The organism is Naasia sp. SYSU D00948 (genome assembly GCF_017916515.1).
Lineage (GTDB): Bacteria > Actinomycetota > Actinomycetes > Actinomycetales > Microbacteriaceae > Naasia.
Map to the genome: position 1 here is coordinate 3,001,625 of NZ_JAFMTA010000001.1, position 55,864 is coordinate 3,057,488.

General features: G+C 71.2%; 58 protein-coding genes (2 of these 58 cut by a window edge). 19 read left to right on the top strand and 39 right to left on the bottom strand.

The features are described 5' to 3' along the window. Together J3P30_RS14000 and lnt are read left to right on the top strand one after the other, a co-directional pair. Positions 1-2,193, top strand: the 3' portion of a protein-coding gene (locus J3P30_RS14000) for an RNA helicase (protein ID WP_210481617.1). Its footprint begins 249 nt before the window's first position; 2,193 of the gene's 2,442 nt are visible here — the last part of the coding sequence; its start codon lies off the left edge, out of view; the stop codon is at positions 2,191-2,193. Further along, positions 2,183-3,784, top strand: coding sequence for an apolipoprotein N-acyltransferase (gene lnt / locus J3P30_RS14005; RefSeq protein WP_210481618.1), 1,602 nt, complete (start codon positions 2,183-2,185; stop codon positions 3,782-3,784). Before J3P30_RS14000 ends, lnt begins: the two co-directional genes overlap by 11 nt. Positions 3,785-3,992: 208 nt before the next feature. Here lnt and J3P30_RS14010 read toward each other — a convergent pair whose 3' ends face one another. The 4 genes from J3P30_RS14010 to J3P30_RS14025 all read right to left on the bottom strand — a co-directional run bounded on the left by J3P30_RS14010 (position 3,993) and on the right by J3P30_RS14025 (position 6,798). After that, positions 3,993-4,361: an RNA polymerase-binding protein RbpA gene (locus J3P30_RS14010; RefSeq protein WP_210481619.1), complete on the bottom strand. Its 369-nt coding sequence runs from the start codon at positions 4,359-4,361 to the stop codon at positions 3,993-3,995. A gap of 108 nt (positions 4,362-4,469) precedes the next feature. Beyond that, positions 4,470-5,231, bottom strand: coding sequence for a glycerophosphodiester phosphodiesterase family protein (locus J3P30_RS14015; RefSeq protein WP_210481620.1), 762 nt, complete (start codon positions 5,229-5,231; stop codon positions 4,470-4,472). Beyond that, positions 5,228-6,331 carry an SPFH domain-containing protein gene (locus tag J3P30_RS14020; RefSeq protein WP_210481621.1) on the bottom strand — a complete coding sequence of 368 codons (1,104 nt, stop codon included), beginning with the start codon at positions 6,329-6,331 and terminating at the stop codon, positions 5,228-5,230. Before J3P30_RS14020 ends, J3P30_RS14015 begins: the two co-directional genes overlap by 4 nt. Beyond that, positions 6,328-6,798: an NfeD family protein gene (locus J3P30_RS14025; RefSeq protein WP_210481622.1), complete on the bottom strand. Its 471-nt coding sequence runs from the start codon at positions 6,796-6,798 to the stop codon at positions 6,328-6,330. Before J3P30_RS14025 ends, J3P30_RS14020 begins: the two co-directional genes overlap by 4 nt. 139 nt (positions 6,799-6,937) lie before the next feature. On the opposite strand from J3P30_RS14025, the gene J3P30_RS14030 reads away from it, so the two are divergent. The 3 genes from J3P30_RS14030 (at position 6,938) to J3P30_RS14040 (ending at position 8,955) form a co-directional block, all read left to right on the top strand. Next, complete coding sequence (locus J3P30_RS14030; RefSeq protein ID WP_307807515.1) at positions 6,938-7,717, top strand: SDR family oxidoreductase; 780 nt, start codon at positions 6,938-6,940, stop codon at positions 7,715-7,717. Further along, positions 7,714-8,166 carry an NUDIX hydrolase gene (locus J3P30_RS14035; protein WP_210481624.1) on the top strand — a complete coding sequence of 151 codons (453 nt, stop codon included), beginning with the start codon at positions 7,714-7,716 and terminating at the stop codon, positions 8,164-8,166. The genes J3P30_RS14030 and J3P30_RS14035 overlap by 4 nt, the downstream gene beginning before the upstream one ends. A gap of 84 nt (positions 8,167-8,250) precedes the next feature. Then, on the top strand, positions 8,251-8,955 hold the full coding sequence (locus J3P30_RS14040) for a phosphatase PAP2 family protein (RefSeq protein WP_210481625.1): 705 nt from the start codon (positions 8,251-8,253) through the stop codon (positions 8,953-8,955). On the opposite strand, the gene J3P30_RS14045 is transcribed toward J3P30_RS14040, so the two are convergent. Then, a complete protein-coding gene (locus J3P30_RS14045) occupies positions 8,952-10,619 on the bottom strand; it encodes a sodium:proton antiporter (RefSeq protein WP_210481626.1) in 1,668 nt (555 codons plus the stop codon). The genes J3P30_RS14040 and J3P30_RS14045 overlap by 4 nt on opposite strands. Before the next feature lie 87 nt (positions 10,620-10,706). On the opposite strand from J3P30_RS14045, the gene J3P30_RS14050 reads away from it, so the two are divergent. Together J3P30_RS14050 and J3P30_RS14055 are read left to right on the top strand one after the other, a co-directional pair. Then, positions 10,707-11,081 carry a winged helix-turn-helix domain-containing protein gene (locus tag J3P30_RS14050; RefSeq protein ID WP_210481627.1) on the top strand — a complete coding sequence of 125 codons (375 nt, stop codon included), beginning with the start codon at positions 10,707-10,709 and terminating at the stop codon, positions 11,079-11,081. A 12-nt stretch (positions 11,082-11,093) separates the two neighbouring features. Next, entirely contained in the window at positions 11,094-11,588 is a 495-nt protein-coding gene (locus J3P30_RS14055; protein ID WP_210481628.1) for an SRPBCC domain-containing protein, read from the top strand. 90 nt (positions 11,589-11,678) lie between these two features. Here the strand turns inward: J3P30_RS14055 and J3P30_RS14060 are convergent, their stop codons facing one another. The 8 genes from J3P30_RS14060 to J3P30_RS14095 all read right to left on the bottom strand — a co-directional run bounded on the left by J3P30_RS14060 (position 11,679) and on the right by J3P30_RS14095 (position 18,208). Beyond that, positions 11,679-11,987 carry a DUF3471 domain-containing protein gene (locus tag J3P30_RS14060; protein ID WP_307807516.1) on the bottom strand — a complete coding sequence of 103 codons (309 nt, stop codon included), beginning with the start codon at positions 11,985-11,987 and terminating at the stop codon, positions 11,679-11,681. Continuing rightward, positions 11,879-13,297 carry a serine hydrolase gene (locus J3P30_RS14065; protein ID WP_210481630.1) on the bottom strand — a complete coding sequence of 473 codons (1,419 nt, stop codon included), beginning with the start codon at positions 13,295-13,297 and terminating at the stop codon, positions 11,879-11,881. The genes J3P30_RS14060 and J3P30_RS14065 overlap by 109 nt, the downstream gene beginning before the upstream one ends. A gap of 46 nt (positions 13,298-13,343) precedes the next feature. Continuing rightward, a complete protein-coding gene (locus J3P30_RS14070; RefSeq protein ID WP_210481631.1) occupies positions 13,344-14,021 on the bottom strand; it encodes a dihydrofolate reductase family protein in 678 nt (225 codons plus the stop codon). Positions 14,022-14,081: 60 nt separating this feature from the next. Continuing rightward, positions 14,082-14,531: a pyridoxamine 5'-phosphate oxidase family protein gene (locus J3P30_RS14075; protein WP_210481632.1), complete on the bottom strand. Its 450-nt coding sequence runs from the start codon at positions 14,529-14,531 to the stop codon at positions 14,082-14,084. A gap of 120 nt (positions 14,532-14,651) precedes the next feature. After that, entirely contained in the window at positions 14,652-16,046 is a 1,395-nt protein-coding gene (locus J3P30_RS14080; RefSeq protein WP_246852782.1) for an FAD-binding oxidoreductase, read from the bottom strand. Positions 16,047-16,090: 44 nt separating this feature from the next. Then, positions 16,091-16,744 (bottom strand): RNase H family protein, encoded by a 654-nt coding sequence (locus J3P30_RS14085; RefSeq protein ID WP_210481633.1) that lies wholly within the window; start codon positions 16,742-16,744, stop codon positions 16,091-16,093. Positions 16,745-16,791: 47 nt separating this feature from the next. Further along, positions 16,792-17,322 carry a hypothetical protein gene (locus J3P30_RS14090; protein WP_210481634.1) on the bottom strand — a complete coding sequence of 177 codons (531 nt, stop codon included), beginning with the start codon at positions 17,320-17,322 and terminating at the stop codon, positions 16,792-16,794. Positions 17,323-17,422: 100 nt separating this feature from the next. Next, the gene (locus J3P30_RS14095; RefSeq protein WP_210481635.1) at positions 17,423-18,208 is read right to left on the bottom strand and encodes an alpha/beta fold hydrolase; all 786 of its coding nucleotides are present in this window, start codon (positions 18,206-18,208) and stop codon (positions 17,423-17,425) included. Between the two features lie 142 nt (positions 18,209-18,350). Here J3P30_RS14095 and J3P30_RS14100 point away from each other — a divergent pair, with 142 nt between their 5' ends. Further along, the gene (locus tag J3P30_RS14100; protein WP_210481636.1) at positions 18,351-18,767 is read left to right on the top strand and encodes a Fur family transcriptional regulator; all 417 of its coding nucleotides are present in this window, start codon (positions 18,351-18,353) and stop codon (positions 18,765-18,767) included. 72 nt (positions 18,768-18,839) lie between these two features. Then, a complete protein-coding gene (locus tag J3P30_RS14105; protein ID WP_210481637.1) occupies positions 18,840-20,489 on the top strand; it encodes a catalase in 1,650 nt (549 codons plus the stop codon). 133 nt (positions 20,490-20,622) lie between these two features. Here the strand turns inward: J3P30_RS14105 and J3P30_RS14110 are convergent, their stop codons facing one another. Continuing rightward, the gene (locus J3P30_RS14110) at positions 20,623-20,892 is read right to left on the bottom strand and encodes a 2TM domain-containing protein (protein ID WP_210481638.1); all 270 of its coding nucleotides are present in this window, start codon (positions 20,890-20,892) and stop codon (positions 20,623-20,625) included. Positions 20,893-21,072: 180 nt separating this feature from the next. On the opposite strand from J3P30_RS14110, the gene J3P30_RS14115 reads away from it, so the two are divergent. Further along, complete coding sequence (locus tag J3P30_RS14115) at positions 21,073-21,642, top strand: DUF4232 domain-containing protein (protein WP_210481639.1); 570 nt, start codon at positions 21,073-21,075, stop codon at positions 21,640-21,642. Between the two features lie 4 nt (positions 21,643-21,646). Here J3P30_RS14115 and J3P30_RS14120 read toward each other — a convergent pair whose 3' ends face one another. Genes J3P30_RS14120 through dhaK form a run of 4 tightly spaced genes read right to left on the bottom strand, consistent with a single transcriptional unit; the run spans position 21,647 to position 24,440 of the window. Then, the gene (locus tag J3P30_RS14120) at positions 21,647-22,114 is read right to left on the bottom strand and encodes a YdeI/OmpD-associated family protein (RefSeq protein WP_210481640.1); all 468 of its coding nucleotides are present in this window, start codon (positions 22,112-22,114) and stop codon (positions 21,647-21,649) included. After that, on the bottom strand, positions 22,111-22,797 hold the full coding sequence (dhaM, locus tag J3P30_RS14125) for a dihydroxyacetone kinase phosphoryl donor subunit DhaM (protein WP_210481641.1): 687 nt from the start codon (positions 22,795-22,797) through the stop codon (positions 22,111-22,113). The genes J3P30_RS14120 and dhaM overlap by 4 nt, the downstream gene beginning before the upstream one ends. Positions 22,798-22,800: 3 nt before the next feature. Next, on the bottom strand, positions 22,801-23,433 hold the full coding sequence (dhaL, locus tag J3P30_RS14130) for a dihydroxyacetone kinase subunit DhaL (RefSeq protein ID WP_307807517.1): 633 nt from the start codon (positions 23,431-23,433) through the stop codon (positions 22,801-22,803). Positions 23,434-23,438: 5 nt separating this feature from the next. Continuing rightward, the gene (gene dhaK / locus J3P30_RS14135; protein ID WP_210481642.1) at positions 23,439-24,440 is read right to left on the bottom strand and encodes a dihydroxyacetone kinase subunit DhaK; all 1,002 of its coding nucleotides are present in this window, start codon (positions 24,438-24,440) and stop codon (positions 23,439-23,441) included. A gap of 202 nt (positions 24,441-24,642) precedes the next feature. On the opposite strand from dhaK, the gene J3P30_RS14140 reads away from it, so the two are divergent. Both J3P30_RS14140 and glpK read left to right on the top strand, forming a co-directional pair. Next, entirely contained in the window at positions 24,643-25,404 is a 762-nt protein-coding gene (locus tag J3P30_RS14140; protein WP_210482019.1) for an MIP/aquaporin family protein, read from the top strand. Between the two features lie 47 nt (positions 25,405-25,451). Then, entirely contained in the window at positions 25,452-26,963 is a 1,512-nt protein-coding gene (gene glpK, locus J3P30_RS14145; protein WP_210481643.1) for a glycerol kinase GlpK, read from the top strand. A gap of 115 nt (positions 26,964-27,078) precedes the next feature. Here glpK and trpD read toward each other — a convergent pair whose 3' ends face one another. Beyond that, entirely contained in the window at positions 27,079-28,134 is a 1,056-nt protein-coding gene (gene trpD / locus J3P30_RS14150) for an anthranilate phosphoribosyltransferase (RefSeq protein WP_210481644.1), read from the bottom strand. Positions 28,135-28,277: 143 nt separating this feature from the next. Between trpD and J3P30_RS14155 the strand changes: the two genes are divergently transcribed. From J3P30_RS14155 to J3P30_RS14175, 5 genes are all read left to right on the top strand, one after another. Continuing rightward, the gene (locus tag J3P30_RS14155) at positions 28,278-28,916 is read left to right on the top strand and encodes a heme-copper oxidase subunit III (RefSeq protein ID WP_210481645.1); all 639 of its coding nucleotides are present in this window, start codon (positions 28,278-28,280) and stop codon (positions 28,914-28,916) included. 29 nt (positions 28,917-28,945) lie between these two features. After that, entirely contained in the window at positions 28,946-29,746 is an 801-nt protein-coding gene (locus J3P30_RS14160) for a c-type cytochrome (RefSeq protein ID WP_210482020.1), read from the top strand. Positions 29,747-29,781: 35 nt separating this feature from the next. Further along, positions 29,782-30,858, top strand: a complete 1,077-nt coding sequence (locus tag J3P30_RS14165) for a ubiquinol-cytochrome c reductase iron-sulfur subunit (RefSeq protein ID WP_210481646.1) — start codon at positions 29,782-29,784, stop codon at positions 30,856-30,858. Further along, positions 30,842-32,563: a cytochrome bc complex cytochrome b subunit gene (locus J3P30_RS14170; protein WP_374058557.1), complete on the top strand. Its 1,722-nt coding sequence runs from the start codon at positions 30,842-30,844 to the stop codon at positions 32,561-32,563. Before J3P30_RS14165 ends, J3P30_RS14170 begins: the two co-directional genes overlap by 17 nt. A 203-nt stretch (positions 32,564-32,766) precedes the next feature. Continuing rightward, positions 32,767-33,240, top strand: coding sequence for an NUDIX domain-containing protein (locus J3P30_RS14175; protein ID WP_307807518.1), 474 nt, complete (start codon positions 32,767-32,769; stop codon positions 33,238-33,240). Between the two features lie 193 nt (positions 33,241-33,433). Here the strand turns inward: J3P30_RS14175 and J3P30_RS14180 are convergent, their stop codons facing one another. The 5 genes from J3P30_RS14180 to J3P30_RS14200 form a co-directional block, all read right to left on the bottom strand. Further along, entirely contained in the window at positions 33,434-33,850 is a 417-nt protein-coding gene (locus J3P30_RS14180; RefSeq protein ID WP_210481648.1) for a cytochrome c oxidase subunit 4, read from the bottom strand. Beyond that, positions 33,851-35,608: a cytochrome c oxidase subunit I gene (gene ctaD / locus J3P30_RS14185; RefSeq protein WP_210481649.1), complete on the bottom strand. Its 1,758-nt coding sequence runs from the start codon at positions 35,606-35,608 to the stop codon at positions 33,851-33,853. 4 nt (positions 35,609-35,612) lie between these two features. Beyond that, positions 35,613-36,506 carry a cytochrome c oxidase subunit II gene (gene coxB / locus J3P30_RS14190; protein WP_210481650.1) on the bottom strand — a complete coding sequence of 298 codons (894 nt, stop codon included), beginning with the start codon at positions 36,504-36,506 and terminating at the stop codon, positions 35,613-35,615. A 190-nt stretch (positions 36,507-36,696) separates the two neighbouring features. Then, positions 36,697-37,062 (bottom strand): iron-sulfur cluster insertion protein ErpA, encoded by a 366-nt coding sequence (gene erpA / locus J3P30_RS14195; protein ID WP_210481651.1) that lies wholly within the window; start codon positions 37,060-37,062, stop codon positions 36,697-36,699. A gap of 67 nt (positions 37,063-37,129) precedes the next feature. Beyond that, positions 37,130-38,542 carry a dipeptidase gene (locus J3P30_RS14200; protein WP_210481652.1) on the bottom strand — a complete coding sequence of 471 codons (1,413 nt, stop codon included), beginning with the start codon at positions 38,540-38,542 and terminating at the stop codon, positions 37,130-37,132. Between the two features lie 39 nt (positions 38,543-38,581). Here J3P30_RS14200 and J3P30_RS14205 point away from each other — a divergent pair, with 39 nt between their 5' ends. Further along, a complete protein-coding gene (locus J3P30_RS14205; RefSeq protein ID WP_210481653.1) occupies positions 38,582-39,154 on the top strand; it encodes a DUF3043 domain-containing protein in 573 nt (190 codons plus the stop codon). Positions 39,155-39,319: 165 nt separating this feature from the next. On the opposite strand, the gene J3P30_RS14210 is transcribed toward J3P30_RS14205, so the two are convergent. The 4 genes from J3P30_RS14210 to hisD all read right to left on the bottom strand — a co-directional run bounded on the left by J3P30_RS14210 (position 39,320) and on the right by hisD (position 43,163). Continuing rightward, positions 39,320-40,348: a quinone-dependent dihydroorotate dehydrogenase gene (locus J3P30_RS14210; protein ID WP_210481654.1), complete on the bottom strand. Its 1,029-nt coding sequence runs from the start codon at positions 40,346-40,348 to the stop codon at positions 39,320-39,322. A 42-nt stretch (positions 40,349-40,390) separates the two neighbouring features. Next, on the bottom strand, positions 40,391-41,224 hold the full coding sequence (locus J3P30_RS14215) for an SDR family oxidoreductase (protein WP_210481655.1): 834 nt from the start codon (positions 41,222-41,224) through the stop codon (positions 40,391-40,393). A gap of 91 nt (positions 41,225-41,315) precedes the next feature. Continuing rightward, complete coding sequence (gene nrdR, locus J3P30_RS14220) at positions 41,316-41,795, bottom strand: transcriptional regulator NrdR (protein WP_210481656.1); 480 nt, start codon at positions 41,793-41,795, stop codon at positions 41,316-41,318. A 42-nt stretch (positions 41,796-41,837) separates the two neighbouring features. Continuing rightward, positions 41,838-43,163: a histidinol dehydrogenase gene (hisD, locus tag J3P30_RS14225; RefSeq protein WP_210481657.1), complete on the bottom strand. Its 1,326-nt coding sequence runs from the start codon at positions 43,161-43,163 to the stop codon at positions 41,838-41,840. Positions 43,164-43,252: 89 nt separating this feature from the next. On the opposite strand from hisD, the gene J3P30_RS14230 reads away from it, so the two are divergent. Next, complete coding sequence (locus J3P30_RS14230) at positions 43,253-43,753, top strand: flavin reductase family protein (protein WP_210481658.1); 501 nt, start codon at positions 43,253-43,255, stop codon at positions 43,751-43,753. An 84-nt stretch (positions 43,754-43,837) separates the two neighbouring features. Here the strand turns inward: J3P30_RS14230 and dnaE are convergent, their stop codons facing one another. From dnaE to J3P30_RS14285, 11 genes are all read right to left on the bottom strand, one after another. Next, positions 43,838-47,296: a DNA polymerase III subunit alpha gene (gene dnaE, locus J3P30_RS14235; protein ID WP_246853440.1), complete on the bottom strand. Its 3,459-nt coding sequence runs from the start codon at positions 47,294-47,296 to the stop codon at positions 43,838-43,840. Positions 47,297-47,656: 360 nt separating this feature from the next. Further along, positions 47,657-48,577 (bottom strand): RluA family pseudouridine synthase, encoded by a 921-nt coding sequence (locus J3P30_RS14240; protein WP_210481660.1) that lies wholly within the window; start codon positions 48,575-48,577, stop codon positions 47,657-47,659. Next, a complete protein-coding gene (lspA, locus tag J3P30_RS14245) occupies positions 48,570-49,079 on the bottom strand; it encodes a signal peptidase II (RefSeq protein WP_307807519.1) in 510 nt (169 codons plus the stop codon). The genes J3P30_RS14240 and lspA overlap by 8 nt, the downstream gene beginning before the upstream one ends. 97 nt (positions 49,080-49,176) lie before the next feature. Beyond that, positions 49,177-49,860 (bottom strand): DivIVA domain-containing protein, encoded by a 684-nt coding sequence (locus tag J3P30_RS14250; protein ID WP_210481661.1) that lies wholly within the window; start codon positions 49,858-49,860, stop codon positions 49,177-49,179. A 123-nt stretch (positions 49,861-49,983) separates the two neighbouring features. Continuing rightward, positions 49,984-50,295: a YggT family protein gene (locus J3P30_RS14255; protein WP_210481662.1), complete on the bottom strand. Its 312-nt coding sequence runs from the start codon at positions 50,293-50,295 to the stop codon at positions 49,984-49,986. A 128-nt stretch (positions 50,296-50,423) separates the two neighbouring features. After that, complete coding sequence (locus J3P30_RS14260) at positions 50,424-50,891, bottom strand: cell division protein SepF (RefSeq protein WP_210481663.1); 468 nt, start codon at positions 50,889-50,891, stop codon at positions 50,424-50,426. Between the two features lie 32 nt (positions 50,892-50,923). Next, the gene (locus J3P30_RS14265) at positions 50,924-51,592 is read right to left on the bottom strand and encodes a YggS family pyridoxal phosphate-dependent enzyme (RefSeq protein ID WP_210481664.1); all 669 of its coding nucleotides are present in this window, start codon (positions 51,590-51,592) and stop codon (positions 50,924-50,926) included. Then, the gene (gene ftsZ / locus J3P30_RS14270) at positions 51,589-52,761 is read right to left on the bottom strand and encodes a cell division protein FtsZ (protein WP_210481665.1); all 1,173 of its coding nucleotides are present in this window, start codon (positions 52,759-52,761) and stop codon (positions 51,589-51,591) included. The genes J3P30_RS14265 and ftsZ overlap by 4 nt, the downstream gene beginning before the upstream one ends. 135 nt (positions 52,762-52,896) lie before the next feature. Continuing rightward, the gene (locus J3P30_RS14275) at positions 52,897-53,760 is read right to left on the bottom strand and encodes an FtsQ-type POTRA domain-containing protein (protein ID WP_210481666.1); all 864 of its coding nucleotides are present in this window, start codon (positions 53,758-53,760) and stop codon (positions 52,897-52,899) included. Next, on the bottom strand, positions 53,757-55,163 hold the full coding sequence (gene murC, locus J3P30_RS14280; RefSeq protein ID WP_210481667.1) for a UDP-N-acetylmuramate--L-alanine ligase: 1,407 nt from the start codon (positions 55,161-55,163) through the stop codon (positions 53,757-53,759). Before murC ends, J3P30_RS14275 begins: the two co-directional genes overlap by 4 nt. Before the next feature lie 43 nt (positions 55,164-55,206). Then, a protein-coding gene (locus tag J3P30_RS14285; RefSeq protein WP_210481668.1) for a glycosyltransferase crosses the window boundary here: on the bottom strand, positions 55,207-55,864 show its 3' portion. Its footprint extends 410 nt past the window's final position; only the last 658 of its 1,068 coding nucleotides appear in the window; its start codon lies off the right edge, out of view; it ends in the stop codon at positions 55,207-55,209.

Below are 55,864 nucleotides of genomic sequence, written 5' to 3' on the forward strand. Positions count from 1 at the left end.
GCGCCGATCAAGGCCCTGTCCAACCAGAAGTTCAACGAGCTCGTCGAGGACTACGGCGCCGAGAACGTCGGACTCCTCACCGGCGACACCAACGTGAATCCTCGCGCCCGGGTCGTCGTCATGACGACCGAGGTGCTCCGCAACATGCTCTACGCGGACTCCGACCTCCTCGTGGACCTGGCCTTCGTGGTCATGGACGAGGTGCACTACCTGGCCGACCGGTTCCGCGGAGCGGTGTGGGAGGAGGTCATCATCCACCTTCCGCAGTCCGCGCGGCTCGTGTCGCTCAGCGCCACCGTCTCCAACGCCGAGGAGTTCGGCGACTGGCTCCAGGCCGTGCGCGGCGACACCGACGTGATCGTCTCCGAGGAGCGGCCGGTGCCGCTCGAGCAGCACGTCCTCGTCCGGAACCGGCTCGTCGACCTGTTCGACTCGTCGGGACTCGCGGCGACCAACCGGGTGAATCCCGAGCTCGTGCAGCTCGCGCGCTACGGCGGGCGGATGCAGGGTGTGCGCGAGGTGCGGGACCGGGGCCGGGGACACGTTCGGGGCGGCCGCTTCGAGATGGGCCGGATGGAGCGCTCCGACCTCATCCGGATGCTCGACGAGCGCAACCTCCTGCCGGCGATCTTCTTCATCTTCTCCCGGGCGGGATGCGACGCCGCCGTCCGCTCGGTGCTGCGCGACGGGGTCCGCCTCACCGAGAGCTGGGAGCGCGAGGAGATCCGGCAGATCACCGAGGAGCGCTGCCGGACGCTGCGCGACGAGGATCTCGCGGTCCTCGGCTACTGGGAGTGGCTCGAGGGTCTCGAGCGGGGAGTCGCCGCCCACCACGCGGGCCTGCTGCCCGCGTTCAAGGAGGTCATCGAGGAGCTGTTCCAGAAGAAGCTCCTGAAGGTCGTGTTCGCGACCGAGACGCTGGCCCTGGGTATCAACATGCCGGCACGCACGGTCGTGCTGGAGAAGCTCGAGAAGTTCAACGGCGAGGCGCGCGTGCCGATCACGCCGGGGGAGTACACCCAGCTGACGGGTCGCGCCGGGCGGCGCGGCATCGACGTGGAGGGCCACTCCGTCATCCAGTGGACCGAAGGGATGGAGCCCCAGGCGGTCGCCGCCCTCGCCTCCCGCCGCAGCTACCCGCTGAACTCGAGCTTCCGGCCCACCTACAACATGGCCGTCAACCTCATCGAGCAGTTCGGCCGGGAGCGCACGCGCGAGATCCTCGAGTCCAGCTTCGCCCAGTTCCAGGCCGACCGGGCGGTCGTCGACCTCGCCCGCAAGGTGCGCCAGCAGGAGGAGTCGCTGGCGGGCTACGAGCGGGCCATGCAGGACGAGTCGGGGCAGAGCGGCGACTTCACCGAGTACGCCTCCATCCGCCGGGAGATCAGCGACCTCGAGCGCGCCGGATCGCAGAACCGGGACCGGACGCGGGCCCAGCAGGAGAAGCACCAGCGGCGGCTCGCGGAGCTGCGCAAGCGCCTCCGCACCCACCCCGGGCACTCGTCGCCCCGCCGGGAGGAGCTGTCCCGCTGGGCCGAGCGGTGGTGGCGCCTCAAGCGGCAGACGGACGGGCTGCGGCAGCAGATCGCGAATCGCACCGGTGCCGTCGCCAAGGTGTTCGACCGGGTCACGGACGTCCTGCTCGAGGAGGGCTACCTCAAGCTCGACCCCGACGGGCGCATCGTCCTCACCGGGAACGGCGTGATGCTCAAGCGGATCTACGGCGAGCGGGACCTCCTCGTCGCCGAGACCCTGCGCCGCGGCGTGTGGAGCGAGCTCGACGCCGCCGCCTTCGCCGCGCTGGCGACGACTCTCGTGTTCGAGCCGCGGCGCGAGGAGGCGGAGATCTCCGAGCGCTGGCTCCCGCGCGGTCCGTTCCGCTCGGCGCTCACGCGCCTCCAGGACATCTGGGCCCGGCTCGACGACGTCGAGCGGGACCACCAGCTGCCGGGGTCGAACCCTCCCTCGATCGGGCTCGTCATCGCCATGCACAAGTGGGCCCGTGGCGGCCCCCTGGACCAGGTGCTGCGCGACGCCGAGCTGCAGGCCGGCGACTTCGTGCGCTGGGCGAAGCAGACGATCGACCTGCTCGACCAGATCTCGGAGGTCGCGGACGGGCGCCAGGGCCGCACCGCGCGGCAGGCGATCGACGCGATCCGGCGCGGCATCGTCGCGTACTCCAGTGTCAGCTGAGACCCGCACCGCTCCTCCCGTCGCCGGTCCCCGGGTCCGGCGGCCGGTCCCGGCGCGCCCGGTGGTCCGTCCGCCGCTGCCGCTGTGGGGCGCCCTCCTCGTCGCGCTGCTCGCCGGGCTCCTGCTGGACGGCGCGTTCCCGGACGCCGGCGTCTGGCCGCTCGCCTTCCCCGCGGTCGCTCTCGTGCTGGTCGCGCTGCGCGGCCGTCGGCCGGGCGCCGCGCTCCTCGTGGGTCTCGTGTTCGGGCTCGCGTTCTACCTCGTGCACATCGAGTGGGCGACGCTGTTCCTCGGCGAGGTGCCCTGGCTGGCGCTGTCGACGCTGCAGGCCCTGTTCGTCGCCCTGGGCAGCGCGCTCATCGCCCTCGCCTACGCGCGGCTGCCGCGGCTGTGGCCGTCGCTCCTCGGCCGGGTCGGGCTGCTCCCCGTGGTGATCGCGGGTCTCTGGACCGCACGCGAGGCGATCAGCGCCGTCTGGCCCTACGGCGGCTTCTCGTGGGGCCGGGTGGCGATGTCGCAGTCGGAGAGCCCGCTCGCGCCGCTGTTCTCCTGGCTCGGCATCTCGGGCGTGAGCTTCGTGATGGTGTGGCTGACCGCGCTCGCCCTGGAGCTGTGGTTCTCCCGCCCGCGCCGCTCGGCGCCCGGAGGGGACCGATCCTGGCCGCGACGGGCCCTCCTGCTCATGGCGACCGCCGTCGCCGCCGTCCTCGCGGTCCCGGCCTGGTCGACGGCCGACGCCGGCACCCTGCGGGTGGGCGCAGTGCAGGGGAACACGCCCTCCGGCTATTTCGACACCCGCGACTACCAGGGGCAGATCCTGGACGGGCATGTCGCCGCGACCCTGCCGATCGCCGGGGAGGACGTCGACGTCCTGCTGTGGCCGGAGGCGGCCAGCGACCTCAATCCTCTCGAGTCAGGCCCGGCGGCCCGGATCCTCGACGACGTCACGGATGCCGCCGACGCTCCGCTCATCACGGGCACCATCACCGAGCGCGACGGACGGATCTTCAACACCTCGCTCCTGTGGGAGAACGGCGAGGGAGCCGTCGATCTGTACGACAAGCGGCACCCCGTCCCCTTCGGCGAGTACGTGCCAGACCGCGCCTTTTGGGAGCCGTTCGCGCCCTCCCTGATCGGCCTCATTCAGCGCGAGTACACGCCGGGCACGACGGATCCCATCGTGGAGGTGGGCGGCGTGCGGGTGGGGCTCGACATCTGCTTCGACATCGTGGACGACGCCCTGATCGCCGAGAGCGTGCGGGATGGGGCGCAGGTGCTCTTCGCGCAGACGAACAACGCCGACTTCGGGCAGACGGACGAGAACCTGCAGCAGCTGGCCATCGCCCGGATCCGCGCACTGGAGACGGGACGCGCCCTGGTCAACGTGTCGACCGTCGGCACGAGCGCGGTGCTCGCTCCGGACGGATCCACGCTCGACACGATCCCGGCGTTCGAGGCCGGCGCCATGGTGACGGACGTCCCGCTGCGCGACGGGCTCACCCCGGCGGTCCTGCTCGGGAAGGGGGTCGAGCTCCTGGTCTCGGGCCTCGGCCTGGGCGCCCTGCTCCTCACCCTCCGCCGCCGCAGCTGACCCCGCCGGCACTCAACACGCGCGACTGGCGCTCAACAGGCATTCTCGGCTCCAACAGCACGACACGCCGCCGCAGAGTGTGTCCGCGGAAGAAGTGCCTGTTGAGCGCAAGTGCGGGCGCGGCGGCGCGGGCCGAGGCGACGTAGCCGTGACAAGAGAAAGGGCCGCCGGTGGGGAACCGGCGGCCCTTGGGGAGTCCTGAGGGGGATCAGGAAGCTATCGTCTGCTGCTTGCCGCGGCGGGCACGCAGGTACTGAAGCCGCTCCTCGAGCAGCTGCTCGAGCTCGGCGCGGGTGCGACGCTCCAGGAGCATGTCCCAGTGGGTGCGCGGCGCCTTGCTCTCGTGGGCGGCGGACTGGACGGGCGTTCCGTCGTCGGAGAGCAGCACGCCCTCCTTGCCGCTCTTGGGTGAGGTCCACGTCTCCGGGATCTCGGCGTCCTCGGCGAACGTCACCTCGAAGATGTCGCCGTCATCGCTCCGGTAGCGAGCGTTGATCCGGGGGGAGAAGACCACTCCCTCCTCGCTCTGAAGGCTCTGGGCTCCGAGGCGCATTCCGCGCAGACTGCGATCTGCCATAGGTGGCTCCTTCCGCTGGCTGTCTTCATCCTCAACCTCGCGTCGGGGGACACTCTTCCCTCCAGGGGCTATTCCCAGGACCTTCCCAGTGGGACCCGAGTGAGGGGGTCAGGAGCGGCGGCGGACCTCCTCGGCGAGCACATCGCACCGGTCCGTCACGATGCCGTCGACACCGGCGTCGAGAAGACGGCGCATATCCTCGGGATCGTTCACCGTCCAGACGTGGACTTCGACCCCGGCGGCGTGGAATGCGCGGACAGTCCGGGGCGTCACGATGCGGAACCGCCTGATCCGCTGGGGGATCTGCACCGCGTCCACGCGGCGGAGTATGAGCCTGACCAGGGGAATCAGCCCGATCCGAGCCGCCAGCAGCGCCGGCAGGACCTCTGCCGCGGAGGCGGAGGCCGCGGCGTCACCGACCCGCGTCAGGGTGCGGGTCCGCCGCCGGCGGCTGAAGGAGGCGACGAGCACGCGGTCGACGGCATCCGCCTCCAGGACGGCGCGGGCCACGGCGTCCGCCGCGGGGGCCGACTTGACGTCGATGTTGAAGCGGGCAGACGGAAAGGTGCGCAGAGCATCGATCAGGGTACAAATCTGTCCTCCGACCGGGCCGATCTCCCGGAGCTGCGCGAGCGTGAGGGACGCGACCTCGAGGTCGAGGGACGCGATCCGGCGCAGTCCCGGATCGTGCACCAGCACGGCGATGCCGTCCGCCGTGGCGTGCGCGTCCGTCTCCAGGTACCCGGCGCCCGCGCGCAGGGCCGCGGCGAACGCCTCGATGCTGTTCTCGAGCGCGCCGGTCGCGAGGCCCCGGTGTGCGAACACCCGCGGGGCGGGGGGAGCGAAGTAGGGGCCGACCGTCCGGGTCACGTCCCTGCGGGCTCGCCCGACGCGCGGAGCCCGTCCGTCTCCGGCAGCCGGCCCGATTCGGGTCGGCGCGCCTCGGCAGCGCCCGCCACCGCCTGCGCCGACTCGGCCCGTGCCTCGTCGACCGACGCGCGGGCCTCGCGCACCGCCGCCTCGGCTCCGGACCGCGCCTGTTCGGCGAGCCTCTTGTCGACGGGAGCGGAGCCGTTGCCGCCGGCGAACCCGCCGCCGATGCCCTTCAGCGCCTCGGTGAGCTCGCTCGGGATGATCCAGAGCTTGTTCGAGGCGCCCTCGGCGAGCCGGGGGAGGGTCTGCAGGTACTGGTAGGCGAGGAGGGACGAGTCGGGATTGCCCCGGTGGATCGCGTCGAACACGGTCGTGATGGCCTTCGCCTCACCCTCGGCGCGAAGGACTGCCGCCTTCGCCGCACCCTCGGCCTCGAGGATCGCCGCCTGGCGCGCGCCCTCCGCGGTGAGGATTGCGGACTGCTTCGTGCCCTCAGCGGTGAGGATCGCGGCGCGGCGGTCGCGCTCGGCGCGCATCTGCTTCTCCATGGAGTCCTGGATGGACACGGGGGGCTCGATGGCCTTGAGCTCGACACGCGAGACGCGGATGCCCCACTTGCCGGTCGCCTCGTCCAGCACGATGCGCAGCTGGCTGTTGATGTTGTCGCGGCTCGTGAGCGCCTCCTCGAGGTTGAGGCCGCCGACGACGTTGCGGAGGGTCGTGGTGGTGAGCTGCTCGACCGCGCCGAGATAGTTCGCGATCTCGTACGTGGCCGCGCGGGCGTCCGTGACCTGGAAGTACACGACCGTGTCGATGGAGACGACCAGGTTGTCCTCAGTGATCACCGGCTGCGGCGGGAACGACACGACCTGCTCGCGCATGTCCACCAGCGGCCGCACGCGGTCGATGAACGGCACGAGGAGGTTCAGCCCGGGGGTGAGGGTCTTGTGGTACTTGCCGAGCCTCTCGACCACGCCCGCGTAGGCCTGGGGGATGATCCGAATGGATCGGATGAGGACGGTGATCACGAAGATCGCGAGGATGACGAGCAGCGCGATCACGAACAGCTGCAGGATGAAGCCGGCCGGGTCGATCATGAGGTGGTCCTTCCACGGGGAACGACGATGGCGGTGGAGCCGCGGATCGCGGTCACCGTGACGGGAGCGCCCACCTCCACGAGCTGGGCCTCCGCGGACTCGTCCAGCTGAGCGGTCCAGGTCTCGCCGTTGGCGAGCTTGACCTGGCCGCCGGTTTCACCGAGGGCCAGCACGACCCGGCCGGACATGCCGTAGAGGGCCGCGATGTTGGTCGGGGTCGGGTCGGCGCCCTTGCGGGTGAGCCGGAGCAGCACGGGGCGGATCAGCACGAGCAGGAGCACCGAGAGGACGAGCGCGACGAGGATCTGGAGCCACCAGGGCGCGCCGAGGAGGTTCGCCCCGAGGCCGCCCAGGCTCCCGGCCGCGATCATCAGGAACGTGAACTCGAGCGTCAGCAGCTCGATGATGACGCAGACCAGGATGAAGCCCAGCCAGACGAGCCACAGGTACTGCGTCAGGTCGGGCATCGGCGTCCTCGGGGTGTCGGTTGTGGAGAATGTATCAACTTCCGCGCCCCCGTCCCGGGGCTTCCGCCCCGCGCGCGTTGCGAGGGCGTCCCGCAACCCGCTGGGGAGGGCCCGTGGGCTGGTTGGTAGGGTCGGGGTCGTGGTCACGACGCCTGAAGCGAACCCCCTCCCGCCCGGCTCCCTGACGGGCAAGCGGGCCCTCATCACCGGCTCCTCCCGCGGCGTCGGCGCCGACACCGCCGTCTACCTGGCGCAGGCCGGGGCGAAGGTCGTCATCAACTACCGGAACAAGGAGAGACGGGCGCTCCAGCTCGTCGACCAGCTGCGGGAGCGCGGTGGCGACGCCATCGCCGTCGGAGCGGACCTCACGGATCCCGAGTCCGTCGCCGCGATGTTCGCGCGCGTCCGGGACGAGTGGGGCGGCCTCGACATCCTGGTCCTCAACGCCTCGGGCGGCATGGAGACGGGGATGGGCGAGGACTACGCGCTCCGGCTGAACAGGGACGCGCAGCTCAACGTCCTCGAGGCTGCCCTGCCCCTGATGGGCGAGGGCGGCAGGGTCGTGTTCGTCACGAGCCACCAGGCGCACTTCATCCGCGAGGTGCCGACGATGCCCGAGTACGAGCCGGTGGCGGTGAGCAAGCGGGCGGGCGAGGACGCTCTGCGCGAGCGCATCCCGGACCTCCGCGCGCGCGGCATCGGCTTCGTCGTCGTCTCGGGCGACATGATCGAGGGCACCATCACGGCGACTCTCCTCGAGCGGGCCCGCCCCGGCGCGATCGAAGCCCGCAAGGAGGCGGCCGGTCGCCTCTACAACGTCGCGGAGTTCGCAGGCGAGGTCGCCCTGGCGTGCATCGAGGAGGTCCCGGTGGACAACACCCGCCTCGTGGGCGACGTCAGCAGCTTCGTCCACCGATGAGGCACCGGGCGCTGTCCCGCGTCCTCGTCTTCGACCAGGACGACCGGACCCTGCTCTACCTCCAGCACGGCAAGTCGCACGAGGTGCCGCCGCGGTGGATCACGCCGGGCGGGGGAGTGGACCCGGGGGAGAGCCACGAGGATGCCGCCCTGCGCGAGCTCCGCGAGGAGACCGGGCTCGTCCTCAGCGAGATCGGGCGCCCGTTCCACGTCGCCGACTTCGAGCCCGACCAGCGCTGGCACGACTACGACACCGGCCACTGGCGGTGGTACGCGGTCCGGGTCGACGCCTTCATGCCGACGGACGCCGGCTGGACCGACGAGGAGCGGCGGGACGTCGTCGAGTGGCGCTGGTTCGCGTCGGACGGGCTCGACTCCGCCGAGTACGCCTGCGAGCCGGGGAACCTCGCCGAGTTCGTTGCGGCCGGACTGGCCAGCCTGGAGCGCTAGGGTCTTCCACCCTCCTCCGCAACCCAGGACGGACTCCGGCCGGTCATCCACGGCTCCCGGCGGCGCCCCGCCTACCATCGACGCATGACGGACACTCCGACCCTGCACGAGCAGGACCGGCGGACGCTCGAGGTCCAGAGGAAGTGGCCGCTCGTCAGCGGCGTGATCGCGCTCGCCCTGGTGGTCCTCGGCGGCGCGCTCATCTACCTCCGGCAGTACGACGTCGTGCCGTACGAGGTCGACCAGGAGTGGATGGACGAGCTCTACGAGGAGCGGACGCCGTTCTGGGAGGCCGTCGCCCGATTCTTCGATTGGATCGGCGGCGGGATCGTCGGCGTCTTCGTGGTGCCGATCGCGATCCTCGTCGTGCTCATGGTCATCCGCCGGAGGTGGGCCGCCGTCTACTTCCTGACGGCGAGCGTCCTGAGCGCCGGATTGGTCCAACTGCTCAAGAACACCGTGGACCGGCCCCGGCCGGAGCAGATCCTCGTCACCGCCGACTTCGGCTCATTCCCGAGCGGGCATACGGCGAACGCGGCGACGATCGCCGTGGTGCTCGCCCTGATCGTCAACCGCTGGTGGATGTGGCCCCTCGGTGGCGCCTACACCCTGTGCATGCTGCTCAGCCGCAACTACCTGGGCGCCCACTGGCTCACGGACACGATCGGCGGCCTCCTGCTCGGTGCCGCCGTGGCGCTCATCGTCTGGGCGCCGTTCGCTCATCGCCTCCACAGGGAGACGCTGCGCCGCCGCGGGGTCGCTCCCGCCCCCGGGGTGCCGGAGACCTAGTCGGAGCGCGCCGGCTGGGCCGCGGGAGAGCGATGGCCCTCGTCGGCGACCGGCGTGTCCGGCGGCTCGTTCTGCGGCGTGGATCCGGACGTCGGCTCCGGCGAGGACCGCGGAAACGTCGCCCGAAGCGCCAACTCCTCCGCGTCGATGGCCGCGAGGACGGCGCGGACGGCGTACTCCTCGTACCGCCCCTCGGACCGGGCGTGCTGGACCGCCTCGCGCTCCGCCTCGATCATCGCCTGACGGAGGCGGGCGTAGTCGGCGAACCGCGGCTCGGGCCCATCGTCCTCGCTCTCGGGGGAGAGGAAGGTGGCGTTCACGCGCAGGCGCTCCACGACCCGATCCTCGATGCCGTCAGTGAGCGCATCCTCGAGCCGTTTCAGCCCCGCCGACTGCGCCTCCGACATCAGGAGGCGGCGCTGCATCTGCTCCTGGTCCTCGTTGGGCGCGGGCAGGCGCAGCCGCCGGATGACCGCAGGCAGTCCCAGGCCGCCGAGGAGGGAGACGGCGATGACGATGAAGGCGAGCAGCTGGAGGAAGCCGCGGTGCGGCGTCTCCTCGGGGAGCAGGAAGACGGCGGCGAGTGTGACGACGCCGCGGATGCCGCAGACCATGAGGGCGACCGAGTTCCGCCACCGCCAGCCTCGCTCGCGCAGCCTCCGCGGGCCATGCCGGTAGAGGAGCGTCGTGAGGGCGAGCCAGACGACCCGGGCGAGGAGGACGGAGAGCAGGACCGCGGCCGCGATCCCGATCGAGGGGACGAGCCCTGGTGCGTCGCGCACCGCGTCCTGCAGGATCCCGGACAGGCTCAGCCCGATCAGCAGGAACACCGCGTTCTCGAGCAGGAACCGGATCGTCCGCCAGTTGAGGGCCTCCGCGATCCGGGCCTCCGCCGACTGGATGGACGGGCTCCGGTACCCCAGCAGCAGGCCGGCGAAGACGACCGCGACGACCCCGGAGCCGTGGAGCAGCTGCGCGGGGATGAACGCGAGGAACGGCGTCACGAAGGAGAGGCTCGTGTCGAGCACGGCCGAGTTCAGCCGCCTGCGCACCTCCGCGACGGCGTAGCCGACGAGGAGTCCCATGCCCACGCCGACGACGACGGAGAGCACGAGCTCGACCGAGATCGTCAGCGGATCGACGGCGCCCGCGATCGCGGTGATCGACATGCTGAGCGCCACCAGGGCGACGGCGTCGTTGAGCAGGCTCTCGCCCTCGAGGATCGTGACGAGCCGGCGGGGGAGCCGAAGCCTCCCGGCGATCGCCGTGACGGCGACCGCGTCCGTGGGCGCCACGACCGCGCCGAACGCGAGCGCCGCCGCCAGGCCCACTGACGGGAAGACCGCCCACGTGGTCAGGCCGACCACCACGCACGTGAAGGCCACGAGGCCGACCGAGAGCAGCAGGATGCTGTCGCCGCGCGCCTTGATGTCGATGTACGAGGTGCGGATCGCGGCCGCGAAGAGCAGGGGCGGAAGGACCCCGTAGAGGATGAGGTCGGGCTCGATCTCGACCGCGGGCACCCCCGGGACGAACGAAGCGATGGCGCCGATCGCGACGAGCAGGAACGGTGCGGACAGGCCGATCCGGCCGGCGAAGCCGGTCACGGTCACCGTCACGAGCACGAACGAGACGATCCAGATGATGACCGCGACCGAGTCCACCCGACGATTCTGCCGCCCGGCGGAGGGGAGGGGTCCCGCCGGATCGCCTCTTGCGCGCAGCGCTCGGTGCGCCTAACGTACAACCAAATGGTTGTAGATACGCAGAGCGACGCAGAGGTGGACCTGATCTTCCACGCCCTGGCCGACACCACACGACGGGACATCCTGACCCGGGTGATGTCGACCGAGCAGTCCGTCTCGGCCCTCGCGCGACGGTACGACATGTCGTTCGCGGCCGTGCAGAAGCATGTCGCGGTCCTCGAGCGGGCCTCGCTCGTCACCAAGCAGCGACAGGGACGGGAGCAGATCGTGCAGGGCGACCCCGGAACGCTCCGGCGGGCACGGCGACTGCTCGACGACTACGAGGATCTCTGGCGCATGCGGGTCAGTGCCATCGACGACCTCCTCGCCGAAGAGACTCCCGGCACAGCCGGACGCGACCCGAACACCACCACGCACTGAAGGAGAAGGACGATGCCCGTTCTGCGCTCGGACAAGGATCCCGAGAACCTCACCCTCACGTTCGTCGCCGAGTTCGAGGCGCCGCAGGAGCGCGTCTGGCAGATCTGGGAGGACCCGCGGCAGCTCGAGCGCTGGTGGGGCCCGCCGACCTGGCCCGCCACGTTCGAGCAGCACGACCTCCGTCCCGGGGGCTCGTCGAAGTACTACATGACGGGACCGGCGGGGGAGAAGGCCGGGGGCTGGTGGCGGATCGTCTCCGTCGACAAGCCGAACAGCCTCGAGTTCGAGGACGGCTTCTCGGACGAGCGCGGCGAGCCCGCCGAGGGGATGCCGACCACGCGGGGGACAGTGACCTTCGAGGAGGTCGACGGCCGCACTCGGATGACCACCATCAGCCGGTTCGCCTCGCTCGAGCAGCTCGAGCAGCTCAGCCAGATGGGAATGGAGGAGGGAATGCGGGAGGCCATGGGCCAGATCGACGCCCTCCTCGCCGAGAGCAGGGTCTGAACCGGAGCCGCACGCGGGCCCCGGCCGACGTGCCGGGGCCGGCTCCGCCAGGATCGTCGTCAGCGGCGCGGACGACCGATCCGGGTGGGCTCAGCGCGTGAACGCTCCGAGGCCGTGCTCGTCCAGGTGCTCGATGGTGAGCGTCGAGCCGTCGAAGGTGGCCTGCGAGCGACTGCCGAGCGGAGTGTTCTCGCTCAGCGGCTCGAAGTAGAAGACGTCGCCGTCCCAGTGGATCAGCCGCCATGCGGGACCCGGCCCCGCTCGCAGCTCGAGCGCGTCGCCCGCGACCGTCACGACAGCATCCCCGAAGTAGCTGTTCCCGTAGCTGCCGGCATACTCGGCGAGCGGCCGGGCCGGAACCGGGTCGCTCGGGGGCGTCTTCCCCACCAGCTCTCCCACCGGCAGGGAGCCGGGGGAGAGGGCCGCGCTGTAGAGCGGGAACCAGTCCTGGCGCAGCTTCCCGAACTGCGCGCGGTCGAGGAACTCCGCGGCGACCGCCTCCGCAACGCCGTTCGCGGTCGCGTTGGTGAGGACCACGATGCCGAGGCCCTCGCGGGGAGCACCGAGAAGTTGGTGCCCGTGCCGAGGTAGAACGCGCCGGAATGGCTGACGTTGGCGAGCCCGCCCGCGGTGACGCTCACGTTGAAGCCGTAGCCGTAGAAGCCCGACCGGGCGTAGGCGGCGCCGCCCGGAGCCGACACGATCTGCGCGGCGATGGCGGGCAGCAGCGCGTCCCGCAGCCCGCCCTCGGGCGCGTCCGGCCCGGACAGCGCGAGCAGCGCGGTGAGCCACGCCGCCATGTCGGCGGCGCTCGAGCTCACACCGCCGGCGGGGGACTCCGGGTCCGCATCCCGCGGCAGGGGAGTGACGACCCACTCCGTGCCGTCGAGGATGTGCCCGTCGACCCGGTTCTCCTGCGCCATGTAGTCGTCGAAGCGGGAGCTCGTCGATTCCATGCCGAGCGGCTCATACAGGACGCGCTGGGAGAGGTCGGCCCAGTCCTCACCGGCGGCGCGAGCCACGGCCTCCGCCCCGGTCGTGATGTCGAAGTTGCCGTAGGCATACGTGGAGCGGAACGGGGCGAGCGGCAGCTGCCGCAGGCGCTCGAGGATCGTGGCTCGGTCGTACCCGAGGTCCTCGAGGTCGTCGCCCGCGTGCTCCCAGAGCCCGGAGCGGTGCGCGTAGAGGTCCGCGATCGTGAGGTGCTCGGTGACCCACGGGTCCGACAGGGCGAACTCGGGCAGAAGCTCGATCACGGGGGTGTCCCACGTGACGACTCCTTCCGCGACCTGTCGGGCGACGACGGTGGCCCCGAGCGACTTGGACACGGACGCGAGCTGGAACACGGTGTCGGCGTCGACCGGCTCGTCGCCCTCGACGCTGCGGACACCGAATCCCTCGGCGTAGATCGTCTCGCCGTCGTACACCACCGCGACGGCCACCCCCGGCACGCCGGTCTGCTCCATGAGCTCCTCGACGCTGTCGGGCAGCTCCCTCACGGCCTTGCGCACGCGCTCGGGCGTGACGGACGCGACGGCATCCGCGGGCGGGTACCCGTAGCCGACGTCACCGGGCTGAGGCGGCTTCGAGGAGCCGGAGCCGGCGGCACCGCCGGCCGCGCAGCCGGCCAGGGTCACCGCCAGCACGAGAGCGTCGGCCACCGCCCGTGCTCGAGCACGCTTTGCACGCATCGCAGTACCGTCGAGCATCGTCGCTCCTTCGAACGGCGCCCGGCGGGCGCGGACGGGCGGCAACCTACTCCGCGCCGCGGCCCGCCGTCCACACGCCGGGTGCACGTGAGGGGCTCAGAGGGGGCAGCAACCACGCCCCCTCTCGAGCCCCTGGTCCTGCGCCGATAATGCACATTATGTCAGTTGAGTCGGAGGAGAGCGGGTGATAGCGGGTCAGCAGCACGCCGCCCTCGTACGACTCCACTCCCCTCAGAGCCAGGCGAGCCGGCTCGGTGAACAGCGGCGTCCCGGCGGCGAGAACGATCGGCATCACGCGCAGCTCGAGCTCGTCGATGAGCTCCGCGGCGAGCAGCGCACGGAACAGCGTCAGTGAACCCCACACGACCATGTCTTCCGAGGACGACGTCGTCATCCGCCGCACGGCCTGGACGGGGTCCCCGCGCTCCACCTCCGCCGGCCGCCACTCCCCGCATGGCGCCTCGCTGAGCGTCGACGAGAACACCGTCTTCGGGGTGGTGTTGATGGGCTCGGCGAGCAGCTCGCCGGCCGTCGGCCAGTACTCGACGAACAAGCGATAGGTGTTGGCGCCGAGCAGGATGCGCTCGACTCCCCCGAGCCAGGCGTGCGTCCTGCGGTCCACTTCCGCCCAGTCGGTGCCGTCGCCGAAGAATCCGAGCTCGCCCTGCTCGTCAGCCGCGAAGCCGTCGACGGTCACGATCTGCTGCGCGACGACGCGTCCCACTCACCTGTTCTAACACGATGTGGACGGTGTCCACAATAGGTGCGTGCACCACCGCTCCGCTCAGCGGCGCCGCCTCTCCCGCAGCCCGGTGCCGGGGTGCCATGAGCGGACCACCAGCTCGTTCCCTTCCACCGTCGTGAGCACCACCCCGCGCACGTCGAGGTGGTAGAGACCCGCCTCCGCCGCACTCCGTCGCTTCCCGGGCTCGACGTCCACGAGGACGCCCGACATCTTCGCGTCGCCCTCCCCCAGCGAGTTCGGCGGCGGCTCCAGCGTCGGCGAGTGGATCGCAACCCGCGGGTCGCGGCGCACGTCGGCGAGCTTGCGGGACCCGGGCATCATGCCGAGGACCACCTGACCGTTCTCGAACACCAGCTCGGTCCCGCTGATGCGCGGCGAGCCGTCGCTGCGCAGCGTCGCGATCGTCTTGTTCGTGCCCGCATCGAACACTCGGCGCACCGCCTCCGCGAACTCGGGAGCCTCCGCCTCGACCTCTGCCCACGCCGCCATGCGCGGCACAGTACCGGCGACGGCCGACACCGCCTCCTCACGCGGGGCCGGGGCTCGCACACGGGGATAGCGCCGCGGACCGAACGTCGGCAGGGTCAGGAGCACCGCAGCCGCCGGCCCTCAGCCGGGGAAGGCCTTGCCGGGGTTCAGGATGCCGTGCGGGTCGAGGGCGTCCTTCACCGCACGGTGCATCGCGAGGACGCGAGGACTGAGCTCCGCGGCGGCCCCGGGCAGCTTCAGCAGGCCGACGCCGTGCTCCCCCGTCACGGTTCCGCCGAGCGCGACGCAGTCGTCGACGATCCGGTCGAACGCCACCTTCGCCCTCGCCTTGGCCGCGTCGTCGCCCTCCGGCGCGATGATCAGCGGGTGCAGGTTGCCGTCGCCCGCGTGGGCGATGTTCGCGATGGTCACGTCGTTGTCGTCCGCCGCCGCCTGGATCCGGGCGAGCATCTCCGGAACGGCAGCACGGGGCACGCACACGTCCTCGGTCAGGACGGGACCGAGCCGTTCCAGCGCCGGATAGGCGAGCCGGCGGGCCCGGAAGAGGCGGTTCACCTCGTCCGGGTCAGTGGCGCGCTCCACCGTCACCGCTCCCGACCGGGACATGAGGGCGGCGATGCGGTCCGCCGCGTCCTCCCCCGCCGCGCCCGGGTCGTCGACCTTGGCGAGCAGCAGGGTGTCCACCTCGTGCGGCAGCCCCAGCTGCTGCCACTCGTCGACGGCGCGGAGGCAGGTGCGGTCGATGAGCTCCAGGGCCGAGGGGATCAGGCCGGCCGCGGTGATCGCCGCCACCGCGACGCCGGCGGCCGAGAGCGACGGAAAGGAGCCGACAACGGCGCGCTCCTCGCGGCCGCCGAGAGGCAGGAGCCGGAGCGTCAGCTCGACGATGACGCCGAGGGTGCCCTCCGAGCCGACCAGGAGCTGGGTGAGGTCGTACCCGACGACGCCCTTCGCGGTCGTCCGCCCGAGCGTGACCACCTCGCCGTCCGCGAGGACCACCTTCATGCCGAGCACGTAGTCCCGGGTGACGCCGTACTTGACGCAGCAGATGCCGCCGGCGTTGGTGGCCGCGTTGCCGCCGATGGTCGAGATGGCGGAGCTGGCGGGGTCCGGCGGGTACCAGAGCCCGCGCTCCGCCACGGCCGCGCGCAGGGCGTCGTTGAGGACCCCGGCCTGCGCGACCACGAAGCGCTCGGCCTCGTCGATCTCGAGGACGGCCGTCATCCGCTCGAGCGAGAGCACGATGCAGCCCGCCACAGCGTTGGCGCCGCCTGACAGGCCCGTGCCGGCACCGCGCGGCACCACGTGGACGCCCGCCGCGGCGGCGGCACGCACCGCGGCCGCGACCTCCGCCACCGACTCGGGCAGGACCACGGCGATCGGCAGCTCGTACGGCGCCCACTCCGCGTCGTCGCGGCTGTAGGCGTCGCGCGTGACCTGGTCGGTGCGGATGCGGGAGGACGGCAGCTCGGCTCGCAGGAGCTCCAGCACGTCCTCCCCTGTCGCGGTCGTCAATGCCGCTTTCCCTTCTCGTGGTCCCCGGGGCTCGGTAGCAGCCCTCAGATGAGGCCGCGCAGCAGCTCCTCCGGGCTGCGCCCCTCGCGCCGGGCACGCCTCGTCAGCCGGGCGAACTCCTCGTCGGTCAGCTGCAGGCTGACCTCGTGGAGCTCGGGCTCGCCGACCTCCTCGAGCTCGAAGAGGGAAGCGGCGCGGTCGTCGGGCACCGTGACGCGCACAGGCGACGCGGTCGGCGCGCCGAAGCCGGGCCCGGTCGGCACCTCCGTGCCCCGCTGGTAGGCCGCGGCGGCGGCACGGGCGCGGGCGTCGGCGGCCTCGTTGAGGACGTGCCCCACATGGCCCTTCACCCACTCGAACCGGTACGTCCGGCCCCGGATGGCGTCGTCGAGCTCCTGCAGCAGATCGAGGTTCATGACCGGCTTGCCGTCGCCCTTGCGCCAGCCCTTCGCCTTCCACCCCGGCATCCACTTCGTGACCGAGTTGATGACGTACTGGCTGTCGCAGAGGACGAGCAGGTCCTCGCCCGTGTGCTCCGTGGCGCGGAAGAGCTCGAGCACCGCCTTGAGCTCGCCCATGTTGTTCGTGCCGTGCTTCCACCCGCCGGCCGCCCAGCGGTCGTCGTCGATGTACCAGGCCCATCCGGCCGGGCCCGGGTTCCCCAGAGCGGAGCCGTCGGCGGCAGCGGTGATCGTCACCGATCCATCGTAGGGATGGGCGCGGACCTCATCCGGAACGCCGAGCCTCAGTCGTAGATGCGGCCGTCGTCCCAGCCGTCGTGCTGGACGAGCAGGCGGCAGCGCTCCTCCAGGTAGCGCTCGAGGGGCACCAGTCCCTGCCCGCGCGCCCACTGCACCCGCACCTCCCCCTCGACCAGCCTGAGCGGTCCCGACCCGTGCAGGAGACTCTCCTCGTCGAGGGCGAGCTCGTCCGCGCCGTAGTTGACGACCTCGCCCGGAGGGAAGCTCTCGAGCGCGAGACGGCGCATCTCGCGCCGCTCCTCCCCCGACACGGACTGGTAGTTCGGATGCCGCGGCTCCACCGCCCGCGTGACCGCTCCCCCGGCGTAGAGCCGGCCGTCCCGGTCGAGCAGGAGCACCCCGAGGCGCCAGGCGCGGCCGGCCGGCGCGAGCACCGTCCGCCTGCCGAGGCCGAGGAAGCCCCGCCGGGTCTCGAGCCTCGCGAGCGCCTCGTCGCGGGCGCCGTACTCGTCGAGCCAGGCCACGGTCAGGGCCAGCACGGCCCGCAGCTCCGGCACAGACCCGCTCGTCGCCATGCGCGCCTCCTCCCCCGCGACGATACGCCGAGGGGGTGGACCCAGGGGCACGCCCTCGGCAGCGGGGACGCCCTGGCGGGCTCGGCCTCCGGCGCGTCCGCTACGCCGTCCGCTCGAGGAAGGCGAGCGCGGCGTCCCGGAAGGCCCGGGACGTGGGCGCGTTGAAGTGGTTGCGGCCGGGGATCTCGAAGAACTCGCCCTTCGGCGTGGCCTCGGCGAGTGCGCGCGAGGCGGCGAGGATGCGGTCCGCGCTGCCCGTCGCGAAGAGCACGGGCTGGGTGGGCGGGTTGTCCGGGTCCGGCTGCTCTCCGCCGCGCATCCCCTCCACCAAAGCGACGAGTGCGGCGAGGTCGTTCCCCGCGATCCCGGTCGCCATCGTGATGTACGCCTGGGTGAGCCGATCCTCGACGGGAGCGCCGTCGGAGAGGTGGGCCTTCGCCTGGTCGACCCGGAAGCGGGTGAGCGGATCGCCGTCCGGGATGCCGCCGAAGACCGCGCGGCTGATGTGCACCGGGAGCTCCAGAGCCGCGTGCCACCCGACGCGGGCGCCGAGCGAGTAGCCCACGACGGCGACGTCGTCGACGAGGTACGTGTCCAGCACGGCCCGCAGGTCCTGCACGAGGGCCGACATGGTGTACGCGGCCGGATCGTGCGGCTTCGAGCTCGCGCCGTGCCCCCGCTGATCCATCGCGATGATCCGGTAGCCCGCACGGCTCAGCTCGCGGATCCAGCCCGTGTGGTGCCAGTTGACGACCGTCGAGGAGGCGAAGCCGTGCAGGGCGACGACCACCGGTCCGTCCGGGGAGCCGAACTCGTACGTCGCGATCGACAAGCCGTCCGGCGTGACGACGGCACGGGGGGCGGGCGGGGCCGGAAGGAGGTCCATGACGCCATCCTGGCGGCTCTCGGAGTCGGGCGCCGCCGCTGCTCACCAGCGGCGCGGACGCCACGCCCGGGCGACGCCCGGCGGCGGGGGGACGCGGGGGGTCGACCTAGAGTGGAACGACTCCAGAACACGAAGGGCTTCGATGACCTCGACGAGCGATCGGCTCCGCACGGCCGGGCTCCGGGTGACCGGACCGCGTGTGGCGGTCCTCGAGGTCCTCGATTCCGCCGGCGGCTCGCAGCACCTCACCGCGGCGGACGTGCTGGCGGGAGTGCGGGGCCGGCTAGGCGCGGTCTCCGTGCAGGCCACCTACGACTGCCTCGAGGCGCTGGAGGGCGCATCCCTCGTGCGGCGGATCCAGCCCGCCGGCTCCCCCGCCCGCTTCGAGTCGCGCGTGGGCGACAACCACCACCACGCGGTGTGCCGGGCCTGCGGCAGGACGACGGACGTCGAGTGCGTCCACGGAGCGTCCCCCTGCCTGACCCCGTCCTCGGCCGACGGCTTCCGCATCGACGAGGCCGAGGTCATCTTCTGGGGCCTGTGCCCCGACTGCACCTAGCGCTCGGCCCTCGCACTTCCCGACCCCCCGCCGCGGCACCGCGGCGGACCACCGAATGAAAGGACGTTCCGCATGGCGGACGAGACCCAGGACCGGCTCACCACTCGGCAGGGCCACCCGGTCTACGACAACCAGAACCAGCGGACGGTCGGGGCACGCGGACCGGCCACCCTCGAGAACTACCACTTCCTCGAGAAGATCAGCCACTTCGACCGCGAGCGGATCCCGGAGCGCGTGGTGCACGCGCGCGGCGCGGTCGCCTTCGGCTACTTCGAGGCGACCGGCATGTGGGGCGACGAGCCCATCGCGAAGTACACCCGGGCGAAGCTGTTCCAGGAGGCCGGCAAGCGCACGGACCTCGCGATCCGGTTCTCGACCGTCATCGGCGGCCGGGACTCGAGCGAGGCGGCCCGCGACCCGCGCGGCTTCGCCGTGAAGTTCTACACCGAGGACGGCAACTGGGACCTCGTCGGCAACAACCTCGGCGTCTTCTTCATCCGCGACGCCATCAAGTTCCCGGACGTCATCCACTCGCTCAAGCCGGACCCCGTCACGTTCCGGCAGGAGGCGGCCCGCATCTTCGACTTCATGTCGCAGACGCCCGAGTCGATGCACATGCTCGTCAACCTCTTCAGCCCGCGCGGCATCCCGGCCAACTACCGCACGCAGCAGGGCTTCGGCGTGAACACCTACAAGTGGGTGAACGAGGCCGGCGGGACCGTGCTCGTGAAGTACCACTGGATCCCGAAGGCGGGCGTGAAGAGCCTGACCGAGGCCGACGCCGCGGTCATCCAGGGCTCCGACCTGGGCCACGCGTCCAAGGACCTCTACGACGCGATCGAGGCGGGCGACTACCCGGAGTGGGAGCTGCGCGTCCAGATCATGAGCGACGACGAGCACCCCGAGCTCGACTTCGACCCGCTGGACGACACCAAGGTGTGGCCGGAGAACGAGTTCCCGCCGAAGCTCGTCGGCACGATGGTCCTCAACCGGAACGTGTCGGACCACCACAACGAGAACGAGCAGATCGCGTTCGGCACCGGCGTCCTCGTCGACGGGCTCGACTTCTCCGACGACAAGATGCTGGTCGGCCGCACCTTCTCGTACAGCGACACCCAGCGCTACCGCGTCGGGCCGAACTACCTGCAGCTGCCGGTGAACAGCCCGAAGGTCCGGGCCAGCACGAACCAGCGCGGCGGGCAGATGTCGTACTACGTCGACGGCACGGGCGCGAACCCCCACGTCAACTACGAGCCGAGCACGATGGGCGGCCTGCAGGAGGCGCCGAAGCCCGGCCACGTCGAGCAGGGCCCCGTCATCGAGGGGCGGCTGACCCGCGCGCGTCTGCCCCGCACCAACGACTACCTGCAGGCGGGTCAGCGGTACCAGCTGATGGACCAGTGGGAGAAGGACGACCTCGTCACGAACCTCACGAACCTCATCGGCCAGGCGACGCGGCAGGTGCAGGAGCGCATGGTGTGGCACATGCTGATGGTCGACGACGAGCTCGGTCTGCGGCTCGGCGAGGGGCTCGGCATCGGGGTCGACGACGTCAAGGGCCTCGCTCCCCTGCCGACCCAGACGCTGAACGAGGAGGAGCTCCAGCGCCTCGCGAACCTCGGCAGCAACGGCCCGCGCGACGTCTCGGGCCTGATGATGACGCACTGCGTGCCGAACGAGCGCGTCGTCCTCGCCGCGGAGTCCCCGGCCTTCGTCAACTGACGGCACGTGCCGGTGCCCGGGGACACCCCCGGGCGCCGGTACGGACTCCCCTGTCCGGGCCGTTCCGGTCGATCGGGGCCGCTGCGGCGGCCCCGAGGAACCGGACCGGCCCGGTTCGCGTGCGGGCGTCCGGCTACCGGCCGGTCATCCGGCGCACCTCGGCGTCGATCCGGTCCTCCGTGATGTACGAGCGCCCGGGGCCGTAGGCCGCGAAGAAGATGAAGACCGCGGCGATGCCCATGCCGAAGATGGGCCACATCGGCCAGAAGTATCCGCCGCCGGTGAGCAGCCAGATCACGATGAGCACGATCGTCACCGCTGCCCAGATGCCGACGTACTGCCAGAACCCCACCTTGGCCTCGAGGCGCTTGCGCGCCTGGCGGCGCAGCTCGTCGTCGCTCATGCGCGGCACCCTAGAGCGGCCGAACCGGGCGGAAGCAGGGCCTTTGGACCCTGGGGGCACGGCGGACGCGAGCGTCCGCCGCATGCGATCGGCGACCACCGCTCCGCCTCCGGGTTGCACGCGGATTGCGCCTTCGTGCCGCATCCTCCGGCGCCCCTCGGGCGTCACTAGCGTCGTCGCGTGCTCCCCCCACGCCTCCTCCCCTCCCTCGCCGCCGCCCTCGCGGCCGCCGCGCTCCTGACCGGGTGCGACTCCCCCGACGGCTCGCCCACCGCCTCTCCCGTCTCCTCGCCCTCGCCCACGGCCGGCGTGGCCTGCGCGGATGCGGTCGACGTCACCATCGACGTCCGGGATCCGGCCACGGGGTGGGCCTTCCTCGTGCTCTCCAACACGGGGGACGTGGAGTGCTCGCTGAGCGGCTTCCCCGAGGTGGTCGCGCTCGACCCCGTGGGCGCCGAAGTCGGGAGCCGGTCGGAGCAGTCGGACGGCTTCGGCAGGGCCGGCACGGCCGTCGTCCTCCCTCCCGGCGACCGCGCGTACGCGGAGCTGATCTACACCCCGGCGGCCAAGGTGGGCCTCGGCGAGTGCGATCCCGAGGTCCCCGTCCGCGGGTTCTCGGTCACGGTCCCGGGCGCCACGCACGAGGAGTTCGTCGACGTCCCCGACCTCACCTTCTGCACGGGCGAGGACTGGATGACGCTCTCGAGCGTGGGCCCGGTGGACAGCGAGGCGCGCGCCGCCTCGTCCTGACTGGTCAGCGGCGCTTGCCCTCCCGCAGCATCCCCACCGCCGACTCGATCCGCGACCGGCGCGTCTCCTCCTTCTTCGCCTCGGTGATCCACGTCGCGTACGCCTTGCGGTGGCTGGGCGGCAGCGACGCGAAGAAGCGCGACGCCTCCGGGTCGGCCTCGACGGCCTCGCGCAGGTCGTCGGGCACGTCGACCGTCCGGGGACCCTCCTCCCGGGTGAGGACGACCTCGACCTCCTCCCCCGCCGACACCCCCGCTGCGGCCCGGTTATCGGAGCTGAGGGAGACGAGCACTCGGCCCCGGTAGGGCGTCACGGTGCTCTGGTAGGAGTGCGCGCCGAGCGTGACGACGACGGGGATGCGGCGTCCCCCGCCGAGCTCCTGCAGCACCTCCTCGGGGACGGGAATGGCCGTGGTGTTTCCGCCGGTGGCGAGGATCTCGGTGCGGAAGCGGGCCGTCGGCGCGTCGCTCATCGTTCCTCGACCTCCCCGAAGCCGGACCGGACGAGGTCGGCGAGGGCGCGGACGGCCTCCTCGGCCTGCGGCCCGGTCGCGGCGAGGACGACCTCGTCGCCCTCGGTGAGCCCGAGCGCCATGATGCGCAGCAGACTCTTCGCGTCCACGCCGTTGACGGTGACCGCGGCGTCGAAGCGACCCGCGAGCTTCACGAACTCGGCCGCGGGGCGCGCGTGCAGTCCCTCGCGGTTGATCAGCGTGGCGGTGTCCGTCACTCCCGGCTCCGTGGGGACCTCGGCCGACGGAGGCGGCGGCGCCGGGGTCGCACTGCCCGCGGCGGTCTCCGCCGCCGCCACGACCGCGTCGAGGTCCCCGCCACCCTCGGCCGCGACAGCGGCGGCGACCGCGCCCTCGACGAGCGGGGCGTCGGCGATCCGCACGCCGGCGGGGTCGTCGAGGAACTCGACGGCCGTCTCCGCCGTCAGGATCGCGGAGCCCAGGTCGCAGAGGATCACGACGCCGTCGCCCGTGTCGGCCTGCTCGATCGCGGCCGAGATCCTGTCGAAGCTCGTTCCGATGCCGCCGTCGTCGGTGCCGCCGGCGGGGACCAGCGAGACCTCCGGGGCCATCTGCCGGGCGAGGTCGACGAGACCCTCCGCGATCTTCGAGCTGTGCGAGACGAGGACGAGCCCGACCGTCATCGGCTACGCCGCCGCTTCCGCAGCGGCCCGCAGGATGAGCGCGGTCGACTGCGCACCGGGGTCGCGATGCCCGACGGCCCGCTCCCCCAGGTAGCTCGCGCGTCCCTTCCGCGCGACCAGCGGCTCGGTCGCCTCGGCGCCGGCCGCAGCGGCGTCGGCGGCGGCCGTGAGGACCGCCGCGACGTCCGCCCCACTCGACCTCGCCGCCTCCGCCGCGTCCACCGCCGGGGTCCAGGCGTCCACCATCGTCTTGTCGCCCGGCTCCGCCTTCCCACGGGTCACGATGCCGTCGCGGGCGGCCGTCAGCAGCGCCACCACCGCTCCGGAGTCGAGCTCCTGCGTGCCCGCGACCGCTCCGGACGCCTTGAGGAACGCCGTCCCGTAGAGCGGACCGGCCGCGCCGCCGACCGTGGAGATCAGAGTGGTGGCGACGAGCTTGAGCACGTCGGCGGGCGTCGCGCCGTCCGCCAGGCCGTCGAGCTTCGCCAGGACGGCCGAGAGCCCGCGGTCCATGTTCTCGCCGTGGTCGCCGTCCCCGATCTCGCGGTCGAGCCTCACGAGCTCGGCGCGGTGATCGGAGAGGGACGCCGCCGCGCCGCGCATCCAGTCGAGCGCCCACTCGGTCCCGAGAGCCACCCGACTCACCGGCCCCACCGGAGCGCGGCCGTCTGCACCGGCGCGTCCCAGAGCTCGATCAGCTCGTCGTCGAGCCGGAGAAGGGTCAGCGAGAAGCCCTGCATCTCCAGGGAGGTCGTGTAGTTGCCCACGAGAGACCTCTCCAGCCGGATGCCCCGCTCCTCCAGCACCTGAGCGGCCCGGCGGAAGGCGATGTAGAGCTCGACGAGCGGGGTGCCGCCCATGCCGTTGACGAGCAGGAGCACGCGGTCGCCCGAGGAGAACGGCAGGTCGTCGAGGATCGGGACGAGGATGCGGTCGACGATCCCGTCGGCCGGCTCGATCGGGACGCGCTCGCGGCCGGGCTCGCCGTGGATGCCGATGCCGATCTCGATTTCGTCCTCGCCGATGTCGAAGCTCGGCTCACCGGCGTGCGGAACGGTGGGCGCCGTCAGCGCGACGCCCATCGAGCGGACGTTCGCGATGACCCGCTCGGCGACGGACGCCACGCCGTCGAGGTCGTCGCCGCGCTCGGCCGCGGCTCCCGCGAGCTTCTCGACGAGGACCGTTCCTGCGACCCCGCGGCGTCCCGCCGTGTAGAGCGAGTCCTTCACGGCGACGTCGTCGTTGACGATCACGGAGCGCACCTGGAGGTCCTCGGCCTCGGCCAGGTCGGCCGCCGTCTCGAAGTTGAGCACGTCGCCCGTGTAGTTCTTCACGATATGCAGGACTCCCGCGCCGCCGTCCACGGCCTTCGTCGCGTCCAGGATCGGGTCCGGCGTCGGCGAGGTGAACACCGCTCCCGGCACGGCCGCGTCCAGCATTCCATGGCCGACGAACCCTCCGTGGAGGGGCTCGTGGCCGCTGCCGCCGCCGGAGACCAGCCCCACCTTCCCGCGCACCGGGGCGTCGGCGCGCACGATGTAGGCCGGATCGGTGTGGACCGTGAGGAGCCCCGGATGCGCCAGTGCCACGCCGGCGAGGGCCTCGTCCACCACCGCGCGCGGATCGTTGATGAGCTTCTTCATCGGAGCTGCTCCTTCTCGCACGTGTCGGCGGCCTCCCCGCCGGGCCACAGGCTACGCCCTCGCTCGGGCCCGCCCCAAGGGTGCGGCTTCGTTCTATGGCCGAAACGGAATCCGACCCTTAACCGGGAGAAACGCCGGGTCTATGGTGGGGAGCGCCCGCTCGGGGGCCGGTGGACTGACAGCGAAGAAGGTGGAAGTCGAGATGGACCTGGGGACGATCTTTCTTTCGGAGACCGTCGGGACGGCGATGCTCCTGCTGCTCGGAGCGGGGGTGGTCGCGAACGCGATCCTCACGAAGAACAAGGGCTTCGGCGGCGGCTGGCTGCTCATCAACTTCGGGTGGGGTCTCGCGGTGTTCGCCGGCGTCACGGTCGCGTACGCGTCCGGCGCGCACCTCAATCCCGCCGTGACCCTCGGGCTCCTGGCCGCCGGCCAGTTCGAGAGCGACAACGTCGTCCTCGCGGTGCTCGTCTACATCCTCGGCCAGTTCGTCGGAGCCTTCCTGGGCGCCGTGCTCGCGTGGCTCGCCTACAAGCGGCACTTCGACGAGGAGCAGGACGCCGCCGCGAAGCTCGGCGTCTTCTCGACGGGGCCGGCCATCCGCAGCTACGGCTGGAACGTCGTCACCGAGATCATCGGCACCTTCGTGCTCGTGTTCGTCGTGCTGGCCTTCGGCCGCGGCGGCGATCCCGACATCGGCACACCGGCGGGTCTGGCCGCGCTCGGCCCCCTCCCCGTGGCGCTCCTCGTCGTCGCGATCGGCGCGTCCCTCGGCGGGCCGACCGGCTACGCGATCAACCCGGCCCGCGACCTCGGTCCGCGCATCGCCCACGCCGTGCTGCCCATCCGCGGCAAGGGCAGCAGCGACTGGGGCTACGCCTGGGTCCCCGTCGTCGGGCCGATCATCGGCGGTCTGCTGGCCGGCTGGCTGTCGCTGATCCTGCTGCCGCCCGCCGGGGCCTGACCGGCGCCTCCGAAGCACATCACCCCCACACAAGAAGGAGCAGTCCAATGGCGGACTACGTGATCGCGATCGACCAGGGCACGACCAGCACGCGGGCGATCGTCTTCGACCACTCCGGGTCCATCGTCTCGGTCGGGCAGAAGGAGCACGAGCAGATCTTCCCCAGAGCGGGCTGGGTCGAGCACGACCCGAAGGAGATCTGGGACAACACCCGCGAGGTGATCGGGCAGGCGCTGTCCCGGGCCAACATCACCCGTCACGACATCCAGGCGATCGGCATCACGAACCAGCGCGAGACGGCCGTGGTCTGGGACAGGACCACCGGCGAGGCCGTCTACAACGCGATCGTGTGGCAGGACACGCGCACCCAGGGGATCGTGGACCGCCTGGCCGACGGCGACGTCGAGCGGTACAAGCAGAAGGTCGGCCTGCCGCTCGCCACCTACTTCTCGGGCACGAAGATCGTGTGGATCCTCGAGAACGTCGAGGGCGCCCGCGAGCGCGCCGAGGCCGGCGACCTGCTGTTCGGCACCACCGACACGTGGGTCCTCTGGAACCTGACCGGCGGCGTCAACGGCGGAGTGCACCTGACCGACGTCACGAACGCGTCCCGCACCCTCTTCATGGACCTCGAGACCCTCGAGTGGGACGACGAGATCCTCGCGGACTTCGGTGTGCCGCGCTCGATGCTGCCCGAGATTCGCAGCTCGTCCGAGGTCTACGGCCACGCGTCCTCGTCGAGCCTGCTGCGCGAGGTCCCGGTCGCCGGGATCCTCGGCGACCAGCAGGCGGCGACGTTCGGGCAGGCCGCGTTCGACACCGGCGAGTCGAAGAACACGTACGGGACGGGGAACTTCCTCATCTTCAACACGGGCGAGGAGATCATCCACTCGAAGAACGGGCTGCTGACGACGCTCGGGTACAAGCTCGGCGACGCGAGGCCGCACTACGCGCTCGAGGGCTCGATCGCGGTCACCGGCTCCCTGGTGCAGTGGCTGCGCGACAACCTCGGGCTGATCTCGAGCGCCCCCGAGGTCGAGGACCTCGCGAAGACGGTCAACGACAGCGGCGGGGTCTACATCGTCCCGGCGTTCTCCGGCCTGTTCGCGCCGTACTGGCGCCCGGACGCCCGCGGCGTCATCGTCGGCCTCACGCGCTACGTCAACAAGGGCCACATCGCGCGGGCCGCCCTCGAGGCGACGGCCTTCCAGACCCGGGAGGTGCTCGACGCGGTCAACGCGGACTCCGGCGTCGACCTGACCGAGCTGAAGGTCGACGGCGGCATGATCGCCAACAACACCCTCATGCAGTTCCAGGCCGACATCCTCGGCGTCCCCGTGGTCCGGCCCGTGGTCGCCGAGACCACCGCCCTCGGCGCCGCCTACGCCGCGGGACTCGCGGTCGGGTTCTGGAAGGACCTCGACGACCTCCGCGGCAACTGGCAGGAGGACAGCCGCTGGACGCCGAACCTCGCTGAGGCCGAGCGCGAGCGCCAGCTGCGCCTGTGGAAGAAGGCGGTCACGAGGACCTTCGACTGGGTCGACGAGGACGTGCAGTAGCGGGATCCCCGATCCGCTCCTGTCGCTCAGCAGGAAGGACGGGCCTTCAGCAGGAGGACCGGGCCCGGATGTTCCTGCTGGAGTCCCGGTCCTCCTGCTGAGCGAGAGGGCCGGGTCAGCGGCGGCGGGTCGCGGCCGTCCAGGCCTCGAGCTTCGCGATGGCGGCTCCGCTGTCGATCGCCTCCGCGGCGTCCGCCATGCGGGCGGCGAGCCGGCCCGTGATCGGCTTGTCCGCCTCGGTGACGTCGTGCGAGAGGTCCCAGGCGGCCAGTGCGGCCGCGGCGTTGAGGAGCACGATGTCGCGGACCGGGCCGGTCGCCCCTCCGAGCACCGCCCGGGCGGTCTCCGCGTTCTGCTCGGGCGCCCCGCCCTGGAGGTCCTCGATGCGGGAGCGCGGGATGCCGAGGTCGCGCGGGTCGAGATCGTGCTCCGTCACGGCGCCGGAGCTCACCTCCCAGATGTGGCTGTGACCGGTCGTCGTGAGCTCGTCGAGGCCGTCGTCGCCCCGGAACACGAGGGCGGTCGCGCCGCGGGTCTGGAAGACGCCCACCAGCAACGGGATCACCTCGGGCCGCGCGACCCCGACCGCGTTGGCCTCGGGACGGGCCGGGTTGCACAGCGGGCCGAGGAAGTTGAACACCGTGGGCACCCCGAGCTCGGCGCGGACGGCGCCGGCGTGGCGGAAGCCGGGGTGGAACGCCGAGGCGAAGACGAAGGTGATCCCGACCTCGTCCAGCACGCGGGCCACGCCCTGCGGATCGAGGGAGAGGTCGATGCCGAGCGCCGCGAGCACGTCGCTCGACCCCGAGGCGGAGCTCGCCGCCTTGTTCCCGTGCTTCACGACGCGGGCGCCGGAGGCCGCGGCCACGACCGCCGCCATGGACGAGATGTTGACGGTCCGCTGACGGTCCCCGCCGGTGCCGACGATGTCCAGCACGTCGGGGTCGACGTCGAGCGGCAGCGCGTGCTCGAGGATCGCGTCCCGGAACCCGACGACCTCGCCGACGCTCTCCCCCTTCGAGCGCAGCGCGACGAGGAAGCCGGCCAGCTGAGCAGGGGTCGCCTGACCGAGCATGACCTGCTCCATCGCCCACGTGGAATCGGCGATGCTGAGGTCCTCCCCTTCGAGGAGCGAGCCGATCAGTGCAGGCCAGGTGGGGGTCGAGGACATGCCCCCGATCCTACTGAGGGCACCGGAACCGCCCGGGTCGCGGTTCCGGGCCGGAGCGCCGCCCGGGGTTTCGCTGGGGGCACGCCCCGGAGGGGCTGCGACAGGCACCCGAATGACAGGCGGGGCCTACCCGATCCGACATAATGGGACTCGTGAGCAGCGCGTCAGTCCTCCAAACGACAAGCGCTCCGGTCGTCAATCGTGCGAATCCCATCGCGGTGGGCACGATCGTCTGGCTCGGCAGCGAGGTCATGTTCTTCGCCGGCCTGTTCGCGATCTACTTCACGCTTCGCGGCGTCGCGCCCGAGCTGTGGGAGCAGGAGACCGCGATCCTCGACGTCCCCTACTCGCTGGTGAACACGATCATCCTCGTGTCGAGCTCGTTCACCTGCCAGTTCGGGGTGTTCGCCGCCGAGCGGCTGCAGGCCCGGGCGACGAGCTGGAAGCCCTGGAACTGGGGCATGGTCGAGTGGTTCTACCTCACCTACGCGCTGGGCGCGATCTTCGTCGCCGGTCAGGTCCTCGAGTACGCGAACCTCGTGAGCGAGGGCGTCACGCTCTCCTCGAACTCGTACGGCTCGATCTTCTACATGACCACCGGCTTCCACGGCCTGCATGTGACCGGTGGGCTCATCGCCTTCCTCCTGGTCATCGGCCGGGCGTATGCCGTGAAGAACTTCGGCCACCGGGAGGCGACGAGCGCGATCGTGGTCTCCTACTACTGGCACTTCGTCGACGTCGTGTGGATCGGCCTGTTCGCCGTCATCTACCTGCTCAAATAGGAACGGATCGAATGCCCTCCCCACAGCGCATGCCCTCCTCCCGCCGTCCCTCACGGCGCCGCGGCCGTCGCTCGCCCCTCGCCACCGTCGTGCTGCTCGCGCTCGGCCTGGTCTTCACGGGCTCCAGCTACGCCCTCTTCACCGCGACCTCGGCCGGCGACGCGGCCACCGCCGCCTCGCAGGAGAGCATCGACCACGGCCAGAAGCTGTTCGCGGCGAACTGCGCGACCTGCCACGGCATGAACCTCGAGGGCACCGAGGCGGGACCGACCCTGCTCGGCGTCGGGGCCGCGTCCGTCGACTTCCAGGTCGGCACGGGCCGCATGCCGCTCGCGAACACGGGCCCCCAGGCTCCCGAGAAGCCGGTGATGTTCACGGAGGAGGACATCCAGGCGATGGCCGACTACGTGGCCTCCGTCTCCCCCGGTCCCGGGATCCCCGAGGAGGAGTACCTCCAGACCACGGGCGACGCCACCCGTGGCGCCGAGCTGTTCCGCATCAACTGCGCGATGTGCCACAACGTCGCGGGCGCCGGCGGCGCGCTGACCCAGGGCAAGTACGCGCCGGCTCTGCACGGCACCTCGCCCAAGCACATCTACGAGGCCATGACGACCGGCCCGCAGAACATGCCGGTCTTCAACGACGCCAACCTCACGCCCGAGGACAAGCGCGACATCATCACCGCCCTCAAGTACCAGGAGGAGGCCCCGTCGCCCGGCGGGTATGAGCTCGGCTCCCTCGGACCGGTCGCCGAAGGACTCTTCGCCTGGGTGTTCGGCCTCGGCGCCATCGTGGCGCTCACGGTCTGGATCACCGCGCGCTCGAACTGACACAGCACCACCTGCACCACAGCGGAAGGACAGCAATGGCGAACGACGGCAGCGGCTCGGACATCGTTCGGGCCGACTCGTCGCACGGGGCCGACGCCTCGCCGGGCACGGCGGTGATCGCAGCCGACGCGTTCGAGAACCCGGGGCTCCCGCCTCACCGCGAGAGGGTCACGGACCTCGACCCGAAGGCGGACCGGCGGCACGAGCGTGTGGTGTCGCTGCTGTTCTACCTCTCGATCGTCTTCAGCGTCGCGGCCATCGCCGCGTACTTCGCGATCCCGATCGTCGAGAACGACCCCTGGTCCGTCCGGCTCAACACGCTGTTCCTGGGGCTGTCCATCGCCGGCGCACTCCTCTCGATCGGCGTCGGCACCGTGCACTGGGGCAAGGCGCTCATGGACAACGCGGAGCGCGTCGAGATGCGTCACCAGACCCGCGGCACCGAGGAGACCCGGGCCCGCTCGGTCGAGATCTTCCAGGAGGCCGATAAGGAGTCGGGGTTCAGCCGGCGTTCGCTCCTGCGCAACTCGCTCATCGGCGCGCTGGTCGCCGCCCCCCTGCCGGCGATCTTCCTCTTCCGGGACCTCGCCCCGCGGGACAACGACCCCGCGGCGATGCTCGCGCACACCGCGTGGAAGGAGGGCGTCCGCCTCGCACGCGACCCCTCCGGCACGCCGATCCGCGCCGCCGACGTCACGCTCGGCTCCGTCTTCCACGTGATCCCCGAGGGTCTCGAGGAGAGCGAGCACTACCTCGAGGAGAAGGCCAAGGCGGCCGTGCTCCTCATGCGCCTCAAGCCCGAGGACCTCAACGTCTCACCGGGCCGCGAGACTTGGAACTACGACGGCATCGTCGCCTACTCCAAGATCTGCACCCACGTGGGCTGCCCGGTGGCCCTGTACGAGCAGCAGACGCATCACCTGCTGTGCCCGTGCCACCAGTCGCAGTTCGACATCAAGCAGGAGGCGGCGGTCATCTTCGGCCCCGCCAAGCGCCCCCTGCCCCAGCTGCCCATCTCGGTGGACAGCGAGGGCTACCTGGTCGCGCAGAGCGACTTCCACGAGCCCGTCGGGCCTAGCTATTGGGAGCGTCGCGGTGACTACGACGTCTGACACCCGCAACGACCTCCGCACCCCTCCCCGCACTCAGCAGCGGGGCGTGGTCGGAGCCGTGTCCAACTATGTGGACGAGCGGACGAGCATCTCCGGCTTCATCAAGCTGATGGCCCGCAAGGTCTTCCCCGACCACTGGTCGTTCATGCTCGGCGAGGTCGCGCTCTGGTGCTTCGTCATCATCCTGCTCTCCGGCACGTTCCTGACCTTCTTCTTCCAGGCCTCGATGGCCGAGGTCGAGTACGACGGGTCCTACGTCCCGCTCAAGGGCCTGGAGATGAGCGCCGCGATGGCGTCGACGCTGGACATCTCCTTCGACGTCCGCGGCGGACTGCTCATGCGGCAGATCCACCACTGGGCGGCCCTGCTGTTCATCGCGACGATCATGCTCCACATGGCGCGGGTGTTCTTCACGGGCGCCTTCCGCAAGCCGCGTGAGCTCAACTGGGTGATCGGCTTCCTGCTGTGGATCCTCGCCATGGGTGAGGGCTTCACCGGGTACTCGCTCCCCGACGACCTGCTCTCCGGCAACGGCCTCCGCATCATCGACGGTCTGATCAAGGGCATCCCGGTCGTCGGGACGTGGACCTCGTACCTGCTGTTCGGCGGCGAGTTCCCGGGCACCCAGATCATCGGCCGGCTCTACACGCTGCACATCCTGCTGCTGCCGGCCGTCATCGTCGCCCTCATCGGCCTGCACATGGTGTTCCTCATCGTGCACAAGCACACCCAGTTCGCCGGCCCGGGCAAGACGAACGACAACGTCGTGGGCTACCCGATCCTCCCGGTGTACGGGGCGAAGATGGCGGGCACCTTCTTCCTGGTGTTCGGTGTCATCGTCGCGATCGCCGGCCTGTTCACGATCAACCCGATCTGGAACTACGGACCCTACGACCCGTCCCCCGTGTCCGCCGGAACCCAGCCGGACTGGTACATCGGCTTCGCGGACGGCGCCCTGCGCCTGGTGCCGCCCGGGTGGGAGTTCGTCCTCTTCGACACCTACACCGTGTCGATGAACATCCTCGCGCCGATCATCGCGATCACGCTCTGGATCGTGGCCGTCATGTTCTACCCCTTCATCGAGGGCTGGATCACCGGCGACAAGCGGGAGCACCACCTGGCGGACCGTCCGCGCAACGTCCCGACCCGCACCGCGCTCGGCGCCGCCGGTATCGTGTACTACGGGGCGATGTTCGTGGCGGCCTCGTCCGACCTCATCGCGACGCACTTCCAGATGAGCATGGAGAACGTCATCTGGGCGCTGCAGTTCGTCTTCATCGTCGGGCCGTTCATCGCGTACTTCATCACCAAGCGGATCTGCATCGCGCTCCAGAAGAAGGACCGCGAGATGGCGCTGCACGGCTACGAGTCCGGCCGGATCGTGCGCCTCCCCGGCGGCGAGTTCGTCGAGGTGCACCAGCCGCTCGACGAGTACGAGCGCTGGCGCCTGGTGAGCTTCAACGACTACAAGCCGCTCATGATCCGGCCGAACGCACGCGGCCAGATCAGCCCCTTCGAGCGGGTCCGCGCGGTGCTCAGCCGCTGGTTCTTCGAGGACCGGATCGCTCCCGTCACCCGGGGCGAGCTCGAGGCGTCGCACGGCGCCCACGGGCACCGCGAGGGCGCGAACGAGCCGGACCTCCACCAGTCGGAGCTCGCCACCGCGGGCCAGGGCGTCGGGGCTCCCCCGCACACCAAGCCCTGATCGCGTGAGCATCGAGAAGGCCGTCCTGGCTCGCCCGGGGCGGCCTTCCGTGTTCCTGCCGTCATCCCGTCACGTGCCGCCTGCTTGGATCGTGCCGCCGTTGGTGTCCGTGCCGGGGCACCATCGGGCTCGGTGCACCCGGGGCCTGCGCCATGGCGCGGCGGCCTCCACTCCCCCGCGCTCGCCCGTTCGGGGGCGCTGACGTGGCGCAGCCGCCCCGCCGCAGCGCCGGGATCCTCCTCTTCCGCCGGCAGCCGCACCTGGAGGTGCTGCTGGCCCACATGGGCGGGCCGTACTGGCAGCGCAAGGACGCCGGCGCCTGGACGCTGCCGAAGGGCGAGCCGGACGAGGACGAGGACCTCCTCGAGACCGCTCGCCGGGAGTTCGAGGAGGAGCTCGGGCTCCCGGTTCCGGCGGGTCCGCTCGTCGACCTCGGTGAGGTGCGCCAGTCCGGCGGGAAGATCGTCCGTGCCTGGGCGCTCGAGGGCGACCTCGACCCGGAGACCCTCCGGCCGGGAACGTTCGAGCTCGAGTGGCCGCCCCGCTCGGGGCGGCGGCAGTCCTTCCCGGAGGTCGACCGGGCGGCCTGGCTGACCCCGGATCGCGCGGTGAAGTTGATCGTCGCGGGTCAGCGTCCGCTCCTCGACCGCCTGCAGCACGCCCTCACCGCCGACTGAGCGGCTCCGCAGCCGCGCCCCGCCACTCCGCTTCGGCTCGCCCTCAACAGGCGGCCAGGGCCTTCAACAGCAGCTGCGGCGGCGCGTCACCCTGTCGGCGGCGCTTCCGCCTGTTGAGCGCGAGCACACTCCGCAATGAGGAACGGCGGGCGGCCCCCCGAGGGGAGCCGCCCGCCGTCACCGGGGCGCGGGATCAGCGCGCGAAGTAGCCCCGGTAGTACTCGTAGACCCAGCCGACGATCATCACGAGGAACAGCGCGACGCCGACGAAGGCGATCCAGTAGCCGGCGGCGAGGCCGAGGAAGACCAGCGCTGCGGACGCCGCGAGGCCGATCGGCCACCAGCTCCACGGGCTGAAGAAGCCGAGCTCCGGGTCACCGTCGTCGATGTTCGCGTCGAGCCGGTCCTCCGGCAGCTCGCCGCCCTGAGCCCGGTGCGAGCGCCAGAGGAAGAACGCCACGAACACCGCGAGGACGCCCGTCAGGAGCAGGGCGGTCGTCCCGGCCCACTCGACCGTCCCCACGTCCAGCAGCGACCAGACGATGTAGACGGCGCCCGCCAGGAAGCACCAGGCCGCGACGGCCAGCAGCACGACATAGTTCGCGCGCACTTACTTCACCTCTCCCAGGGTGTCGGCGTCGGTCTCCTCCTGCAGGGGCGCCTGCGGCGCGTCCTTCACCGGCCCGCGGCCGAAGGGCACCTCGGCCTCCGGGTGGTGCAGGTCGAACGCCGGCGACTCCGAGCGGATGCGCGGGATCGACGTGAAGTTGTGCCGCGGCGGCGGGCAGGACGTCGCCCACTCGAGCGAGCGGCCGAAGCCCCACGGGTCGTTGACGGACACCCGCGGTGCGTGGCGCCAGGTGACCCAGACGTTGTAGAGGAACGGCAGCATCGACGCGCCGAGGATGATCGACCCCACCGTGGAGAGCTGGTTCATCCACGTGAAGTCGTCCTCGGGCTGGTACGTGTAGTACCGCCGCGGCATGCCGACGACGCCGAGCCAGTGCTGCACCAGGAACGTCATGTGGAACCCGATGAACAGCAGCCAGAAGTGGATCTTGCCCAGGCGCTCGTTGAGCATCTTGCCGGTCCACTTCGGCCACCAGAAGTAGAAGCCCGCGAACATCGCGAAGACGACCGTGCCGAACACCACGTAGTGGAAGTGCGCGACGACGAAGTACGAGTCCGAGACGTGGAAGTCGAGCGGCGGAGAGGCGAGGATGACGCCGGTCAGGCCGCCGAACACGAACGTGATGATGAAGCCGAGCGCCCAGAGGAGCGGCGTCTCGAACGTCACCGAGCCCCGCCACATCGTGCCGACCCAGTTGAAGATCTTCACGCCCGTCGGGATCGCGATCAGCATCGTCGTGATCGCGAAGAACGGCAGCAGGATCTGGCCCGTCACGTACATGTGGTGCGCCCACACGGCCACCGAGTAGGCGGCGATCGCGATGGTCGCGTACACCAGCGTCCGGTAGCCGAAGATCGGCTTGCGGCTGAACACCGGGAACACCTCGGAGATGATGCCGAAGAACGGCAGCGCGATGATGTACACCTCGGGGTGGCCGAAGAACCAGAACAGGTGCTGCCAGAGGATCGGCCCGCCCTGCTCGGGGTTGAAGATGTGCATCCCGAAGATGCGGTCGCCGCCGAGCCCGAACAGGGCCGCGGCGAGGATCGGGAACGCGATCAGGACCAGGAGGCCCGTGATCAGGGTGTTCCAGGTGAAGATCGGGAGCCGGAACATCGTCATGCCAGGCGCGCGCATCGTGATGATCGTCGTGACGAAGTTCACCGAGCCGAGGATCGTGCTGAACCCGGACAGCGCGAGACCGAACACCCAGAGGTTGCCGCCGAGGGTGGGCGAGAACGCGATGTCCGACAGCGGGGTGTAGGCCGTCCAGCCGAAGTTGGCGGCACCCTGCGGGGTGAAGAAGCCGGCCACCGCGATGAGGCTGCCGAAGTTGTACAGCCAGTACGCGAAGGCGTTGAGCCGCGGGAAGGCGACGTCCGGAGCACCGATCTGCAGCGGCATGATGACGTTCGCGAAGCCCGAGAACAGCGGGGTGGCGAACATCAGCAGCATGATCGTGCCGTGCATCGTGAACAGCTGGTTGTACTGCTCGTGGGTCGGCACGATCGCGAGGTTCGGCGCGAACAGCTGAGCGCGGATCACCAGCGCCATCACTCCCCCGACGAGGAAGTAGAAGAAGGAGGTGATCAGGTACAGGTAGCCGATCGTCTTGTGATCGGTCGACGTGATCCAGCTGACAACGATGTTGCCCTTGCGCTCGACCTTCGAGGTGTTGAAGACGGCCGCCTGGCCGGCAGGGATGCCGCTGGTGGGCCGGTTGATCGTGGAGGTCATCGAGCTACTCCGTCTCGGCGGATTCGTCTGGCGAGTCCTGCATCGGCAGGATGTCCGTGCGGTCGAGCTCCTCGCCCAGCCGGCCGGTGAAGCCCTGGTCGCGGAGGGACTGGATGTAGTCCTGGTACTCGTCCTGGGAGACCACCCGCACGGTGAACAGCATCTGAGCGTGGTAGTCGCCGCAGAACTCGGCGCACTTGCCCGCGTAGCTGCCCTCGCGCTGCGTGTGCAGGGTGATGAAGTTCGTGTGGTGCGGGTACGCGTCCATCTTCTGGAGGAAGTCGATCACCCAGAAGGAGTGCGCCACGTCGCGGCTGCGGATCTGGAACTCGATGGTCGAGTCGACCGGCAGCACCAGCACGGGGACGGTGGACTCGACGAGCCCGCTCCCCGGGACTCCGAGCGACTCGGGCTGCGTCTGAACGCCCGCGTAGTAGACGTCCTCGTCGAGGTAGTTGAAGTCCCAGCCCCACTGCTTGGCGTAGACCTCGATCGTCTCGTCCGGAGTCTCGGCCCGCTGCTGGATCTCGGCCTGGTCACGGGACGTGAAGGCGAAGAAGCCGAGGACGAGGATGAGCGGCAGGATCGTGTAGAACGCCTCGATCGGCATGTTGTACCGGAGCTGCTCGGGAAGGCCGGTCTGGCCCCTCCTGCGCCGGTACACGACGGCCGCGAAGATGATCAGGAACCAGGTGACGGCCCCGACGACGAGCAGCACCACCCACGAGCCGACCCAGAGGTTGGAGATGCGCTGAGCGTGGTTGGTGACCGCCGGCTCGCCCTCCTGGAAGCCCGGCAGGAACCCATGGAGCTGAGCCTGGGTGCATCCCGCGAGAGCGATGATCACAGCTGTCGCGAGCGGTATGGCCGCCCAGCGGAGTCGACGTCTCGAGCGCACTAGAACCTCTCGCGATGCAGGACCGGGACAACGCCAATCCTATAGCGAGGGGAACCACCGGCCTCGACCACGACTCCCCCGCAGAACCGCAAGAACGCCCCGAATACGGCCTGGGAATCCGGGAAGGGAGCACCCGGAAACGGCGAAGGCCCCGATCCGTGCGGATCGGGGCCTTCGGGCGCGGCGGAGCTCAGTGGAAGGAGTCTCCGCAGGCGCAGCTGCCCGCCGCGTTGGGGTTGTCGATGGTGAAGCCCTGCTTCTGGATGGTGTCCTCGAAGTCGATCGTCGCGCCGTCGAGGTACGGGACGCTCATGCGGTCCACGACGACCTCGACGCCCTCGAAGTCGCGGGTGGTGTCGCCCTCGAGCAGGCGCTCGTCGAAGTAGAGCTGGTAGATGAGGCCCGAGCATCCGCCCGGCTGGACGGCGACGCGCAGACGCAGGTCGTCGCGGCCCTCCTGCTCGAGGAGGCTCTTGACCTTGGCCGCGGCCGCATCGCTCAGGGCGACACCGTGGCTCGTCAGCTCGGGCTTCTCGGTCAGGGTGACGTCGGTCATGGCTCCTCCGGAGGACGTTGGTGCGTCGATTGTACGCGGCGTTTCCCCGGAGCCGGCTCGGGACCGTTCAGCCGCGCCGCTCGAGGCGCGCGAGGAGGAGGGCCTCGCTCAGGATCGCGCGCCGCAGCACGCCGAGGTGCTGCGACTCGTTGGGCGAGTGCGCCCGGGTGTCGGGATCCTCGACGCCCGTGACGAGGACCTGCGCGTCGGGGAACGCTCGCACGAGCTCCGCGATGAAGGGGATGGAGCCGCCGACGCCCTGGTGCACGACGGGATTGCCCCATCCGTCGCTCAGCGCCGTGGCCACCTCCTCGAACGCCCATCCGGATGTGTCGACGAGGAAGGGGTCGCCGAGGTCCACGTCGTCGATCTCGATCCGGGCGCCGAAGGGCGCGCTCGAGCGGAGGTGCGCCTCGACCGCGCGGTACGCATCGGACGCGGCCTGACCCGGTGCCACGCGGACACTGACGCGCAGTCGCACAGACGGCAGCAGCGTGTTCGACGCGTTGAGCACGCTGGGAGCGTCGATGCCCGTGACGGTGATGGCCGGCGCGAACCAGCGCTGCGCGTTGAGGTCGCCCCCGGCGATCGGCTGGACCCCGGGCAGCAGCCCCGCCTCTGCGGCGAACTCCTCCTGCGGATACGGCAGCGCATCCGTGCCCCGGTAGGTCTCGAGGCCCGGGACCGCGACCGTGCCGTCGTCGTTCCACAGGGTCGCGAGGAGCTTGACCGCCGCCAGCATGGCGTCCGGAGCCGCGCCGCCGAACATTCCGGAGTGCACCGCGTGCTCGAGCGTCGAGACGGTCAGCTTGAAGGTCGCGTTGCCCCGGAGGCTGACGGTCAGGGCGGGCACGGAAGTGCTGACGTTGTCGGAGTCGGCGACGACGATGACGTCGGCCGCGAGGAGGTCGCGGTGCTCCCGCAGCAGGGCCGGGAAGGACCGCGAGCCGAACTCCTCCTCCCCCTCGAGGAAGAGGGCGATGCCGAGATCCGGATCGGGACCCACGGCGGCGGTGAGCGCCCGGAGTGCCGCGAGATGCGTCTCGACGCCTGCCTTGTCGTCCGATGCTCCCCGGCCGTACAGGCGGTCTCCGCGGACGGTCGGCTCGAACGGCGAGGAGTCCCAGAGGTCGGGGTCGCCGGGCGGCTGCACGTCGTGGTGGGCGTAGAGGAGGACGGTCGGGCGGCCGTTGCGCGCCGGGCGCCGGGCGATCACAGCAGGCTGGCCGGGTGCGCCGTCGGGTCCGGCGGCCTGAGCCACCCGCACCTCGTCGAAGAGCTCGAGGGAGCGCACCGCATCCGCCACCGCGTCGGCCGTCGCGGCCACGTGCGAGCGGTCGAAGCCGTCCCAGGAGACGGACGGGATGCGGACGAGCCGGGCGAGCTCCGCGACCGCGGTCGTGAAGCCGTCCTCGACGGCGGTGCGGACGGCCTCGTCAGCCGGGTCGAGCGGGCGGACGTCCGGGCCGTTCGAAGTCACAGGCGTTATCGTAGGCCGTCAGTTCTAGCGAGGATTCCCGTGGCCAACAACAGCACCCCTTCCACTCCCCCGCCCGCGGCGCCCGAGACCCCGGCGTCGGGGAAGGGTCGCCCGACTCCGCCTCGTCGGGAGCGTGAGGCCGCGAACAAGCGTCCGCTCGTGCCGAACGACCGCAAGGAGGCCGCGCGGCAGAACCGCGCGAAGCTGGCCCAGTCGCGTGAGAAGGCCCGCATCGGGCTCGCGAATGGCGACGAGCGCTACCTCCCGGCCCGCGACAAGGGGCCGCAGCGCCGCTTCGTCCGCGACTGGGTGGACGCGCGCTTCAGCGTCGGCGAGCTCTTCCTGCCGCTGATGGTCGTCCTGATCATCGCGACGTTCATCCCCTCCTACGAGGTCCAGGTCTACGCGATGCTGACGATGTACGTCTTCATCGCGCTGATGATCCTCGACGTCGTCCTGCTCGGCTTCCTCGTCCGCCGCAAGGTGGCCGCGAAGTTCGGCGCCGACCGGGTGGAGAAGGGGCTGCGCTGGTACGCCGCCATGCGCGCCCTGCAGTTCCGCCGCCTCCGCCTGCCCAAGCCCCAGGTGCGTCGCGGCCAGTACCCCGTCTGAGTCCGGCTTCCCCTCCCAGCCGGACGCGCCCTATCCGCTGGTCCGCCTCCCGCTCCCCCTCGCGCTCAACAGGCACGGGACGGTCCAACAGCAGACCCGACGGCGTGTCGTGCTGTTGAAGCAGTGAACGCCTGTTGAGCGCGAGGTCCGGCGGGGACGGACGGGTCAGCGGTTCCGGGCGAGACCGCGGTTGATCTGGCGCGCCCAGAGCGGGCCGCGGTAGAGGAATCCCGTGTAGCCCTGCACCAGGGTGGCGCCCGCCGCCAGCCGCTCGCGCACGTCCGCCGCCGTCTCGACGCCGCCGACCGAGATGACGCACATCTCCGCGGGGACGCTCTCACGGAGGATCCTGAGCACCTCGAGGCTGCGCGGGGCCAGCGGCCCGCCCGAGAGCCCGCCGGCTCCGGCCGCGGCCACCGTCGCCTCCGGCGTGGCGAGCCCCGAGCGGGAGAGCGTCGTGTTCGTCGCGATGACGCCGTCGAGGCCGAGCCGGGTGGCGAGGCCGCCGAGGTGCCGGATCTCCTCGTCCGCGAGGTCCGGCGCGATCTTCACGAGCAGCGGGACGGATCCTGCCTCCTCCCGCACGGCCTGCAGCAGCGGCTCGAGGCGGTCGAGCTCCTGCAGCCCGCGGAGCCCGGGCGTGTTCGGCGAGCTGACGTTGACGACGAGGTAGTCCGCGAGCGGCGCGAGGAGCCGGGCGCTGGCGCGGTAGTCCTCGACCGCGTCCTCGACGGCGACGACCCTGCTCTTGCCGATGTTGACGCCGATGACCGGAAGGTCGCGGTGACGCTCCCGCAGGCGGCGCAGCCGGCCCGCCGCCGCCTCCGCTCCCCCGTTGTTGAAGCCCATCCGGTTGATGACCGCGCGGTCCGGCAGCAGGCGGAAGAGTCGCGGACGCGGGTTGCCGTGCTGGGGACGGGCCGTGATCGTGCCGACCTCGACGTGCCCGAAGCCGAGCTGGCCGAGTCCGCGGATCGCCTCCGCGTCCTTGTCGAAGCCCGCGGCGAGGCCGAAGGGGCCCGGGAAGCTCAGGCCGAGCGCCTCGACCCGGGCGGACGCGGGAGGGGAGGTGAATCGGCGGACGAGGCCCCCGAGGCCCGTGGCGGGGAGCCGGCGGATGACGGCGAACGCGAGCCGGTGTGCCAGCTCGGGGTCCATCCGGACGAAGACGAGGCGGAAGAAGAGGGGATACATGCCCGCACCAGGCTACTGGGCGCCCGGTGCGGGCATGCGCCGTCAGAGGATCGGCTTGCCCCCGGTGACCGCGACGCGCGCGCCCGAGATGTAGCTGCCCTCGTCGGAGGCGAGGAGCACGTACACCGGCGCGAGCTCGGCGGGCTGACCCGGACGACCGAGCGGCACGTCCTTGCCGAACGACTCGACCTTCTCCTTCGGGAAGCTCGCAGGAATCAGCGGCGTCCAGATGGGGCCAGGGGCGACGCTGTTGACGCGGATCCCGCGCGACCCGAGCATCTGCGCGAGCGACGCGGACAGGCTGGCGACGCCCGCCTTCGTGACGGCGTACGGAGCGAGCTCCGGGCTCGGCTGGTCCGACTGCACCGAGCTCGAGCCGATGATCGAGGCGCCCGGCTTGAGGTGAGGCAACGCCGCCTTGACCAGGTGGAAGTACGCGCTGAGGTTGGTCGCGATCGTGTAGTCCCATTCCTCGTCCGGGACCTCCTCGAGCGACTCGCGCGACATCTGGTACGCCGCGTTGTTGACGATGATGTCGAGGCGGCCGAATTCGCGGACAGCGGTCTCGATGATCGACCGGCAGTGCGCGGGGTCGGACAGGTCGCCCGGCACGAGGACCGCCTTGCGGCCGGCCTCCTCCACCCACTTGGCGGTGTCCTTCGCGTCCTCGTCCTCGTTGAGGTAGCTGATCAGCACGTCGGCCCCCTCGCGGGCGTACGCGATCGCGACGGCCTTGCCGATGCCGCTGTCCGCGCCGGTGATGACGGCCGCCTTGCCCTCGAGCCGGCCGTGTCCCACATAGCTCTGCTCGCCGTGGTCGGCCTTCATCTCCTGCTCGGTCCCGGGGGGTGCCTGGACGGTGTCCGGTTCGCTCATGTTCTGCCTTCCTTGGGTGGACTGCTCAGTCCCTTCGGGACTGACTTCCATCCCAGACGGCCCCGAACGGGGGCGGAAGGGGTTGACGGGCTTACGCGCTCGGCTCGGCGCGCTCCTGGGCCTGCCCGTTCTCCACGCGGAGGAGCGTGATGGCGGTCTCGAAGTCGTCGAGCGACTCGAAGTTCTGGTAGACGCTCGCGAAGCGGAGGTATGCGACCTCGTCCAGCTCCCGCAGGGGCGACAGGATGGCGAGGCCGATGTCGTTCGCCTCGACCTGCGACGCGCCGGTGGCCCGGATCGTCTCCTCCACCTTCTGCGCGAGCACGGCGAGGTCGGTGTCGGTGACCGGGCGGCCCTGGCAGGCCTTCCGCACGCCGGACATCACCTTCTCGCGGCTGAACGGCTCGAGCACGCCGTTCCGCTTGATGACGTTGAGGCTCGCGGTCTCCGTCGTGCTGAACCGGCGTCCGCACTCCGGGCACTGCCGCCGGCGGCGGATGCTGAGGCCGTCGTCGCTCACGCGGGAGTCGACGACCTTCGTGTCGTGGTGGCGGCAGAACGGGCAGTGCATGGTGCGACCAGAGTACCGACGCGACCTGGACGGCGTGCCGGGTTAGTCCTCGCCCGCGCTCGGCGAGGGGAAGCGGGCGGTGACCGCCTCCCCGTGGGCGGGGAGCCCCTCCTCCTCGGCGAGGGCGACGATCCGCTTCGCCGAGCGGGACAGCGCCTCGAGCGAGTAGCGCACGATCTGCTGCGGGCGCAGGAAGGTGTACGCTCCGAGGCCCGAGGAGAAGCGGGCGGTCCCCCCGGTGGGCAGGACGTGGTTGGACCCGGCGAGGTAGTCGCCGAGGCTGACCGGGGCGGCAGGGCCGACGAAGACCACGCCGGCGTCGGTGATCGCCGGCAGCACCTCCTCGGGCTGAGCCGTGAGGATCTCCAGGTGCTCCGGCGCGTACGCGTTGCTGAAGGCGGCGGCAGCCGGGAGGTCGTCGACGAGGACGACCGCGGACTGCCGGCCGGTGAGCGCGGTGCGCACCCGGTCGGAGGCCGCCGTGGACGCGACCATGCCGGGGAGGCGCTCGGCGACCGCGTCGGCGAGCTCGGCCGAGTCGGTCACGAGAAGGGCGGCGGCGAGCTCGTCGTGCTCCGCCTGGCTGATGAGGTCGGCGGCGACCAGGCGGGGATCCGCGGAGCCGTCGGCGATCACGAGGATCTCGGTCGGGCCCGCCTCGGAGTCGATGCCCACGCGGCCCTGCACCAGCCGCTTGGCAGCGGCGACGAAGACGTTGCCCGGGCCCGTGAGGACATCGACCGGCTCGAGCCCCAGCTCGGGCACGCCGTAGGCGAGGGCGCCGATCGCGCCCGCGCCGCCCATCGCGTACACCTCCTCGATGCCGAGGAGTCCGGCGGCACCCAGGATCGTTGGGTGCACCCGGCCGCCGAAGGCGGCCTGGGCGGGCGAGGCGACGGCGAGCGAGGCCACCCCGGCGACCTGGGCGGGCACGACGTTCATGACGACGCTCGACGGGTACACCGCCTTGCCACCCGGCACGTAGAGCCCCACGCGCCCGACCGGCTGCCAGCGCTGCTCAATCTCGGCCCCGTCCTCGAGCACGGTGATGTGCCCGGCGGGAACCTGCGCCGCGCTCGCCCGGCGGACGCGGGCGATCGCCGTCTCCAGCGCCTCCCGCACCGCGTAGGGCAGGGTGCCGACCGCCTCCGCGATCTCGTCGGCGGGCACGCGGATCGCCGGGGGACGGACGCCGTCGAAACGGGCCGCCTGGTCGAGGAGGGCCTCCTCGCCGCGCTCCCGGACAGCGTCGATGAGCTCCGCGGCCGCGCCTGCCGCGCGGACGGGATCCACCTCCGGACGCGGCACCAGGCCGAGGAGCTCGGATCGGACGAGACGGCGGCCGCGGAGATCGACGAGCTGCAACATGGCGCGGCAAGTCTAGCGAGGGCCGGAGGCGGCCCTGCCGGGCCGGGGTCGAGGACCCAATAGGGTGACGGACGGGGAGGAGCCCGAGGATGGACGAGAGGTTCACGGCCGACGATCTGACGGCCTTCAAGCAGGCGTTCCGCCGTCATGCGGCGGGCGTCGCCGTGATCACCGCCCGCGACACCGACGGCACCCCGGTCGGGTTCACCGCCACCTCGCTCGCGTCCCTCGCCGCCGTCCCCCCGCTCGCGACGTTCAACATGGCGCGGACCGCGTCGGCGTGGCACGCGGTGGACACGACCGACCGGGTCGCGATCCACATGCTCGGCTCGCGCAACCGGCCGGTGGCCGAGCGCCTGTCCGGCCCGGCCGCCGAGCGCTTCCTCGGCGACCACTGGCACGAGGGTCCGCACGGACTGCCGATCCTCAATGACGTCACCGCCTGGATGACCGCGCGCATCCTGCAGCGGGTTCCGGTCGCGGGCAACGCCGTCGTCGTCGTGCACGTCGAGGAGGGCGCGCTGGGTCCCGACGACGCGCCGCTGCTCTACCATGGGCGGGCCTACCACGCCCCGCGCCCCCTGGACTGACCTTCTCGTCCCAAGTCGGGCCGATCCGGTCGATCCGGGCCGCAGTTCCGGCCCGCATCCGCCGGACCGGCCCGGCTTGCCGCGTCAGCCGAGGCAGCCGGGCCCGAGAAGGCTCTTCACCTCGCCGTAGAAGTCGGCCGTGACGTCCACGCGGAACGGCAGCTCGAAGACGCGGGCCGTCTCGCCCTTCACGAGGCGCAGGCGCACCTCGGTGTCGCCGCTGTGCCGGATCAGCACGTCGTTGAGCGCCTGGACCGTGTCGGTCGTCGCGCGGTGATCCGGCATCGTCAGCACGAGCGGACCGGCGCCGAGGCTCGTGCCGAGGTCGGGCGTGAACAGGCTGTAGGCGTGCAGGTTGAGGCTGTCCTCGCGCTGGCTGACCCGCCCTCGGACGACCACGACGCTGTCCGCGGCGAGGGCCGGCGCGAACTCCTGGTACGCCTTGCCCATGAACATGACGGTGATTTCCGCGCCGAAGTCCTCGATCTGCACCATGCCGTACTGGTTGCCGGAGTTCCGGGCCGTCCGGTGCTGCACCTCGGTGACGAGGCCCGCGATCGTGACCGTCTCCCCGTCCGCGATGGACTCGCTCGAGAGGAGCTCCGAGATGCTGCTGCTCGCGTGCTTGGCGAGCTGCAGCTCGAGCCCGGCCAGCGGGTGGTCGGAGACGTAGAGCCCCAGCATCTCCCGCTCGAACGCGAGCTTGTCGCGCTTGGCCCACTCCGGGCGGTCCGGCACCCGGTCGGGCTCGGTCTCGAACTCGAACAGTCCGCCGAACAGGTCGATCTGCCCGTTCGCCTCGTTCCGCTTGATCGACACCGCGGCGTCGACCGCGTCCTCGTGGATCTCGAGGAGGGCACGGCGGGTCGCACCGAGCGAGTCGAACGCGCCCGCCTTGATCAGGGACTCGATCGTCCGCTTGTTCGCGACGCCGATCGGGACCTTGCGGAGGAAGTCGTGGAAGGAGGTGAAGCGGCCCTTCTCGTTGCGGGCCTCGATGATCTGCTCCACGACGGCCATGCCGACGTTGCGGACCGCGCCGAGTCCGAAGCGGATGTCGTCGCCGACGGCCGCGAAGAAGCCGATGGACTCGTTGACGTCCGGGGGCAGGACGCGGATCTTCATGCGGCGGCACTCGTTGAGGTAGACCGCGAGCTTGTCCCGGGCGTCCCCGACGCTCGTGAGCAGGGCGGCCATGTACTCGGCCGGGTAGTGCGCCTTAAGGTACGCGGTCCAGTAGCTGAGGACGCCGTACGCGGCGGAGTGCGCCTTGTTGAACGCGTAGTCCGAGAAGGGCAGCAGGATGTCCCACAGGGTCTGCACGGCGGCGTCCGAGTAGCCGCGGTCGTTCATGCCCTTCTTGAAGCCTTCGAACTGCTTGTCGAGCTCCGACTTCTTCTTCTTGCCCATCGCGCGGCGGAGCAGGTCCGCCTGGCCGAGCGAGTACCCGGCGAGCTTCTGGGCGATGGACATGACCTGCTCCTGGTACACGATCAGGCCGTAGGTCGTGCCGAGGATGTCCTGCAGGGGCTCCGCGAGCTCGGGATGGATCGGGACGATCTCCTGGAGCCCGTTCTTCCGGAGCGCGTAGTTGGTGTGCGAGTTGGCGCCCATCGGCCCCGGCCGGTAGAGCGCGCCGACCGCGGAGATGTCCTCGAAGTTGTCCGGCTTCATGAGCCGGAGCAGGGCGCGCATGGGGCCGCCGTCGAACTGGAACACCCCCAGGGTGTCGCCGCGGGCGAGGAGGGCGTAGGTGGCCTCGTCCTCGAGCGGCAGCTTCTCGAGCTCGGGCCGGTGCGCCCGGTTCGCCTCGATGTTGTCCAGGGCGTCGTCGATGATCGTGAGGTTCCTCAGCCCGAGGAAGTCCATCTTGATCAGGCCGAGCGACTCGCAGGCCGGGTAGTCGAACTGCGTGACGATCTGGCCGTCCTGCTCCCGGCGCATGATCGGGATGATGTCGAGCAGGGGCTCGCTCGACATGATGACGCCGGCGGCGTGCACGCCCCACTGCCGCTTCAGGTTCTCGAGGCCGAGCGCCGTGTCGAAGACCGTCTTCGCATCGGGGTCGGACTCGAGCACCGCCCGGAAGTCGGCGGCCTCCTTGTACCGCTCGTGGCTCTTGTCGAGGATGCCGGTGAGCGGGATGTCCTTGCCCATGATCGCGGGCGGCATCGCCTTGGTGAGCTTCTCCCCCATGCCGAAGGGGAAGCCGAGCACGCGCGACGAGTCCTTCAGCGCCTGCTTGGCCTTGATCGTGCCGTAGGTGACGATCTGGGCGACGCGGTCGTCGCCGTACTTCTCGGTGACGTACTTGATCACCTCGCCGCGCCGGCGCTCGTCGAAGTCCACATCGAAGTCGGGCATGGAGACGCGGTCGGGGTTGAGGAAGCGCTCGAAGATCAGGCCGTGCCGGAGCGGATCGAGGTCCGTGATCCGCATGGCGTACGCCACCATCGAGCCGGCGCCCGAGCCGCGGCCCGGGCCGACCCGGATGCCGTGGTCCTTGCTCCAGTTGATGAAGTCGGCGACGACGAGGAAGTAGCCCGGGAACCCCATCTTCGTGATCACGTCGAGCTCGTAGTCGGCCTGCTTGCGCACCTCGTCCGGCACGCCGCCCGGGTAACGGTACGCGAGGCCCTTGTCGACCTCCTTCACGAGCCAGCTCGCCTCGGTCTCCCCCTCGGGCACCGGGAAGCGCGGCATGTAGTTGGCGTCCTGGTTGAACTGGACGTCGCAGCGCTCGGCGATGAGGAGCGTGTTGTCGCAGGCCTCCGGATAGTCGCGGAACAGCTGCCGCATCTGCGCCGGCGTCTTCAGGTAGAACTCGTCGGCGTCGAACTTGAACCGGTTGGGGTCGTCGAGCGTCGTGCCGGACTGCACGCACAGCAGCGCCGCGTGACTGGTCGCGTCATGGGCGTGCGTGTAGTGCAGGTCGTTCGTGGCGACGAGCGGGAGGCCGAGGTCCTTGGCGAGCCGGATGACGTCGCCCATGACGCGCCGCTCGATGCCGAGGCCGTGGTCCATGATCTCCGCGAAGAAGTTCTCCTTGCCGAAGATGTCCCGGAAGTCGGCGGCCGCCTGGCGCGCCTCCTCGTACTGGCCGAGCCGGAGCCGGGTCTGGACCTCGCCGCTCGGGCATCCCGTCGTCGCGATGAGGCCGGTGCCGTACTGGGAGAGCAGTTCGCGATCCATCCGCGGCTTGAAGTAGTAGCCCTCGATGGACGCCTTGGAGGACAGGCGGAAGAGGTTGTGCATGCCCTCGGTCGTCGCCGAGAGGAGCGTCATGTGCGTGTAGGCGCCCGCGCCGGATACGTCGTCCTCGCCGCCGTTGCCCCAGCGGACACGCGTCTTGTCCGAGCGGTGCGTGCCGGGCGTGAGGTACGCCTCCGTGCCGATGATCGGCTTGATCCCGGCCGCCGTCGCGGTCTTCCAGAAGTCGTACGCGCCGAAGACGTTGCCGTGGTCCGTGACCGCCACCGCGGGCATCCCCTGCTCCACCGCCGCGTCGATGAGCGGCTTGACGCGCGCCGCACCGTCGAGCATCGAGTACTCGCTGTGCACGTGCAGGTGGACGAAGGAGTCGGTCGCGGACGCCACGAAGGGTGCCTCCTAGGTCACGGAAGAGGGAGCGGCCGTGGCGGTGGGGAGACGCACCGGCCGGCGGGGTGCAAGCAGTCTAAGCAGGGCCGCCGACACCGCCCGGCGCGACGCTCCGGTCCGGGTGCGGCGGGGTCCCCGGGGCTTCGCGGGGATCAGGAGGCCGTGCTGCGGGGTTCTGGGAGCTGCGCGGATCAGGAGATCCGTGGGCCCGCACGGCGTGTCATCCTGATCGGCGTGCGGAGACGCGCGTCCATCCTGAACCGCGTCGAGTCTCCTGATCCGCGCAAGTAGGGGGACTCAGGGTCAGCCGCGGAGGGCCGTGAGGGCGGCGTCGAGGTCCTCGGGGTAGGCGCTCTCGAACTCGGCCCACTCCCCCGTCGCCGGATGCCGGAAGCCGAGCCGAACCGCGTGCAGCCATTGCCGGGTGAGGCCGAGCCGGGCGGACAGGACGGGATCGGCGCCGTACATCGTGTCGCCGACGCACGGGTGCCGCTGCGCCGCCATGTGGACGCGGATCTGGTGCGTCCGCCCCGTCTCGAGGGTCACCTCGAGGAGCGACGCCGACGGGAACGCCTCGATCGTCTCGTAGTGCGTGACCGACGGCTTCCCCTCGGCGGTGACCGCGAACTTCCAGTCGGAGCGCGGATGCCGTCCGATCGGCGCGTCGATGGTGCCGGTGAGGGGGTCCGGGTGCCCCTGGACGACCGCGTGGTAGATCTTGTCGACCTCGCGCTCCTTGAACGCGCGCTTCAGGGCCGTGTAGGCCCGCTCGCTCTTGGCGACCACCATGAGGCCGCTCGTGCCGGCGTCGAGCCGGTGCACCACCCCCGCGCGCTCGGCGGCGCCCGACGTGCTGATGCGGTAGCCGGCCGCCGCGAGGGCGCCCACGACCGTCGGTCCCTGCCAGCCGGGCGAGGGGTGCGCGGCGACCCCGATCGGCTTGTCGACCACGACGAGCTCGTCGTCGTCGTGGACGATGCCGAGCTCGGGCACCGGGATGGGCTCGATCTCGACCGGGCGGCGGTCCTCCCACTCGACCTCGAGCCACCCGCCGGCCTGGAGCCGGTCGGACTTGTCGAGGGTCCGCCCGTCGAGGCGGACGCCGCCCGCGCGCGCGATGTCGGCCGCCGCGGTGCGCGAGAAGCCGAGGAGCTTCGCCAGGGCCGCGTCGACCCGCTCGCCGTCGAGCCCGTCCGGGACGGGAAGGCTGCGGCTCTCAGCCATCAGCGGGCGGCGGCGGGTCGTCGGCGTGCCGCGAGCGGCGCGTCGGGGCACGGGATCCGTCGAGACCGACCCCGCGGAGCGTCAGGAGCACGAAGAGGATCATGCTCGACACGATCGCGACGTCCGCGATGTTGAAGATCGCGGGGAACATCCAGACGGACAGGAAGTCGACGACGTGTCCCACGCCGAAGCCCGGCTCGCGGAACAGGCGGTCGGTCAGGTTCCCGAGCGTGCCCCCGAGCAGCAGCCCGAACAGCACCGCCCAGCCGAGGGACCGGATGCGGTGCGAGAACCAGAGGATGAAGACCGTGACGGCGGCCGCGATGATCGCGAAGACCCAGGTGTAGCCCGTCGCGAGAGAGAACGCGGCACCGGGATTGCGGACGAACTCGAACTGGAGGAGCTCGCCGAGGACCGGCACCTCCTCGAAGGGCGTCAGGTTCGTGACGACCCAGAGCTTGCTGAGCTGGTCCGCGGCGTACACGACCGCGGCGACGGCCACGAGCGCGAGCAGGGCCCGGACATCGATGGGATGCCGGGCCCGAACAGGGGAAGGCCCGCCGGTGGCACTGCCGCCGGCGGGCTCCCCTGCAGTTCGGTCAGACGCCGCCAAAGGCCTGGAACGCCTGCGGCTGCCCGGCGCCCACGTTCCCGTAGCTGCCGGTGCTGTTCACGCCGCCCGACGCGTCCAGCTCGCGCAGCTGGCCCTCGATGTAGCCCTTGAGCTTCTGGCGGTACTCGCGCTCGAACGTGCGCAGCTCGTCGATGCGGTGCTCGAGGAGCGCGCGCTCCTGGTCGAGGGAGGAGATCTGGGAGCGCTGCTTGGCCTCGGCCTCCGCGACGACGCGGGCGGCGGTGGCGTGACCCTCGGCGATGAGCGCGTCACGCTTCTCGATGCCCTCGCGCACGTGCTCCTCGTGGAGGCGGCGCGCCAGCTGCAGCAGGTTGTTGGTGTTCGACGGGTCGATCGAGGCGGCGTCCACGGTGGCGGCGGCGGACGGGTAGGACAGCTGCGGCTGAGGCTGAGGAGCCGGCTGCGGTGCGGGCTGCTCGGCCGGGGCCGCGGCGGCCGCGGGCGCTCCGCCGCCGCTGCGCTGCAGCTCGGCGATGCGGGACTCGCTGGCGATCAGCCGCTGGCGGAGGTCCTCGTTCTCCTGCCCGAGACGGCGGAGTTCGACGACCACCTCGTCGAGGAAGTCGTCGACCTCGTCCTGGTCGTACCCCTCACGGAACTTGGTCGGCTGGAACCGCTTGTTGACGACGTCTTCGGGGGTGAGGGCCATGCTGTGCCACCTTCAGAAACTCTTGGTGTGTTCGGAGGACGAGGACCACGCTAGCGGGCGATGCCGGGATCACCCGAACGAGTCACATCGTTTCGGAGATCCCACGATAACGGGCGCGGCGAGTCACCCGAAGCGCGACAGGCTGGAGGCGACGTACATCCCGACGAGCACGAGGAGCATCGTGATGCTCCAGCCGAAGTCCAGCGCGACGGGCCCGATGCGCAGCGGCGGGATGATCCGGCGGAAGAAGCGGATCGGCGGGTCGGTCACCGTGTAGCTCACCTCGGCGACCACCAGGACCGCGCCGCGGGGCCGCCAGCTGCGGGAGACGGACTGCACCAGGTCGAGGACGAACCGCGCCCACATGATGAAGAAGTAGACGAGGAGCGCGAAGTAGAGGACGAGGCCGACGATCGCCAGCGGGCTGAAGCTCACGCCGTCATTCTCCCAGGCCGCGCTCGGGCCCCGGACACGCGGAGTCCCGGACCGCTCGTGCGGCCCGGGACTCGGCGCTCCGGGACTGTGGACTCAGGACGAGGCTGGGACCCGGGGGTTCGGGAAGGTCACGGGGTGTAGGACTCGTGGGTCTCGTCCGCCGTCGTGGTGTCGCCGGAGACGGCGACGTGCGCCGGCGAGAGCAGGAACACCTTGTTGGTGACGCGCTCGATCTTGCCGTAGAGGCCCTGGGAGAGGCCGCTCGCGAAGTCGATGAGCCGCCGGGCGTCCGCCTCCGTCATCTGGGACAGGTTGATGATCACCGGCACGCCCTCGCGGAAGCTCTCCGCGATGGCCTGCGCGTCCTTGTACTGGCGCGGGTGCACGGTGAGGATCTCGTTCATCTCGCTCGGCGCGGGAGCCCGAACGGCGGAGCGCCGCGGGAGCGCCGTGACGGTCGCCTTGGCGGGGACCGCGGCGGGAGCGGGCGCGGGGTGCTGCTGGGCGGGGGCGGCGGGCGCGGCGGGCGCCTCGTAGTCCTCGGGCTCGTCGGCGAGGCCGAGGTAGACCATCGCGTTGCGGATCGGATTCGACATGAGGAACCTTTCGGGGTGGCTTCTGTCCGAGATTAAGCGCGGGCCGGGCGGGAGCCCGTGATTGCGGTGCCGATGCGAAGGTGTGTCGCTCCCTCGGCGATCGCGTCCTCGAAGTCGCCGGACATGCCGGCGGAGATCGCGGTCGCGTCCGGGCTCACGGCGCGCACCGTGTCGGCGATCCCGCGGAGGCGGGAGAAGGCGCGCCGCGGCTCCTCGCCGAGCGGAGCGACGGCCATCACCCCGAGGAGGGAGAGGCCGGGCGCCGCGGCGATCGCCTCGGCGAGGGCGGGGGCGTCGTTCGGCGCCGCTCCCCCGCGCTCGGGGTCGTCGGTGAGGTTGATCTGCAGGAAGACGTCGACCGGATCGCCGGGAAGGTCGAGCGCCTGCACGAGCGGGAGCCGGTCCACCGAGTGGATGACGGAGGCGTACGCGCGCACCTGCCGGGCCTTCTTCCCCTGGAGCTGCCCGACGAAGTGCCAGCGCACGTCCGGCAGGAGCGCGGCCTTCTCGCGCGCCTCCTGGTGGCGGTTCTCGCCGAAGTCCCGGACCCCGAGCTCGCGCAGCTCGCGCACGAGCTCGATCGGCTGGAACTTCGTGACGACGATCGTGGTGATGGCCGAAGCCGGGCGGCCGCTCCGCACCGCCGCCTCCGCGATGCGGCTGCGGACGGCGGCGAGGCGGTCGCCCAGTTCGGACGTCACTTCAGGAAGTCGGGGATGTCCAGGTCGTCGTCGTCCTCGTCGTACCCGTGGTCGAGGTCCGTCGTCTGGGTGAGGGTCGTCACATCGGCGACGGCCTGCCACTCCTGCGACCCGGTCGCGCCCTCGGCCACGCTCGGGAAGCCCGCGGCCACGGCGACCGCTGCCGGCGTGTGGACCGGCTCGGAGTAGCCGCCCCGGCGCACCTCGTGCTTCGGGTTCGGCTCGCCGCCGTCGAATCCGGCCGCGATGACCGTGACCCGGACCTCGTCGCCGAGGGTGTCGTCGATGACGGCGCCGAAGATGATGTTCGCCTCCGGGTGCACCGCCTCCTGGACGAGCTTCGCCGCGTCGTTGATCTCGAAGATGCCGAGGTTCGAGCCGCCCTGGATGGACAGCAGGACGCCGTGGGCCCCGTCGATGCTCGCCTCGAGCAGCGGCGACGCGACGGCCAGCTCGGCCGCCTTGATCGCCCGGTCCGCGCCCCGTGCGGAGCCGATGCCCATGAGCGCCGATCCCGCCCCCTGCATGACGCTCTTGACGTCCGCGAAGTCGAGGTTGATGAGGCCCGGGGTGGTGATCAGGTCGGTGATGCCCTGGACACCGGCGAGGAGCACCTGGTCGGCCGTCTGGAACGCCTCCATGATGCTGATGCCGCGGTCGCTGATCTCCAGCAGCCGGTCGTTCGGCACGACGATGAGGGTGTCGACCTCGTTCTTCAGGGCCTCGACGCCGCGCTCGGCCTGCTGCTGCCGGCGCTTGCCCTCGAAGCTGAACGGCTTCGTGACGACACCGATCGTGAGGGCGCCGATGGACTTGGCGATGCGGGCGACGACCGGCGCGCCGCCGGTCCCGGTCCCGCCGCCCTCACCGGCCGTGACGAAGACCATGTCGGCCCCGGCCAGGGCCTCCTCGATCTCCTCCGCGTGGTCCTCGGCAGCCCGGCGTCCGACCTCGGGGTCGGCTCCGGCTCCGAGGCCTCGAGTGAGCTCGCGGCCCACATCGAGCTTGACATCGGCGTCGCTCAGCAGAAGGGCCTGCGCGTCCGTGTTGATGGCGACGAACTCGACTCCCCGCAGGCCGAGCTCGATCATCCTGTTCACCGCGTTGACGCCGCCCCCACCGACGCCGACGACCTTGATCACTGCCAGGTAGTTCTGGTTGTTGGTCACTACGGCCTCCGTCGGGTATGGGTATGGCTAAAGTTGTTCTTGAGGGTTAAAGTCCTGCTTGGTGAAGCATTTCTTGTCCTCGACGGTACGCGCCCGGGTCCGGTCGTCCCGGAGGCCCGCCGCGTGTCGTCAGCCTCAGCGGATGATTCCCACTCCGGGCGAGGAGACGTCGTACTCGGTGACCGTGGTCGGCTCCTGAAGCAGCAGCGCGGTGAGGTGCTGGGCCTTCCGCACCGAGTCGTCCGCGCTCCCCCACACCACCCGCTGACCGCCGGTGAGCACGAGGGAGACGTCGTCCGTGGTCCGCGCCGAGATCGTGTCGACCTGGGCGCGGAGCTCCGCCGGCAGGGCGACGAGCACCTCGGCGGCGGCGGTGAACGGGACGTCGTCGACGGTCGTGCCCTGCAGGTCGACGACCGGGAACCCCTCGATGCGCGTCGCGGAGGACTGGAGGGTGACGCCGGCCGAGTCGACGAGGTCGAATCCCCGGGCCGTGGCGAGGAGAGCCACGGGAGTCCGCTCCACGATGCGAACGACGAGCGTGTCCGGGGGCCTGCTCTCCGTCGTGTAGCTCTCGATGAGCGTGAACTCGCCGAGGGCGGAGCGGATCGCCTCCTCGCTCACCATGGGCAGCGGCTTGCCGAGCTCGCCGGAGACCGCCTCGACCACCTCGGCGGCATCGACCCGCGAGGCGCCCTGGACCTCGATGGTGCGCAGCGCGAAGAGCGGGGAGAAGGTCCCGAGCAGGACCAGACCCGCGAGGGCCGCGACCACGGCCAGGCCGACCAGGACGGAGATGCGGCGGCGGCGGGTGTGCCGGGTGAACCGGCGCACCTCGGCGCGCTCCGCGCGCTTCCGCTCCCGCGAGGCCTGGCGGAGCAGGCGGGACGCCGAGCGGACGTCCCCTGCCTCGGTCGCGCGCGGAGCGCGGGGCGGGGCGGACGCGCCGGAGGTCTCGGGACGGGAGGGAGCGGCGTCGAACCCGACGGGCCGCTTCACCCGACGTTCGCCTGGGCCGAGAGGGACTCGAGCACCTGCGGGATGATCCGGTAGACGTCGCCGCAGCTGAGGGTCATCACGATGTCGCCCTCCCGGGCGATGTCCGCGACGCGGGAGGCGGCCTCGTCCCAGTCCGGGAGGTACGCCACCTTGCTCTGGTCCGCGAAGGCCTCCTGGACGAGCGCACCGGTGACCCCGGGAACCGGGTCCTCCCGGGCGCCGTCGACGTCGAGGACGACCGTGTAGTCGGCGAGCCGCTCGTACGCCTGCGCGAACTGCGGCGCCATCAGCCGCGTGCGGCTGTAGAGGTGCGGCTGGTGGATCGCGATGAGCCGCCCCTCCCCGACGGCCGTGCGAGCCGCGGCCAGGGCCGCGGCCACCTCGGAGGGGTGGTGGGCGTAGTCGTCGTAGACCCGTACGCCGCGGACGGTGCCCTTCAGCTCGAACCGCCGCTTCGTGCCGCCGAACTGCCCGAGCGCCTCGGCGACGGCGGCCGGCTCGAAGCCGAGACCGGTGAGGACCGCGAACGCGCCCGCGGCGTTCACCGCGTTGTGCCGGCCGTGCACCTGGAGCCGGAGGTCGTAGTCCCGCCCCTGCCAGGTGAGGACGGCCTCGGCCGGCCCGTCGGTGCGGATCCGCGAGATGCGGACGTCGGCTCCGGCGCTCTCGCCGAAGGAGACGGTCCGGGTGCCCGGCACGAGGGCGGCGACCCGCCGCGCGCCGGGGTCGTCGGCGGAGATGGCGACGAACTCGGACGCGCCCGAGGCGAACTCAGCGAAGGCGGCGTCGAACGCCTCGGAGCTGCCGTAGTGGTCGAGGTGATCCGCGTCCACGTTGGTGATGAGGGCGACCGCAGTGTCGTAGAGCAGGAAGGATCCGTCGGACTCGTCGGCCTCGAGCACGAACAGGTCGCCGGATCCCGCCGCCGAGCTGCGCCCCAGCGAGGAGATGACTCCCCCGTTGACGTAGCTGGGATCGGCGCCGAGGTGGAGGAGGGCGGTGACGATCATGCCGGTCGAGGTCGTCTTGCCGTGCGCGCCGGCGACCGAGACGACGCGCTTGCCGCGGGTGAGGAAGGCGAGGGCCTGCGAGCGGTGCAGGACCGGGATCCCGTGCTCGAGCGCGTGCACGTACTCGGGGTTGTCCTGCCACAGGGCGCTCGTGACGACGAGGGCGTCGGCGTCGCCGACGTTCTCCGCGGCATGGCCGACCGTGATGCGGGCGCCCGCCTCGCGGAGGGCGGGCAGATAGGGCCCCTCGCTCCGGTCGGACCCGGACACGCGGTGTCCCGCCTTGAGGAACAGGTGGGCGATCCCGCTCATCCCCGAGCCGCCGATGCCGACGAAGTGCACGGCCCCCAGCTCGTCGGGGAGAGGCAGCGAGAGGTCAGGCTTGATCGGCACGGTCTCCAGGGTACGTCGTCGGGTGGGGGCGTCCGGGAAGGGGCTACCGCGTTGCGAGGAGCAGGTCCACCATCCGGTCGGCCCCGTCGCGCACACCGGTGCGGGCGGCCGCGGCGGCCATCGCCTGCCGGCGTTCGGGGTCGCGGAGCAGCGGCAGCACGGTGGACTGGACGAATGCCGGCTGGAACTCCGCGTCGTCGACGAGGATGCCGCCGCCGGCGTCCACGAGGCCCCGCGCGTTGAAGCGCTGCTCGCCGTTGCCCACCGGGTACGGAACGTAGACGGCCGGGATCCCGAGGGCCGCGAGCTCGCTCACCGTGGCGGCTCCCGCCCGGGAGACCGCGAAGTCCGCGGCCGCGAGGGCGAGGTCCATCCGGTCGCAGTACTCCAGCATCCGGTACCCAGGCAGCTTCGGGTCCTCGACCTCGGACCGGCCGCCCACGATGTGCAGGATGGACCAGCCCGCCTCGAGGATCGCCGGAGCGGCGGCGTGCACGGTGCCGTTGATCCGCCGCGCACCGAGCGAGCCCCCTGTCACGAGCAGCACCGGACGGTCGGGGTCGAGGCCGAAGAGCTCGAGGGCCTGGGGGCGCGACGCCTGCCGGTCGAGCGTCTCGATCTCGCGGCGCAGCGGCATCCCGACCACGGTGGCATGCGGCAGGGGCGTGCCGGCGAAGGCGACGCCGACCGCTTCCGTGAGC

Bases quoted from the DNA above. Each gene is read 5' to 3' on its own strand.
- nrdR (WP_210481656.1), bottom strand. From the start codon at position 41,795: ATGCACTGCCCGTTCTGCCGCCACCACGACACGAAGGTCGTCGACTCC.
- J3P30_RS14020 (WP_210481621.1), bottom strand. From the start codon at position 6,331: ATGATCGACCCGGCCGGCTTCATCCTGCAGCTGTTCGTGATCGCGCTG.
- J3P30_RS14090 (WP_210481634.1), bottom strand. From the start codon at position 17,322: ATGGCGACGAGCGGGTCTGTGCCGGAGCTGCGGGCCGTGCTGGCCCTG.
- J3P30_RS14250 (WP_210481661.1), bottom strand. From the start codon at position 49,860: ATGGCCCTCACCCCCGAAGACGTCGTCAACAAGCGGTTCCAGCCGACC.
- J3P30_RS14035 (WP_210481624.1), top strand. From the start codon at position 7,714: ATGAGGCACCGGGCGCTGTCCCGCGTCCTCGTCTTCGACCAGGACGAC.
- trpD (WP_210481644.1), bottom strand. From the start codon at position 28,134: ATGTCCTCGACCCCCACCTGGCCTGCACTGATCGGCTCGCTCCTCGAA.
- J3P30_RS14110 (WP_210481638.1), bottom strand. From the start codon at position 20,892: ATGAGCGACGACGAGCTGCGCCGCCAGGCGCGCAAGCGCCTCGAGGCC.
- J3P30_RS14165 (WP_210481646.1), top strand. From the start codon at position 29,782: ATGGCGAACGACGGCAGCGGCTCGGACATCGTTCGGGCCGACTCGTCG.
- dhaM (WP_210481641.1), bottom strand. From the start codon at position 22,797: ATGACGGTCGGGCTCGTCCTCGTCTCGCACAGCTCGAAGATCGCGGAG.
- hisD (WP_210481657.1), bottom strand. From the start codon at position 43,163: ATGTTGCAGCTCGTCGATCTCCGCGGCCGCCGTCTCGTCCGATCCGAG.
- J3P30_RS14095 (WP_210481635.1), bottom strand. From the start codon at position 18,208: ATGGACCTCCTTCCGGCCCCGCCCGCCCCCCGTGCCGTCGTCACGCCG.
- J3P30_RS14155 (WP_210481645.1), top strand. From the start codon at position 28,278: ATGGGACTCGTGAGCAGCGCGTCAGTCCTCCAAACGACAAGCGCTCCG.
- J3P30_RS14105 (WP_210481637.1), top strand. From the start codon at position 18,840: ATGGCGGACGAGACCCAGGACCGGCTCACCACTCGGCAGGGCCACCCG.
- J3P30_RS14120 (WP_210481640.1), bottom strand. From the start codon at position 22,114: ATGAGCGACGCGCCGACGGCCCGCTTCCGCACCGAGATCCTCGCCACC.
- J3P30_RS14025 (WP_210481622.1), bottom strand. From the start codon at position 6,798: ATGCCCGACCTGACGCAGTACCTGTGGCTCGTCTGGCTGGGCTTCATC.
- J3P30_RS14100 (WP_210481636.1), top strand. From the start codon at position 18,351: ATGACCTCGACGAGCGATCGGCTCCGCACGGCCGGGCTCCGGGTGACC.
- J3P30_RS14230 (WP_210481658.1), top strand. From the start codon at position 43,253: ATGGACGAGAGGTTCACGGCCGACGATCTGACGGCCTTCAAGCAGGCG.
- ctaD (WP_210481649.1), bottom strand. From the start codon at position 35,608: ATGACCTCCACGATCAACCGGCCCACCAGCGGCATCCCTGCCGGCCAG.
- J3P30_RS14160 (WP_210482020.1), top strand. From the start codon at position 28,946: ATGCCCTCCTCCCGCCGTCCCTCACGGCGCCGCGGCCGTCGCTCGCCC.
- J3P30_RS14010 (WP_210481619.1), bottom strand. From the start codon at position 4,361: ATGGCAGATCGCAGTCTGCGCGGAATGCGCCTCGGAGCCCAGAGCCTT.
- J3P30_RS14040 (WP_210481625.1), top strand. From the start codon at position 8,251: ATGACGGACACTCCGACCCTGCACGAGCAGGACCGGCGGACGCTCGAG.
- J3P30_RS14050 (WP_210481627.1), top strand. From the start codon at position 10,707: ATGGTTGTAGATACGCAGAGCGACGCAGAGGTGGACCTGATCTTCCAC.
- J3P30_RS14055 (WP_210481628.1), top strand. From the start codon at position 11,094: ATGCCCGTTCTGCGCTCGGACAAGGATCCCGAGAACCTCACCCTCACG.
- dnaE (WP_246853440.1), bottom strand. From the start codon at position 47,296: ATGCTCGACGGTGCGGCGCGCGTCAAGCCGCTCATCGACGCGGCGGTG.
- J3P30_RS14215 (WP_210481655.1), bottom strand. From the start codon at position 41,224: ATGAGCGAACCGGACACCGTCCAGGCACCCCCCGGGACCGAGCAGGAG.
- J3P30_RS14260 (WP_210481663.1), bottom strand. From the start codon at position 50,891: ATGTCGAATCCGATCCGCAACGCGATGGTCTACCTCGGCCTCGCCGAC.
- dhaK (WP_210481642.1), bottom strand. From the start codon at position 24,440: ATGAAGAAGCTCATCAACGATCCGCGCGCGGTGGTGGACGAGGCCCTC.
- glpK (WP_210481643.1), top strand. From the start codon at position 25,452: ATGGCGGACTACGTGATCGCGATCGACCAGGGCACGACCAGCACGCGG.
- J3P30_RS14075 (WP_210481632.1), bottom strand. From the start codon at position 14,531: ATGGCGGCGTGGGCAGAGGTCGAGGCGGAGGCTCCCGAGTTCGCGGAG.
- J3P30_RS14240 (WP_210481660.1), bottom strand. From the start codon at position 48,577: ATGGCTGAGAGCCGCAGCCTTCCCGTCCCGGACGGGCTCGACGGCGAG.
- J3P30_RS14140 (WP_210482019.1), top strand. From the start codon at position 24,643: ATGGACCTGGGGACGATCTTTCTTTCGGAGACCGTCGGGACGGCGATG.
- erpA (WP_210481651.1), bottom strand. From the start codon at position 37,062: ATGACCGACGTCACCCTGACCGAGAAGCCCGAGCTGACGAGCCACGGT.
- J3P30_RS14210 (WP_210481654.1), bottom strand. From the start codon at position 40,348: ATGTATCCCCTCTTCTTCCGCCTCGTCTTCGTCCGGATGGACCCCGAG.
- J3P30_RS14065 (WP_210481630.1), bottom strand. From the start codon at position 13,297: ATGCTCGACGGTACTGCGATGCGTGCAAAGCGTGCTCGAGCACGGGCG.